Raw genomic sequence first — 55,813 nt, 5'->3', positions numbered from 1 at the left:
CCAGCCGCTGGTCATTTTCATCATCGCGCTCGTCACGCTGTTCGGCGTGCTGTCGTATTCGCGCCTGGCCCAATCCGAGGATCCGCCGTTCACCTTCCGCGTCATGGTCATCCAGACGATGTGGCCGGGGGCCACCGCGCAGCAGGTGCAGGAGCAGGTCACCGACCGCATCGCCAAGAAGCTCCAGGAAACCGCCAACACGGACTTCCTGCGCAGCTACTCGCGGCCGGGCGAATCGCTGATCTTCTACACCATGAAGGACTCCGCCCCCGCCAGCACCGTGGCGGACCAGTGGTACCAGATCCGCAAGAAGGTCGGCGATATCCGGGCCACGCTGCCTCAGGGCGTGCAGGGGCCGTTCTTCAACGATGAATTTGGCGACGTCTACACCAATATCTATACGTTGCAGGGCGACGGGTTTTCGCCTGCGCAACTGCACGACTACGCCGACAAGCTGCGCACGGTGCTGCTGCGCGTGCCGGGCGTGGCCAAGGTGGACTACTTCGGGGACCAGCCCGAACACATCTACATCGAAATCGCCAACACGCAGCTGACCCGGCTGGGCGTATCGCCGCAGCAGATCGCCCAGGCCATCAACAGCCAGAACGCCGTGCAGAACGCCGGCACGCTGACCACTGGCGACGACCGCATCTTCGTCCGCCCGTCCGGGCAGTTTCCCAACAGCCGCGCCCTGGCCGACACGCTCATTCGCGTCAACGGGACATCCGTCCGGCTGGGCGACATCGCCACGATCCACCGGGGCTATGACGATCCGCCCACCCAGCAGATGCGCCTGGGCGGCGCCACGGTGCTGGGCATCGGCATCACCATGCAGCCCGGCCAGGACGTGGTGCGCCTGGGCAAATCGCTGGACGCCAAGTTCAAGGAACTGCAGGCGCAGCTGCCTGCCGGCCTGACGCTGAAGGAAGTGTCCAGCATGCCCGCGGCCGTGTCGCATTCGGTCGACGACTTCCTGCGTTCCGTGGCGGAAGCCGTGGCCATCGTGCTGGCCGTCAGCCTGGTGTCGCTGGGGCTGCGCACGGGCATGGTGGTGGTCATCTCGATCCCGGTGGTGCTGGCCATCACGGCGCTGTTCATGGAAATGTTCGGCATCGGCCTGCACAAGGTGTCGCTGGGCACGCTGGTGCTGGCGCTGGGACTGTTGGTGGACGACGCGATCATTGCCGTCGAGATGATGTCCGTGAAGCTGGAGCAAGGCTGGAACCGGACGCGCGCCGCGGCCTTCGCGTACACCAGCACTGCGTTTCCCATGCTGACGGGCACCCTCGTGACGGTGGCGGGATTCCTGCCGATTGCGCTGGCCAAGTCCAGCACCGGCGAATACACGCGCTCCATCTTCCAGGTGTCCGCCATCGCCCTGATCACCTCGTGGTTCGCTGCGGTGGTGCTGATTCCGCTGCTGGGCTATCGGCTCTTGCCCGAGCGCAAGCGCGAGGCCCACTTGCCCAGCGACCACGAGCACGACATCTACAACACGCGCTTTTACCAGCGGCTGCGCGGCTGGGTGGCGTGGTGCGTGGACAGGCGCTATCTGGTCCTGGCGGGTACGGTCCTGGTGTTCGCCGTGTCGATGGTCGGGTTCAAGTTCGTTCCGCAGCAATTCTTTCCCAGCTCCGACCGCAGCGAACTGCTGGTGGACGTGCGCTTGCAGGAGGGCGCTTCGTTTGCCGCCACGCTGCGCCAGGTCGAACGCCTGGAGAAGGCGCTTGAAGGCAGGCCGGAAATCGACCATTCCGTCAGCTTCGTGGGCACTGGCGCGCCGCGGTTCTACCTGCCGCTGGACCAGCAGCTTGCCACTCCCAACTTCGCGCAGTTGGTGATCACCACCCATTCCGTGGAAGACCGCGAAAAGCTCGCCCAATGGCTGGCGCCGATGCTCCGCAACGACTTCCCGGCGATCCGCAGCCGTCTGTCGCGCCTGGAGAACGGGCCGCCCGTCGGCTACCAGGTCCAGTTCCGCGTCAGCGGCGACAAGATCCCGGAGGTGCGCGCCGTAGCCGAAAAAGTGGCGGCCGAGGTTCGGGCCGACAAGCGCTCGGCCAATGTGCAGTTCGACTGGGACGAGCCTTCCGAACGGTCGGTGCGCTTCGAGGTCGACCAGCAAAAGGCGCGCGAACTGGGAATCAGCTCCAGCGACATCTCCGACTTCCTGGCGATGACGCTGTCGGGCTACACCGTGACGCAATACCGCGAACGCGACAAGCTGATCAATGTCAGCCTGCGCGCCCCGCAGCAAGAGCGGATCGACCCCGCGCGCATTTCAACGCTGGCCATGCCCACGGCCAACGGACCGGTGCCACTCGGCAGCCTGGGACAGGTGCGCTACGACCTTGAATACGGCGTCATCTGGGAACGCGACCGGCAGCCCACGATCACGGTCCAGGCGGACGTGACCGCCGGGGCCGAGGGCATCGACGTCACGCGCGCCATCGACAAAAAGCTCAACGCGCTGCGCACCGACCTGCCAGTGGGCTTCCGCATCGAAGTGGGCGGCCCCGTGGAAGAAAGCGGCAAGGGCCAGTCATCCATCAATGCGCAGATGCCGCTGATGGTGGTGGCCGTGCTGACGCTGCTGATGGTGCAGCTTCAGAGCTTCGCCCGCGTGCTGATGGTGGTGCTGACCGCGCCGCTTGGCCTGATCGGCGTGGTCGCTGCGCTGCTGCTGTTCGGCAAGCCCTTCGGCTTTGTCGCCATGCTGGGGGTGATTGCGATGTTCGGCATCATCATGCGCAACTCCGTCATCCTGGTGGACCAGATCGAGCAGGACATCGGCGCGGGCCACAAGCGGGTAGATGCGATCGTCGGTGCCACGGTGCGGCGCTTCCGGCCCATCACGCTGACGGCCGCCGCGGCCGTGCTGGCGCTGATTCCGCTATTGCGCAGCAATTTCTTCGGCCCCATGGCGACCGCGCTCATGGGCGGCATCACCAGCGCCACGGTGCTGACGCTGTTCTTCCTGCCCGCGCTGTACGCCGCCTGGTTCCGCGTGCGCCATGACGAGCGCGACGAACCCGAGGGCGTGCCGCCCGGCGCGAACGCGGGCGACACGGCCGAACGAGGAGCTTCCGCATGAGCATGCCCATTCCTCTCACAAGCTTCCGGCTGGCCGCCCTGCCGCTGGTGCTGGCGCTGGGCGCCTGCGCCTTCGCGCCGGATAGCAAGCCGCCTGCGGTGGCGCAGCCCGCGCAATACGGCGTCGAAGCCGCGCCCGCTGCGGGCGCTTCCGCCCAGGGAGTCGCCCAGCGCTTCGAGCGCGGCGCACAGCCCGTGCCGCAATGGTGGAAACGCTACAACTCCGATGCGCTCAATGCGCTGGTGGAAGAAGGCCTGGCCAACAGCCCGGACCTGGCCGCCGCCGAGCGCAACCTGGCCGGCGCGCGCGAGCAATTGCGCGGACAGGTCAATTCCTCGTTGCTGCCTTCCGTGGACGCCGGCGCCAACGCCACGCGCAATCGCGCCTTGATGATGCCCGAGCTGCCCCAACCCACGGCGCTCTATAACGTCTTCACGGGGCAGATCCAGGCCTCATACGATCTGGATCTCTTCGGCGCGGCGCGCTTTGCCAACACCTCGTTGGCGGCGCAGGTGGCGCAACAGGCGTATCAACTGGAATCCGCCCGACGCTCACTGGCGGGCAATATCGTCACGGGCGCCATTACGTCGGCGTCGCTGGCCGAACGCGTTGCCCTTACGGAAAAACAGGTGGTGCTGCTGCGCCAGGTGGCGCGCGACACGCAACGCCGGTATGAGCTGGGATCCGCGTCGCAGAACGATGCCCTGGACGCGGACCAGGACGCCGCAACCCTGGAGGCGTCCTTGCCCGGACTGCGGGCGCAATGGCACGCCACGCGCCACGCCCTGGCCGTGCTGCTGGGCCGCAGCCCTGACCAGGCGCCACCCGACCTGGCCTTCGCCACGCTGGACGTGCCCGCGCAAGTTCCCGTGGTCGTGCCGTCGGAACTGCTGGCCGCGCGGCCAGACATCCAGGTGGCCGAAGCCGTGGTCCAGGCCGCCGCGGCCGACGTGGGGCTGGCGACCGCCCAGTTGTTCCCCAGCCTGTCGCTTTCGGCCTCCATGGGCAAGGGAGGGTTCGCCTGGGCTGACGTTCTGTCCGGGGCCGGGCCCATCTGGGCCATCGGCGCATCGCTGACCCAGCCGATCTTCCATGGCGGCGCGCTGCTGGCCGAGCGCAGCGCCGCCAAAGAGCGATACCAGGCGGCTGTCCTGCAGTACAAGCAGACCGTGCTGACTGCTTTTCGCGATGTCGCCGACACCCTGTCGCGCCTGGAAGCGGGCGGGCAGGCGCTGGCCTCGGCCGAGGCGTCCCGCCGGGCAGCGGAGCAGTCGTACCGGAACACGGCAAGCCGCGTGCGGCTGGGCGCGCTGGCGCCCTACACCGAATACGCGTCCGAACAGCATTACGTCGCGGCCCGGCTGCGCGAATTGCAATACGCGAACGAACGCATGACCGAAACGGCTGCGCTGTTCCAGGCCATGGGATCGCCCGCCGACGCGGCGTCGCAGATGTAGCGGCGTCGGCGGTCAACCCTTTTTGAAGACGCGCTTGGCAAGTCCCACCGCACCCAGCACCACGGCCCCGGCCACGACGCCGAACAAGGCGTTCAGCAAGGTGGAGACCAGGGCATGAACGACGCCGCCCCCGCCTACCGCGGCGGCGGCGTGTTCGATGACGGCATGCACGGGCGGGATGCCGTGGGTCAGGATGGCGCCGCCGACCATGAACATCGCGGCCGTGCCGACGACGGACAGCGTCTTCATCAGATACGGCGCCGCGCCCACGATGCGTTTGCCCAGCCAAGCCACCGCCTGTGAGGATTTCTGGCTCAAGTACAGGCCCAGGTCGTCCAGTTTGACGATGCCCGCGACCAGGCCATAGACGCCGACCGTCATCGCGATGGCGATGATGGACAGGACGGCGACCTGGCGGGTGAAGTCCGCGCCGGCAACCGCCCCCAGGCTGATGACGATGATTTCGGCTGACAGGATGAAGTCCGTCCGCACGGCGCCCTTGATCTTGTCGCGTTCGAACGCAACCATGTCCACCGTCTGGTCCTGCAGCGCTTCCGCGCGCGCCGTGTGGCGGCCTTCGGCGGATTCGCCGTGCGGCAGGTATTTGTGCGCCAGCTTCTCGACGCCTTCGTAGCACAGGAACGCGCCGCCCAGCATCAGAAGCGGCGTCACGGCCCAAGGGGCGAAGGCGCTGATCAGAAGCGCGGCCGGCACCAGGATCAGCTTGTTGATGAAGGAGCCCTTGGCCACCGCCCACACCACGGGCAGTTCCCGGTTGACGGGCACGCCGGAGACCTGTTGGGCGTTCAGCGCCAGGTCGTCGCCCAGCACGCCGGCGGTCTTCTTGGCCGCCACCTTGGTCATGACGGAAACGTCGTCCAGAATGGTCGCGATATCGTCGAACAACGCGAAGAAGCTGCTTCCTGCCATCAAGAACCCCTTGAGCCCTGTAAGGTTCTGCGAGTGTACAGGCGGCAGGCGGCCGATTCATGCAACTCGGATGGCCGTTTTCATTCCTTTTGTGTCCGGATGGAGCATGGCCGCAACGCCGCGCGGCACGCTACGCTGCCCAGTTCGCGTCCCATATCCAGGAGCCTTGCATGCTTGCCCTGCGTCCCACGTGTGAACACTGCGACATCGCGCTGCCGCCGGCCTCGAGCCAGGCAAGGATATGCAGTTTTGAATGCACCTTCTGCGCCGAATGCGCGGACGGCGTGCTGGGCAATGTGTGCCCGAATTGCGGCGGCGGGTTCACGCCCCGCCCGGTGCGGCCCGCCAGCGATCGCAAGAACGGAAACTACCTGGGCCGATATCCCGCCACGGCTGAGCGCAAGCACCGTCCCGTGGACCTGGACGCGCACGCGGCGCTGCGCGCCACTCTGAGCGGCATCGCCCCAGAGGACCGCTAAGCCCTTTCGCCGCGGCGACGGCCTAGGCGCGCTACATCGCTTCGATTCGCGGATAGAGATCGCGGTTTTCCCGCTGCATGCGTTCGTGGACCCGGCGCAGCACGGTGTTGGCGTCGTCGCGGAAGCCGTGTTCGTCCAGTTCCAGGCTGCGGGCATTATTCCAGCGCTTCGCAAAGGCCTCGTAGGCGGCGGCGATGGCGTCCATCTCTTCCTGGAACTCGCGTCCCTTGCGCGCCAGGTCTGCGTCCGGGCTGCGCGCCACCGCCGGGTACAACGCGCGATCCTCGACGGCCAGATGCAGCTTGATCGTTGCGCTCATGGACACGATGCCTCGAGCGATCTCGGCGGCGTTGCGCGCCACGCCCGCCAGCGCCAGCTTGCGCAGCGCCGCGATGCCTTCCAGGATGTCCACGTGCTGCTGCTTGAACTTATCGATATTCATACGAGCCTTCCGATTCCGTGCTGCGGGGCCTTCGGGCCCCGCCCTTTCGTTGCGCGCTTTCTTCAGGCCGTCGCGCGCGCGCCTGCGTTTTCAAAGAGGATGTTGTTCTCCAGGTGGATGTGCGCCATCAGGTCTTCCTTGAACTGACGGATGCCCAGGTAAAGCGCGCGCCAGGTATTGCACGCGGCGCGCGGCAGGGTCACGTTGTTGGTCAGGGCCATCAGTCGCTCCAGTGCGACGCCGTGATCGTCGTGCTCCATGCGCATCACCATGATCGGCATCGTCGCCATGGCGCCATGACCGCGCGCCAGCATCGGGAAGAGCACCTGTTCTTCTTTTTGCATGTGGCTTTCCAGTTCCTGCTGCATGGTGCGCAGGTGGTCGGCCAGGCCGGCCGGGCAGTCGGGGCTGTCGGCATGCACCTGCTCTACCTTCAGGGCCAGGCGGATCAGTTCGGGAAGCTGCTGGCGATGCACCTCGTGGTAACGCGCCAGGATGTGGTCGACGAGTTCGGCGGGCGACGCCAGCGTCCAGTCGGTTTCCTGGATGGGGTTCTGCGCCAGCGCCATCAAGCGCGCTTCGATCTGCGCGGGGTCAAGCGAACGCTGCGCCGCGGCCTCGGCCAGGCTTTTCTTGCCGCCACAGCAAAAGTCCAGTTCGAATTCGTGAAAAACCTGCGTGGCGCCGGGAATGCTGCGGGCCAATTGGCCCAGGGATTGCTCAACCATGCTCATCGCGTCTCTCCATTGATCATGACGGTGCCTTCCTATATGCGAAATCCGTGCCAGGAAAAACTTGCGATTTATCAATCACCTGCAAATTAAAGGGTAGATATCACCATTTCCGATTAGGGTTCAATTCACCGCGCGACGGTAGAATCCACCCATGCAAAACCTCCTGCTTGCCGACCTCGTCGCCGACCTGCCGCCCGCCATCCGCCTGCAAAGGCTGGTCTCCAGCCTGCGCACGCACTTTCGCTGCGGCGCCGTGGCGCTGCTGCAGCTTGAAGAAGACCACTTGCGCCCCATCGCGGTGGACGGCCTGTCGCAGGACGCGCTGGGCCGCCGCTTCGCCGTACAGCAGCATCCCCGTCTTGCCGCCATCCTGGCCCGGCGCGGCGTGACCTGCTTTCACCATGACAGCACCCTGCCCGACCCCTACGATGGCCTGATCAGCGGCATGGCGGGCGAACCGCTGCCGGTGCACGACTGCATGGGAACCAGCCTGCACATCGAGGGCAAGACCTGGGGGGTGCTGACGCTGGACGCACTGGAAGTCGGCACGTTCGACATGGAGGCCCAGGCCGACTTGCGCGACTACATCGTGCTGCTGGAAGCGGCGCTGCGCACCACCCGACTGGAAGCCGAGATCCGCGCGCTGCGCGTGGCGCGGGGACCGGCGCCGGCGGACAATGCCGCCCCCGTCGGCAGCGAGATCCTTGGGCAGAGCGAATCCATTGGACGCCTGCTGCACGAGATCGAAGTCGTGGCCGATTCCGAGCTGCCGATCCTGCTGCTGGGCGAAACCGGCGTGGGCAAGGAACTGTTCGCGCGCCGCGTGCACGGGTTGTCGCGCCGGCGCGACCGGCCGCTGGTGCACGTGAACTGCGCGGCGCTGCCCGAATCGCTGGCCGAAAGCGAACTGTTCGGCCATGCCAAGGGCGCGTTTTCAGGCGCCGTCGCCGACCGTCCGGGTCGCTTTGAGGCCGCCAACGGCGGCACGCTGTTTCTGGACGAGGTGGGCGAACTGCCGCTTCTGGTTCAGGCCAAACTGCTGCGCACCTTGCAGAATGGCGAGATCCAGCGTCTGGGAGACGACAGGCCGCGCACCGTGGACGTGCGCATCGTCGCGGCCACCAACCGCAGCCTGCGCGACCTGGTGCGAGCCGGAGACTTCCGCGCCGATCTCTACCATCGCCTGTCGGTTTATCCGATTCCGATCCCGCCCCTGCGCGACCGCGGCAACGACGTACTGCTGCTGGCTGGCCGCTATCTGGAATTGAACCGCGCGCGGCTCGGACTGCGCAGCCTGCGGCTTTCGCCCGAGGCCGAGGAAATGCTGCGCCGGTATCGCTGGCCCGGCAACGTGCGCGAACTGGAACACGTCATCAGCCGCGCCGCCATCAAGGCCGTCAGCCATGGCGCCAGCCGCAACGAAATCGTCACGCTGGGCGCCAAGCTGCTGGACCTGTCCGACGGCGACATGCCCGCGTCTCTGGAAGACGACGCCGCGGATACGCCTGTCGCCAACGCGCCGGCCCAGTCCCTGCGCGACGCCGTGGACGCGTGCCAGCGCCAGGTGATACGCCGCGCGCTGGACGCCCACCAGGGCAACTGGGCCGTCGCCGCGCGCACGCTGGACGTGGATCCGAGCAACCTGCACAAGCTGGCGCGGCGGTTGGGTTTGAAGGCCTGAGCCGCCGCGACGGCCTTTGGCGGGAGCATGATGCATGGCCCCGCGCAGCCGCTCACGCCTTGATGAACACCCAGGCGTGAACGCCGGACTTGAGCAGCACGGAAACGCGCTTGTAGTCGGCGACTTCGTACGCGTCCGCCGCCCGCAATTCCTGCTGAGTGATCTGGAAAACCATGCCGCAGACTTCGTCCTTGGGATCGTAGCTGGCGTGGACGATCGGGTGCTTCGCCTTGCCGCTGGTCTTCACCACCTCCGGGTCCGTGATGTCCACCCAGTTCAGGACATAGCCGGTCATCGCGTCCTGCCGGCCGGTCAGCTCGCGGCCGAAGTTGGCCAACTGGACGGCCTTGTCCTGCAATGTTCCGTACGAGAACAGCAGGATGTCGGGCTTGTCGGATTCATGGGGTCCAGGCACCGTCGTGTCCTTTAGGAAAAAGTGAGTACTGGAGCGGAATTTACACCAGCGGCTCCCCGGCCCCCATCGGAGCGCTCGCACTGTTGCGCGCGAGGGCCCCTAGGCGTCTTCAGCGGCCGAACACCGATTCCAGCACGATGCCCGTGGTCACGCCGATGAGGAAGTAATCCGCGCCCACGCCGATCCACTGATAGCCGCGCGGCGGCTGCTTCAACTGATACCCGTGCCAGTCGTTGATCACATACTGCGGGCCGCGGTACGGCTGCGGTACGCGTTCACCTTTGTTCCAACGCGCCGGCGCGGGATCGGGCCGACCCGGCGGATGGCCGCGGCCGTGATCCGAAGCATGCTGATGGCTGGGGCCGGCGTGCTGCCCTTGGTCCGGTCGGCCATTGTGGCCATTGCCGGGAGCTTTGCCCGGACCATTGCCCGGACCATTGCCCGGACCATTGCCCGGGCCGTGGCCCGGCCCACCTGCCTGGCCCGACGGACCGGGACCGCCCGGGCCACGATCGGGTTGAGCCAAGGCCTGGCCGCTGCTTGCAGCGAGCACGGCGACGAGGAACGCGGAGAGAAGCTGTTTTTTCACGAGATACCTTTCCATGTACGGCATATGCCGACCCCACGAATTCTAGGCATCCTGCGTTCCGCGAAAACGCCGACGCGTTACAGCGTGTCAGCACGAGCCGATTCCGAAATCCGCTGTGACATCTATCGAGCAAGCGCACTCCTCGCATGTGCATCGGGTATCCTCGCGGCTCGAAAAATCCGGGGCCGCCGATGAAAAACGCGACAGAGATTCTGGACACCTACGAACAGGTGGGATGGAAGAACAACGATCCCATGGCGCAGGTACTGCAGCTCCGACGCGACGCGCCTCATGCGCTGGCGGAGTTGGTATTGCAGGCCGTCGACAGGCAATTGGAGAGCGCCACGTTCATCGACGCCGCGCTCGATCTGATGGATGACAGCGACTACATCGCCACGGTGGCTCGCGTTTGGCGGCAACCCCGGCAGGACGCGGACTCGGACATTGCGGGCGCAATCCTGGATTCGGCGGCACTGCAGCACCCCGATGTCTTTGCCCCGGATTGGGAGCGCCTGTTGATGGCCGCGCACGCCGGACACGGCGGCCCGAGCTATCAGGAAGACCACGCGTGGCGCGCGATCGACCGGGCAACGCTGGACGACTGGCTGGCAGGCCTGGAACAAGACCTGTCCGAAGGCAGCGTGGGACGCAAGCGCGCGATTGCATTGCTGCGTTCGAGGCGGCCCGACGTTGTGCTGCACGCCTTGCAGCGTCTTTTCCCGGACCCGTCCGACGCCGAGGCGGCCTCCTGGCTGCATCAGGCCGGCTATGCAACGCGCGCCGGCGCCTTGCACGCGCTGCACGGCGAACGACCGCTGCACATAGGATTCAGCGCGGAGCAGCGCAAACGGATGCAGGCCGAACAGCCGGCGTGGCGTCGCGACATATACAAGTCGCATCCCACGTGGATCTCACCTGAAAAGCCCACAACGCATGCCCGCATGGGCGGCGTCCTGTCCGCCCTTTGCGGCCTGTGCCACGCGCCCTTGCACCGTCTGCTGGCCCTGGCGGATCCCGACGCCGCCGGCGTCCCCAGCGGCGCCGCGCTGGAATTTGCCACCTGCCTGTCGTGCCAGGGTTGGGAGGCCGACGGCGCCCTGTTCTACCGGCACGACGGGCAAGGCCTCCCGACTACACATCCGGTGCAGCAGCGCGATGCGCCGTTGACGCCGGACTACGTTGCAAGCCCCTTGCTTGAAGCACAGGTGGATTTATTCCAGGCGCCCGCGCGCTGGCGCTGGCAGGACTGGGGCGAATCCAACGGGCGGCAAAACCTGAGCCGCGTCGGCGGCGCTCCAAGCTGGGTCCAATCCGCGGATTATCCCGAATGCCCGGATTGCGGGCGTCACATGGATCTGGCCATGCAGCTGGATTCAGGTTTGCCGCAAGCCGACGGCGGCGAATGGCTATGGGGCAGCGGCGGCTGCAACTACACCTTCTGGTGCAAGGATTGCCGGGTAAGCGGGCAGCTCTGGCAATGCACCTGAGCCTCTGGCGTTTCCAGCGGCGTTGCGGGCATCCTCGCCATGCCGAGGCCGACCAACACGCTGCTTGCCGCCGCGGGCTTGCGGCACGGCTTTCGCCGGTCCGCCCGCCGTGACATGACGCCGCAAGGCATCGCGCAGACGACCCGGCGTCACTTCCTGGGCGATAGACGCTTCAGGCAGGCGTTGACCACATCCGACACGCCCTTGCCCAGTTTCTCGCGGCCAGTCGCGGTGCCGTTGGAGGCGAGCAGCTTGTCCAGCGTCTTGAATTCTTCGAACGGCACCGATTCCTGCAGGCCGTCCACCACGCAGTTGCAGTAGCCGGCCGCGGTTTCTTCGGACACCGCAGTCACCGTGGACTTCGACATGAAGCCTGCGACGCAGGAACTGTAGGTCGCCCGCTGGACTTCCGGAGGATAGGCTTCCTTCTTGCCGCAAGCCGCCAGCACCGCCAGCGACGCGACCCCCAAGCCCGCCGCTACCCACAATGACTTCCTTGCCATGGACCGCGCTCCTGTTGCTATGAAAACGGGCAATTGTGGCACAGCAAGCTAAACGGCAGACCGGCGCACGAACGCATGTTCGCGATGCGCCAGCCGGTTCCGCGAAACTGCGATAAGGTGTCGGCCTTTCTTTTCCTGCGCCCATGCAGCCCCACTCTTTCACGCAGCGCCATGACAGAATTTTCGTCCGCCCATCCCATTGCCATCGATCCGGAACTGATCGGCGAATACCCCGCCATGACCAAGTCTGGCGGGGGTTATTTCTACGACGACGTGCTCGAATATCGCGTCTGGGTGCACCCGCATGCGGGCGGCGAAGACCTGCATGATGGCGACGACTATTACTACGCGTTCGTCACCTTCGAAGACGCCGCCGAGTTTTCGGATGAGACGCCGGGCGCGGAACGGCCGCTGGTGCTGGTGCGGCAATTCGAGTCCATCAACGAACCGACGCCGGGCGTTTTCGAGCACTACACGGACGAGCGCATCACGGAATGGCGGGTGGAATGGCTGGCGGACAGCAAGCGCACCGAAACCTCCATCCCGGACTTCCTGAAAGGGCACGGACACTGAAGACCCCTGCGAGGTCGGGCGACCGCTTCGGACCGCTCGGTTCCGAGAGGCGTGGCAGTGTCAGCTCATGTACACGCCGCCGTTGATGGCGTAATTGGCGCCCGTGACAAAAGCCGCCTCGTCGGACGCCAGCCAGGCGCACAGGCCGGCCAGGTCTTGCGCCGTGCCCAGCCTGCCCACCGGCACGCTTTCGACGATGCGGTCCAGCAGCGCGGGCGGAAAGGCCCGCACGGTGTCGTCGGCGATGAAACCCGGCGACACCAGGTTCACCGTCACGCCGCGCGCCGCCACTTCCTGCGCCAGCGATCGAGTGAATCCAATCACCGCGCCCTTGGCGGTCGCGTAGTTGATCTGGCCGATCTGGCCTTTTTCAGCAGCGACCGAGCCGATGTTGATGATGCGCCCCCAGCCCCGGTCCGCCATTCTATCGACCACCTGTTTGGTGCTGTTGAACAACGTGTCCAGATTGCTGCGCAGGACCGCGGACCAATCCGCGTGGCTCATCTGCCGGAAGCGCATGTCCAGCATGGACCCGGCGTTATTGACCAGCACGTCGATTTCGCCGACCTCGCGTCGGACCTTGGCGAAGGCGGCCTCGGTGGACCCCCAGTCCGTGGCATCGCCTTCCGACGCCACGAAGTCGTAACCCAGCGATTTCTGTTCCTTCAGCCAGGGCTCCTTGCGGGACGAGCGCGGACCGCAGCCCGCGACGACCCGGTGTCCGGCGCGATGCAGCGCCTGGCAGATCGCGGTGCCCGTGTGGCCCATTCCGCTGGTGACGTAGGCAATGCGCAAAGCCATGAGTGTTCCTTTTTGAGTGGGGCGGTGGACGCCGCGTATCAGGCGGCGGCGCCTACCAGGGGAAACAGGCCGAACGCCAGGGCGGCCGCCAGCATCACCAGGCAGACCATCGTGGCCCACTTCAGCGCGTAGCGCTGGTGGTCTCCGAATTCCACGCCGGCCAGGCCGACCAGCAGATAGGTGGAGGGCACCAGCGGACTGAGCAGATGCACCGGCTGGCCGATCAGCGAAGCGCGAGCCATCTCGACGGGCGTGATCCCGTAGCCCTGCGCCGCTTCGCTCAGGATGGGCAGCACGCCGAAGTAGAAGGCGTCGTTGGACATGAAGAACGTGAACGGAAGGCTGATCAGCGCGGTGATTCCGGCCAGGTAGGGTCCCAGCGCGTCCGGGATGACCGCGAGCAGGCTGCGCGACATGGCTTCGACCATGCCCGTGCCCGACAGGATGCCGGTGAAGATGCCCGCCGCGAAGATCAGCGACACCACCGACAGCACATTGCCCGCATGCTGCGCCACGCGGCGGCGCTGCTCGGCCAGGTTCGGGTAGTTGATGATCAGCGCGACCGCGAACGCAATCATGAACAGCACCGGCAGAGGCAGTACGCCCAGCACCAGGCTCACCATCAGGGCCAGCGTCAGGCCCGCGTTCACCCACAGCAGCTTCGGCCGGCGCAGGTCGTGGTCCACTTCGATCTCGGGCAGGTTCTTCGGGCCGTCCTCGTCGTAGCCGGCATGCAGCGACGCGCCCTCGGGCAGCGACAGCACGCCCAGGCGACGGCGCTCGCGCAGGCCCAGGAAGAACGCCAGCATCAGGATCGCCACGATGGACACGCCCATCACGGGCACCAGCGGCACGAAGATGTCGCCCGCATCCACGTGCAGGGCGCTGGCGGCGCGCGCCGTCGGTCCGCCCCACGGCGTCAGGTTCATGACGCCGCTGGCCAGCATCGCCAGGCACGTCATCGACAACGCATTCATTTTCAGACGCCGGTACAGGGGCAACATCGACGCGACGACGATCATGTAGGTGGTCGAACCATCCCCGTCCAGCGAAATCACCAGCGCCAGCACCGTGGTGCCGACCACGATCTTCAGCGGATCGCCCTTCACGGCGCGCAGGATGCGCCCCACGATGGGATCGAACAGGCCGGCGTCGATCATCACCCCGAAGTACAGGATGGCGAACATCAGCATCACGCCGGTGGGCGCAATCTTGCGGATGCCATCCAGCATCATCTTGTCGATGCCGGCGCCAAAACCGCCCAGCAACGCAAAGATAATGGGGACAAGGATGAGCGCCACCAGCGGCGACAGGCGCTTGGTCATGATCAGCGTCATGAACGTGATCACCATGCCGAAGCCAAGCAGGGTCAGAAGCATGAGGGTTATCTCCGGCTAGTCGTTGTTATGTGTGGCTGCCTCCGGCGGGGGAAGCAGGACCGCAAGACTAGGAAGAAAAGCTGTCTGGAACCTGTCGTTTCTCTATCCCGTGTGCGGCGTGGGGGCCCCTTTTCCCGCCGGGCCGCCCCAAGGGAAAAGAGCCCCCTCGGGGGGCAGCAAACACGCGCAGCGTGTGCAGCGTGGGGGCCCTTTTCCCGCCGGGCCGCCCCAAGGGAAAAGAGCCCCCTCGGGGGGCAGCAAACACGCGCAGCGTGTGCAGCGTGGGGGCCCTTTTTCCGCAGGGCCGCCCCAAGGAAAAAGCGCCCCCTCGGGGGGCAGCAAGCACGCGCAGCGTGCGCGGCGTGGGGGCTCCTCCCCCTATGCGACAATCGCCGCATGCGCATCCTGGTTATCGAAGACGATGAGGACCTGTCCGACGCCCTGGTGCGCCGGCTGCGCCGTCTCGGCCATGCGGTCGACAGCCAGAACGACGGGCTGAACGCCGACGGCGTGCTGCAATACGAGACCTTCGATCTTGTCATCCTGGATATCGGCCTGCCCCGGATGTCGGGCTTCGACATCCTGCACCGCCTGCGTGACCGCGGCAGCAAGACGCCGGTGCTGGCGCTGACGGCGCGCATCGACATCGAGGATCGCGTCCATGCCCTGGATACCGGCGCGGACGATTACCTGGCCAAGCCCTTCGATTTCCGCGAACTGGAAGCCCGCTGCCGCGCACTGCTGCGCCGGCCCGGCCCGCAGGCCACGGGCGTCCTGAAGTTTGGCGAGCTGGTCATCGACAGCGCCGCGCGCCAGGTCACGTTGGCTGGCCGGCGCATCGACCTTCCCAAGCGCGAATTCAGCCTGCTGGAAATCCTGCTGGCCGGCATCAACCGGGCCGTGAGCAAGTCGGAAATCGCCAACAAGCTGTTCGCCTTCGACGACGACGCCGCGCCCAACGCCATCGAGGTCTACATCGCCCGGCTGCGGCGCAAGCTGGAAGGGTCGCCGTTGCGCATCGAAACGCAGCGGGGAACGGGCTACCTGTTGACGGCGGCCAGCGACGCCGACGGCGACACGCCGGCCTCGCCGCGCGACTGAAGGCAGCCCGCGTGAACCCGCAGCAACCCGCGCAGCATCGCCGCGTTTCCGTCCGCCGGCGGCTGCTGGCCATGCTGCTCGCGTTGTTCCTGGCCGGCCTTGGCGCGATCTATCTGCTGGTGCGCGGCTATGCGCATCAGACCGCCGACACCACTTACGATCAGCTGCTGCGCGCATCGGCCCTGTCCATGGCCGACAGCCTGCAGCTCGTGCAGGGCGATTGGCAGATGGACATGCCCTATGCATCACTCGCGCTGCTGGAACAGGCCCCGCGCGACCGCGTCTTCTACCGCGTCGCCGCCGCCGGCGGCGCTCTCATCTCCGGATATGGCGATCTGCCCACGCCGCCTGCGCGCGGCAACGCCGACGCCAGCACGCCGCTGCTGTTCGACGCCAGCTACCAGGGCCAGCCCGTGCGCATCGCGTGGATGGAACGCAAGGTCGCCGGCCCTCGTGAAATCCAGACCGCGATCATCCAGGTCGCGCAGACGCGCGAAGCGCGCAACGCCCTGGCCGAGCGCATCCTGTGGCAAGGCACGCTGGCGCTGATCGGCTTCACGGCGGCAGCCCTTGCGCTGGCGTATTGGGGCCTGCAACGATCCCTGTCTCCCATTCAGCGGGTGGAGCGCGAACTGGCCGGGCGCAGCGCATCGGATCTGCACCCCATCGCCGCGCCGGTTCCCGAGGAACTGGACAGGCTGGTGCATTCACTGGACGGCTTCATGGTGCGTCTGTCGGAGAACCTGGACACGCTGCGCCTGTTCATTGCCGAAGCCGCACACCAGCTGCGCACCCCGCTGGCCGCGCTGCACGCGCAGATGGAGGTCGCGCTGGACGAAGACGATCCCGCCGAGCAGCGCCGCAGTCTGCTGGCCGTACTGCGCAATGCCGAGAAGCTGTCGCGGCTGGTCAACCAGCTGCTCAGCGACGCAAGCGTGATCCACCGCAGCAACGTCAGGCAATTCCAGCCGGTCGACCTGGCCGAACTGCTGAGCCAGGCTGTCTATGACACCGTCCCGCAAGCCGACCCGCAGCCCGACGTCCGTCTGCACCTGCCGCCCGCGAATGCCGGCGATCCGCCGCGGGTCGTCGGCGACAGCCTGATGCTGCGCGAAGCCTTCAAGAACCTGATCGACAACGCGTTGCGGCACGGCGCCACGGACGAAGGCCACATCGATGTCCGGCTGGACGGGCACGACGATGGCTGGCGCGTCACCGTGTCCGACCAGGGACCGGGCATCCCCCCGGCACTGGCCAACACCGCCTTCGAACGCTTTGCGCGCGGCCCCAACCCGCGCGCCCCCGGCGCGGGGCTGGGGCTGTCCATCGTCAAACGGGTCGTCGAGATCCACCAGGGCAAGCTCAGTCTGAGCAACCGGGTAGGCGGCGGCCTGGACGCCGTGATTACATTGCCTGTGAGCCGCGACCATGCCTGACATCCTGCGTCTCTTGCGCCGTCTCGCCACCGTGGCCGCCCTGGCGTTGGCCACGGCTGGCCACGCTGCGGAAGTCAGCAGCAGCGGCCTGACGCTGGGGCCCGAGGACCGCAGCAACGTGCTGGTCGTGCATGCGTCCAACAGCGTGGAGGTGTTCCGCGGCGTGCTGGAAGAATTCAGCCGCTTGAACCCCGGCGTGCGCCTGGAATACACCGAGTTGTCCACGCAACAGCTCTACACCGACACCGTGGCGCGCGCCGCGCAGTCTCCGGGCGTCCGGTCGGGCCCCGACCTGATCATCAGCAGCGCCATGGACCTGCAGACGAAGCTGGTCAACGACGGCTACGCGCAGGCGCATGTGTCGCCGCAATCACGGGCGCTGCCCGCCTGGGCCAACTGGCGCGACGAGGTCTTCAGCATCGGCACCGACCCCATCGTCATGGTCTACAACACGCGCAAGCTGGACCCCGCCCGCGTGCCGCACACGCGCCGGGAACTGCTGTCGCTGCTGCAGGCGGCGGACCAGCCGCTGGACGGCCAGATCTCCACCTATGACGTGCAAGGCAGCGGCATCGGCTATCTTGCCGCCACGCAGGACACCCGCCTGGACAGCATGGCCGGCGCGCTGCTGGCCGCTTTCGGGCGCAACGGCGTCGCCATCCACGAGTCCACGGAACACGCGCTGGACAAGCTGGAACGCGGTGAGATCACGCTGGCCTACAACATGCTGGAATCCTATACCCGGCATCGCATCGAACGGGGCGCGCCGCTGGCGATCATCTATCCGCAGGATTACACCCTGATGCTGTCGCGCTCGGCGATCATTCCGCGCCAGGCTCCGCGCGGCGACCTGGGCGCGTTGTTCCTGGACTACCTGCTGTCGGCGCGGGGCCAGGAGACGCTGGCCAGGGAATCCGGCATGCGGCCGGTCAGCGCGTCGGTCATTCCCGCCGCCGGGGTGCGGCCCATGGCGCTGGGGGTCGGGCTGCTGGTCTACCTGGACCCGCTGAAGAAGCGGCATTTCCTGGACGTGTGGCGCGCGGCGATCATCCCGCCGCGCTAGCTCAGCGGCCGGCCTGCGAGGCTACCGCAACGCCACGCTCATGCCGCCGTCGGCCATCACCACGGCGCCGACGATATAGCTCGCCTTTTCTGAGGCCAGGAACGCGATGACCTCGGCGATCTCATTGGGCTGGGCAGCGCGCCGGATCGGCGCGTTCCTGCCGTGCTCGGCCAGGAACTTCGGGCCGTCCTCATGGATGTGGTTGGTGATGTTGGTGACCACATCGCCCGACCCCACGGCGTTCACGCGCACATTGTGCTCAATGGCCTCCAGCGACAAGGCGCGGGTCAGCTGCGCCAGCGCGCCCTTGGAGGCCGCATAGGCGGCGATCGTCGGAAAGGCCTGGTAGCACGCGTAGGAACCGACGTTCACGATCGCCCCATGCCCGGCAGGCGCCATGACCCGCATGGCCTCTCGCGAGAACAGGAACGCGCCGGTGGCGTTGACCGCCTGGATGCTGTTCCATTCGTCCAGCGTCATGTCGATGACGGGTTTGTTGATGATGATGCCTGCGTTGTTGACCAGGATGTCGAGCCTTCCGTAGCGCTCCACCGCGGTCCGGACCGCCATCACCGCGCTTTCCTCGCGGGAAATATCGGCCACCAGCGGCTCGACGCCGGGCCGCGCCAACGCGCGCACGCCGTCGTCACGATCCACGGCAACCACGTTAGCGCCCTGGGCGTGCAGCAGTTCCAGGGTCGCCAATCCGATGCCGCTGGCCGCGCCGGTCACGATGGCCGCCTGGCCGTCAAAGGGTCTATTTGCGAAATTCGATGTCGTCATATCGGGGTCCTTATCAAGTCGTTCAATAGGGGCTGGCGGTCGGGCGAACCACCAGTTCGCTCACGTCCACGTCGTCGGGCTGTTCGATGGCGTAGGCGATGGCCCGGGCAATCGCGTCGGGATGCAGCGCCACGCGCCGGAACACCTGCATGGCCTGGCGGGCGGTGTCGTCGGTGATGCTGCTAGCCAGCTCGGATTCGACGACGCCGGGGCAGATCACCGTGACGCGGATCTTGTCGGTCTCCTGGCGCAGGCCGTCGGAAATCGCGCGCACTGCGTATTTGGTGGCGCAGTACACCGCCGCCGTCGGCGATACGCTCAGCCCGCCAATGGAAGACACGTTGATCACCTGGCCGTGCCCCTGACGTTCCATGCCCGGCAGCACTGCGGCGATTCCGTGCAGCACGCCGCGGATGTTCACGTCGATCATGCGGTTCCATTCGTCAAGCTTCAGCGAGGACAGCGGAGACAGCGGCATCACGCCGGCGTTGTTGACGATGACGTCCACGGGGCCGTAGACCGATTCGGCGTCGCGCACGAAAGCCTGCATGTCGTCGGCCGACGTGACGTCAAGCGCGCGATACGCCGCCGTGCCGCCCTTTGCCCGAATCTCTTGCACCAGGGTCTCCAGCCTGTCGGTGCGGCGCGCGCCCGCAAACACGCGGTGGCCCTGGGCCGCCAGCAGGCGCGCGGCCGACTCGCCGATTCCGCTGCTGGCCCCGGTGATCAATACCGTTTTGGCTTGCCGGTTCTGCGTTGTGGTCATGGTCGTTCTCCAAGTGGTTGCCATGACTGAATGCTAAGGACGGAGCCTTCCCACGCGAATACCGATGCCTATCGCACCCTTGCCTATTTCTATCGCGCGCCAGAATTGCGGCCCGAAGCGCCGGTAGAATTCCCTGCACCCGAACGAAATCACGGACACGCCATGACTTTGCCGCCCAATCCGCTGTCGCGCGAGATGGTTGCCTTGATCGAACGCCTTGCGCCCAACGAGGGCTACAGCCTGTCCGCGCTGGACGGCGTGCGCTTCATGCGGTCGGATCGTCCGCTGGGACGCACGCCCGTCCTCTACGAGCCCGGCATCGTGATCGTTTGCCAGGGGCGCAAGCTTGGATTCCTGGGCGACGAGGTCTACGTGTACGACGCCCAGCACTACCTGGTGCTGTCCGTTCCCCTGCCCTTCTCCACGGAAACGCAGGCCAGCAAGGAAGAGCCGATGCTGGCGGTCTCCATCCGCCTGGACCTCACCACCGTGACGGACCTGGTGCTGGCCATCGACGCGCGCGAGGGCCCGCGCCCGGACAGCGCGCCGCAGGGCATCGCCAGCACGCCGCTGTCGGAAGATCTGGCCGACGCGACCGTGCGGCTGCTGCGCGCGCTGTCCTCGCCGCTGGATGCCGAGATCCTCGGCCCGGCCCTGGTGCGCGAGATCTGCTTTCGCGTGCTCAGCGGCGACCAGGGCGGCGCGCTGCGGGCCGCACTGGCGCATCCGGGCCGCTTTGGCCGTGTTGCCAAGGCGCTGCGCCGGATCCACACGGACTTTTCGCAGGCGCTGGACGTGACGCATCTGGCGCAAGAGGCCGGCATGAGCGTCCCCGCATTTCACGTGAACTTCAAGGCGGTGACGCAGACCTCGCCAATCCAGTACATCAAATCGACGCGCCTGCACCACGCTCGGCTGATGATGATCCGCGACGGCCTGACGGCCGCGTCGGCGTCCGCGCGCGTGGGCTATGAAAGCGCGTCGCAGTTCAGCCGCGAATTCAAGCGCTTCTTCGGCCGAACGCCCGTGGAGGAAGTGCGAGACATGAAAAACTCGTTCGCGCTGTCGCCGGCGGCGGGCATCGGCGAGTTCGCGTCCCGGCATTGAGGCAGGATCCGGCGGTGGCATCACATCGTGTAGCATGCGGCGCAGTTTCAGCCATTCCTTTCGCATCATGACTTCCGACGTTTCCGGCGCCATCGGCCTGCATCACAAGACCTCTCAGCAAGTACGGGACGAAACGCTAGCCGCCATCCACGACTGGTTCGACAAGCTGGAAGCACGCGAGGACATCGACGGCATCGTGGCCCGCTCTTCGCTGCACGCGGGTATCCACCACGACATCCTGCTGGAGTACGAGCCTTCGCGCATCGTGTTCGACGTGCTGCCCAACTGGGAACCGGACGACGACGACGACAGCCTGCGCACCCAGGGCAGCAATGGCCCGCTCAGCCCGGAACACGTCCGCGACGAACTTGCCCCCGTGCTGCGCGAAGCGGTGCGCGAACGCATCGGCCGCCTTGCCGGCAAGCCCCATCTGGATCACCACTTTCGCTTCCGCGCGCAGTTTCCCACCACCGAAGGCCGCCTGCGCCTGACGCTGGCGGCGCACACGGATGTCGCCAAACAGCAATGGCTGCGCGAACGCGTGGCCGAGTACGTCGACAGGACGGTGTTCCACGGCGCCGATCCCACCACGCGGCTGGACGCCATTCTTCTCTCCCGCCACCTGCTGGACGAACGCCTCTTTCCAGAACCGGATTTCCCGTGGTTGATCCAGGTCTTTCAACGGGTGCTGGCGCTGAACGCAGGGCAGCCGTCGCTGTCCGAGCTTCGCCACTCCCTCGTCCACACGCTGCGGCGCTGGACCGAAGAGCAGTACCTGCCGCGCTTTTTCGATATCTCGAAAAACCTTTTCCGTGGGGACACCTACACGCTCAAGGACGGCGCCGCGCTGGATCCCGCGGACAAGGGCATCGATCTGCTGCTCTATACCGCGACGCTGATCCTGCGTCATGAGCCCGGGTTCTCGCGCCCCACCGGCCTGGCTTTCCTGAATCTCGCGCGGGACCTGGGCAACGCGCGTGCGGCCGGTATGCTGGCCGAAGGCAGCGGCGCCCATGCGCCAGAGCACACGCGCATAGCGAGCGCTGAAGTCGAGTGCGCCGCCAACGACGTGCTGGGCACGATCAGCATCAACATCCGGCACGAAACGCCGGCCGCCTACGTCCAGGCGCTGGCCTTCATTGCCCGCCTGCTGCGGGAAGGATTTCCCGCCGGCTACCGCATCGCGCTCAAGAGCAAGGCGCGCCATTACCTACCGGTGAAAGGCCTGGCCAAATCGGACACGCATCGATTCTTTGCAAATGCCGCCCAGCATCTGGACGCACACCCTGCGCTGGCCGCCTATGCGCGCGCCGCGATCCAGCCTTACGAGTGGTACGCCGACGCCGAAGCCGAAAAAGGCTGCCTGTCCGGCACCTACGCCGCTTTCGCGCTGGGCCTGGCGGACGCCAGCCATTTCGAACTGCTGCGCCACTACATGGAATTGGTGGATGACGAACACCAATCCGTGCAGGACCGCTACGTCCCGACGTTTCTCGAACGCCATGGACTGACGCCAGACACCGTCTCCACCGTCGTCGCCTGCCTGCGCTGCTGCACCGACAGCTTCAAGCTGAGCGCGAAGCCGGCGCTGGACGACGCGGCGACGCTGGCGCGGGTGGCCGACGCGCTTGCCGCGCTGCCTGACCATGACAGGTCGCCGGTTCGCGAACGACTTTTCGGGCCGGACAAGAAACTGGCCGCGTTGGCGCGCAAGGCCGAAGAGCCTTTCAAGGCCCTGCTGTTGCGGCTGCTGTCGCCGCAAGAAGGCTGATTCGGGGCCCGCGGCGACCGGGCTTGTTTGCGCTGGTTGAATTAGCCCGGTATCGCCGCATCAACGCACCGCGCGCGACGCTTTCCTGCGTGAAAAGCGTCAGGGAAATTCTCCTTGCGAGGGGATTTGCGACGATAATTTCCGCTTGGGCTCGCCGCCAATCAACCACACCCGCACGGCGTGCCCAACCGCTTTGATCCGCAGCAGCGGTGCGCCGCCATGCTTTGCCGGCCGGCGCCACCTACAACCATGTGTGACACGTAGCAGCGTTTACGTCCGAACCAGAGTTGGAGGCACGCCATGCCCGATCATCGAATCGCCTTGCGCCGCGCCGTCGAGGCCGTCGATCGCCTGACCGATCCGGAGCCCCCGTGGCAGGACATCCTGCGCACGGCCCGCGACCTGGTCGGCGCGGACAGCGGCACGCTCATTGTTTTCGACGCCCGGAACAAGCTGCTGACGCTATCTTCGATCGGCTTCTCCGATGCATGCGCATCGGATTACCAAGAGCACTACTACAGTTGCGACATCCTTGAACAGGACTCCCGCAACGCGCCCGCGGGCACCTGGCTGGACACCGCGCGGATGTACGAGCCCACGCAGTTGGGCCGAACCGAGTTCCACACGGACTACATGGCCAAGCACCGCATGGCGCAACTGCTGTCGCTGATCATCGAATCGAACACCGTGCTGCACGCCGCGCTGGGCTTCCAGCGCTCGACCATAGACCCAAAGGCCAGCGAGCGCCTGCAATCGGGCGACTATGCCCGCTACTTTCGCGCGCTGCGCAATCAGCTTTCGCAGCGCGAGCGCAACCGCGCGATCGGATGGAAATCCCTGGAAAGCGCGTTCTCCGAAGTGCAGGAAGCGGTGCTGCTGATCAGCATGGACGCGATCGTCGACAAGCTGTCCCCGCTGGCCGTCGGCTACTTGGACGACACCAACGGCTGGATCCTGCACGGCCGCCGCCTTCGGCATGCGGACCCCAAGGTGCAACGGCTGTTCGACGCCCATTGCGCGGCGGTGGCGCGCGACGGCCAGATGCGATCGCTGGCCACGGCTTCGGGGTGGGGCGAATTGTTCTGGGTCGACATCAGCCTGGCGCCGCAAGCCCTGAGTCTGATTGGCGGCCGGATGCTGCTGGTGCGCATGCGCAAGAAGAGCGCGTTCGCCATGCCGGACATCACCAAGCTGCAGTCCGTTTTTTCGATCACCCACGCCGAGGCGGCGGTGCTGGCCGGGCTGGCGGCCGGGCATAGCGTCGAGGAGGTCGCCACTCTGCGCCATGCATCGGTTCTTACCGTGCGCAAGCAGGTGGCGTCGCTGCTGACCAAGATGGAGTGCAGCCGGCAGTCCGAACTCGTCCGTCTGGCGTCGCTGCTTTAGTCGTTCAAGTTTCCGCCGACGTACTCAATTTTGAGTATGTGGCGTACACCCCCGCCGTCCTACGATTACCCAGAAGGCATGAGGCCAGGGCCGCCGCACGCCCGCCGGGTCCACCACCCGGCCCGCCCCGCCGCGTCCGAAAGCCACCCCGAAAAGGTCGAGCCCACCGCTCCCGGAACATGGCCATGCCTGTCCGGTCTTGCAGCTGCCTTCGGCCCGGGCGACGCCGCCGCCCCCGAGGACACCGGACCCAAAGCTGCGTGCCCGTCCGTTCTCAAGGAGCCTCACATGAAGACAGTCCTAACCTTCAGCGCCGCCATCCCGGCCGCGCTGGCGGCTCTCGCCCTGCTGTCCAGCCCCGTCGGCGCGCAACCTGCCGCCTCCGCGCCGACCACGGCCGCCCCCGCCTCTGACTACACCCCCACCCGCGCAGAGGTCGAACGCGATTTGGCCGCCTGGAAGGAGTCCGGCCTGGAAGCCCAATGGGCCGGCGAAGAAAGCCCGAACATGTACAGCGCGACGTACGTCAACGACTACAAGAAATACGAAAGCTCGGTCCGGCCGGCCAGCATGTCCCAGCCGGCATCACAAACCCCGACGGGGTCGCAACGCCGGTGGTGACCCCCTTCATTGCCTCCGGCAGCTTCGGGGCGCGGATACGAGGCTCGGCTTCGTCCGCGCCCCGATCGCTTCATGCAAACAATTGCAGCGATATATTCGCATTTCGTAACGTCGCCGCCCTGCCCGCCCTTTATGCTCCAGCCCTCTTCTTTACCCGGACGTTTCATTCCGGCATGACCGACACCCATTACATCGAAGACCTGCGCCGCCGCTATAACGCAGGCGCCAAACTGAAGTTCGTCTATTTCTGGGGCCACCAGCCCGGCAAGCATGGCGTCACGGCGTCCTGCTTCAGCCAGTGGTACGGCGCGCCATTCGACATCGATGGCCAGCGCTATCCGACCGCCGAACACTACATGATGGCCGAGAAGGCGCGACTCTTCGGCGACGAAGCCACGCGCACGCTTGTTTTCCAGGCGCCCAACCCCGGCGCCGCCAAGGCCCTGGGCCGGCAGGTGCTCGGCTTCAAGGAAGACGCCTGGCTGGCGCACCGCTACCGCATCGTGGTGCGCGCCAATGAGGCCAAGTTCGGCCAGAACGCAGAGCTGCGGGATTTCCTGACGCAGACCGGCAAGCGCGTACTCGTCGAGGCAAGCCCCGTGGACCGCATCTGGGGCGTCGGCATGGCCCAGGATGACGAACACATCGCCAATCCCAACTTGTGGCGCGGCCTGAACCTGCTTGGCTTCGCGCTGATGCAGGTGCGGGAATCCCTGCAGGCCTGAAGCCCGCCTCGCCCCGCCGGGCATGCCGGCGGCGCGCACCTGACCGACGGAATCCATCCATGACCGCCCCGAATCATGCCCAGGCGCTGAAAAAGCTCGCCGCCGACATCCTGGTCCAGACGCTGGACGAAGACCTTTCACGACTGCTGTCGGACGCCATGGCGCGCGCCCGGCACGACGACGCCATCGCGGCCGACCTGGCGGGCAGCGTGCTGCCGCCCTTGCTGCGACGCTGGAATTGCGTCCTGCACGCGGGGGACGACGCGGCGTCCACGCAGTATCGCCACAAGACCGCCGTGGCGCTGGCCATCCTGCTGCACAAGTACGGCATCGCCGACGCGGCCATCTCGACCCGCGCCGACGCGGGCATCGATGCGCTGAACGAAGCGGTGGCTCTGAGCGACGATTTCCACCGCAAGACCGACGACATCAAGCGCGCCTTCCTGCACACGCCGCCGACGCCGCCCAAGCGCGCGCCGGGCCTGCCCGACAGCCTGACGTTCTACCGCGCCGGCGACGTGGTGTCGTACCAGCTGGACGGCCGTCATTACGCCGCCTATGTCCACCGCTGCGCCCGCATCAACCAGAGCCCCGTCATCGAGTTCTACGACGCCGTGTTCGATCACGTTCCCGACATCGGCGAATTGCAGGACAAGCGCGCACGGGGCCGCCGTTACAACGACGGCAGCGTGCGCATCGAACACATTTCCGTGGCCGGCATGAAGTTCATGCCCGACCCCGCCGGCCAGTTCGTGCTGGTCAAGGCGTGTGTCGAAACCCCGCCGGACGCCAGCCACCTGGGCAAGCGTGTCGGCTTGTATGGGGTGTCCGATGTTTTTGACCTGCAGGAAAGCGTGGACGTTATGTTCAGCGCGGATTCACTGGACTGACCGCCCTCAAGCCAGGTACGACGCCACCTCATCCCGGGTCAGATAGCGCACGAACGTCATCGAGGGCCGCTGCGCCTCGTGAACGACGCCATTGAACCCGGACCAGTTGCGCTTCGTGCCCTCGTCCGTTTCCAGTGCGATCAACACGCGCTTGCCATGCTTTTGCGCGTGGTCGCGCAACGCGGCTTCGCCCCAGGCCCACTGCATCATGTTCTTCAGTTGGCCGTCGGCATACGCGCCGGCCTGCAGCCATTGGAAGTCGGCAGTGTCGCCATCCATGTCGGGCGTGCGCGCAGCGATTTCCCGCTTCACGCCCAGCGCCTCTGCATGCTCGCCGATGATGATCTGAAGCAGCGTGAAGGCGTGGAAGGTATTGTTGATGGCGTGCGCCTGCGCGACGAAGCCGGTGCCGGACGTGGGCAGCACCACGACCAGTTCGTCTTCGTAGCTGACCCGCGACGCGAGCCACAGATAATGCAGCTGCTCGAATGGCAGGCTGTCGTTGGTGGTGGTCATGGCGTACAGCATGGCCATCAGGTCGTCGTCCGCGATGAACGCCCGGTGATTGCCGCGATCGCGCATCAGCATGGTCATCATGGGCAGGACCAACAGGTCCACGGCCTGATGCAACGCTTCCACCTGCCACCGTTCGTCTTCTGGAACGGCCGCCATCCTGGCCTGGGCGTCCTGCCAGGCCTGCCGGTCCGCCTCGTCGACCTCGTCATCGTCGTCTTCCACTTCCTGCGCGCAGAATGGACGCAGGGATCGCAGCCATTGCCCAAGCAGGTCGTGAAGCACGGGGAAAAGGATGGCTGGATCCGCGTCGTCTTCCACCAGGGAGCCGCCCATCAGGGCGAGGGCCGCGGCTCGGCTGGGATGCAACCGCGGAAGCAGGTCGGCGCAAGCCTGCAGGTTCGCGGCGGTATGGGCCGGATCCCGCGACTGGGTAAGAAAGGCGCGGACCTCCGGGCGCTGGAAGAACTGGTCCAGCGTGTCCAGCTCGGCTGGCTTGAGGATCGGGAGGGTCAGGGTGCGAGTAAGGTCTTTGATCGGCATGGCGCGGAGTGTACCGAACGGAAGCGACCCCTTTTTGTCGTGACCAAAAATATCAGGGGCGCCCCGCGCCCCAGAGCCACCTTGGACGGCCCGTTACAAGTCCTGCCAGATTTAGTCAAATAAAACAGTTCTCCCCCCGGCTTCTGCTTTAGTTCTACTCGTTGCTTGCTGTTGCGTCCGGCGCGGCTCCTGCGCCTCTCGAACCGCTGGCATAGAGAAGATCAATAAACCGGAGGAGAAGTCTATGCGTACGTTAAAGCGCAGGGCCGCCGCATTCCTGGCAAGCGGCCTGATCGTCGTGCTGGCCGGCTGCGCCGCGCCTGGCGGCAAGAAGGACACGATCGACATGGCGGGGCTGTCGCAGCCCGTGGAGATCGTCAGGGACAAGCACGGGGTATCCCACATCTACGCCAAGAACCAGGCGGACCTGTTCTTCGCCCAGGGCTTCAGCGCCGCGCGCGACCGCCTGTGGCAACTGGACCTGTGGCGGCGCCAGGGCGAAGGCAAGATGGCCGAGCAGTTCGGCCCGCGCTTCATCGAGCAGGATCGCGCCGCGCGCCTCTTCCTGTACCGCGGCGACATGCAGGCCGAGTTCGCCAGCTATCACCCCGAAGGCAAGGCCATCCTGACCGCCTTCGCGAACGGCATCAACGCCTACGTGAACTGGGTGAAGGCCAACCCCGACCAACTGCCGCCGGAATTCAAGCTGACCGGCACCGAGCCCGGCTACTGGAGCCCGGAGACCTCGCTGATCCGCATCTATGGCCTGACGCGCAACCTCACCGAAGAAGTCCGGATGTCGGAGCAGATCGCCGCGCTGGGCTTGAATACCGTGCAGGGTCTGAGCACCTTCGAGCCGCCCCTGGCCCTTCAGGTGCCCGCGGGCCTGGACGTGCGCCAGATCGACAAATCGGTGCTTGGCACCTACCGGCTGGCCCGCGACGGCCAGAAGTTCGAGGCCGGCGACTTCCCGCGCAGCCCGCTCGCCGCCGACGAGCGCGTGAAGCTGGCGAGCGCGCTGTCCGAAGGCAGGCTGGCGTCGCTGGACCCGGCGTTCGACCCCATGGCGCCCCGCTATGAAAGCAACAACTGGACGCTGAGCGGCGAACGCACCTCCACCGGCAAGCCGATTCTGGCGGGAGATCCGCACCGGTCCATCACCATGCCGTCGCTGCGCTACATGGTTCATCTGAACGCGCCGGGCTGGAACGTGATCGGGGCCGGCGAACCCGCGCTGCCGGGCGTGTCCATGGGCCACAATGACCGCATCGCGTTCGGGCTGACGATCTTTGCGTTCGGAGACGAAGAGGATCTGTACGTCTACGACATCAACCCCGCCAACCCCAACGAGTACCGCTACCAGGGCCGCTGGGAAACCATGCGCCAGGTCAACGAGAGCATTCCCGTGCGCGGCGCGGCGCCGGCCACGCGCAGCTTGAAATTCACGCGCCACGGCCCGGTCATTCACGAAGACCCGGTGCGGCGCAAGGCCTATGCCCTGCGCGCGGCCTACCTGGAGTTTCCGGGCACTGCGGCCTACCTGGCCAGCCTGCGCCTGAATCAGGCGCAGAACTGGAACGAGTTCGTCGCGGGCATGGAAAAGCACTACACGCCCAGCGAGAACATGGTCTACGCGGACGTGGACGGCAACATCGGCTGGTTCGGCGGCAGCATCGCGCCCATCCGCCCGCGCAACGACTGGTCCGGCATGCTGCCGGTGCCGGGCAACGGCGACTTCGAATGGCGCGGTGTGCTGCCCGGCAGCTCGCTGCCGCGCGTCTATAACCCGCCCGAAGGGTATGTCGCCACGGCCAACGAGTACAACCTGCCCGCAAACTTCCCGTACAAGGATATGTCGGCGCGCACGTGGGCCGAACCCTACCGCGTCCAGCGGATACGCGAGGTGGTGGCCGAAGGCAAAGGCCTGACGGTCCAGCAGTCGCAGGACCTGCAGTTCGACAACCTCTCGATCCCGGCCCGCACCCTGGGCGGGTACGCCAAATCCCTGAACTCCGCGGACCCGGCCATCGGCTCGGCCTTGCAACTGCTGAAAGACTGGGATTACCGCATGGAAACCGATTCGCGGGCCGCGACGGTCTACGCGTTCTGGCTGCCCGAGGTCGTCAAGCGCGTGACCGATCTGTACGTGCCGGCGAACGGGCGCGCGGCATTCGGCGAGCTCTCCACGCGCAAGGCCCTGGAGAAGCTGGCCACGCCGGACGCTGCCTTCGGTTCCCGGCCGGAGCAAGGTCGCGACACCCTGCTGCTGCAGGCCCTGGCCGACGGCCAGCAGAAGCTCACCGCGAAGCTCGGGGCTGATTCGAGCCAGTGGCAGTGGGGCAAGCTGCATCACATCCAGTTCGAGCACAGCCTGGCCAGCCTGCTGCCGCCCGACACCGCCAAGTCCTGGGGCACGCCGCGCTATCCGGTCGGCGGCGACAACGACACGGTGCATCGCGCCACGTTCCGCAAGAGCGATTTCCGCCAGATCAGCGGCGCGTCCTATCGTCAGGTGATCGACGTGGCGGACTGGGACAACTCGCGCGTGCAGAACGTGCCGGGCCAATCCGCTGATCCGCGCAGCCCGCACTACCAGGATCTGCTCAAGGGATGGGCGACCGGGGAGTACTTCCCCATGGCGTTCAGCCGCGCCAAGGTGGATAGCCAGCGCTCGGATACGCTGACGCTGAAGCCCGCGAGCAACTAGCCGGACGACGCGCCAGCAGCCAACCGGGCAGCGAATCCCCGCCGGGGATCGCTGCCCGGTTTTTCTTCGATGCTGGTCGGTGCCGAGCGGGCGCAAGCCCACCGGCGTGGCTTGATGTTTGTCATTCCTTGAGGCTTGCCGCAGGCGGACAATGCCTTAAAGACACTCCGGGACCAGGGCTGCGCCGGCCGCGCCGTTGCGGCCATCCTGCCGCCCTTGCGTCCACTACAGCCTAGCGCCACCATGACCCTCTACCCCGTGCTGCTCATCCTGCACCTGCTGGCCGCCTTTCTTTTCGTCGGCACCGTGACATTCGAAGTGCTGTTCCTCGAACCCGTGCACCGGCGCCTGCCGCCCGACGTGCGCAAAGCGCTGGGCAGCCAGCTCGGGCCGCGCGTGCGCAGCGTCGTGCCGTGGTCGGTGCTGGTGTTGTATTTGGCGGGCCTGGGTCTGGCGTGGCAGCACCGCGGGGCGCTCGCCGCGCCCCTGGCCTCGTCCTTTGGCCTGCTGCTGTCAGTCAAGATCGTGCTGGCGGTCAGCGTGCTGGTGCATGTGGTGAGCGCGTTGGTGCTGGCCCGCCGCCGCCGGCTGACCGGTGCAATACAGGGCCGCCTGCACCTGAGCGTGTTCTGCCACATGGTCGCCATCGTGGTGCTGGCCAAGGCGATGTTCTACGTGACCTGGTAAGGCGCCGGGCTGCGCATGGCCCGTGCGCGCCGAAGCGCCCGTTTGCCGTGCGCGCAGCGGCGCCGGCCTGCTGCGCGCCGCCTCTTACCTGTTCTTGCCTGAGGTGTCCTGCTCCACCACCATGTCCAGCACATAGACCTTGGAAGGTGCGTCGGCGGGCGGGTTCTTCCAGTCGTAGCGCTTCACGCGCAGCACGGTACGCACGCCATCCTGGTGCTCGAAGCCTTCAATGGACTGATAGAGCGGGCTCCACTTGTCCGGCGCCGGCTGCGCGATGCCGGCCTCGTTGAACTTGCGCTCGCGCACCATCAGGCACTGGTAATGCGGAATCATGGGGTGGTTGCATTCGGCGCGTTTTGCCGCGACCTCCAGGAACATGATCTGCCCGGTGCTGCCGTACAGCGTTTCCGGCGTCGGCTCGCCGACGAACTTGAGCACGGTGCCGTCCTCTGCAGCCAGTTCCAGCGCGGGCTCGGCCTTGTCGCCCGACAGCGTCACGCGCAGATCGCCCTTCAAGCGCTGGCCGAGCTCGGCGTCAAGCTGCATCAGGCTTTGCTCGCAGGCCTTCATGGTCGAGGCCAGGTTGGCAACGCTGAGCACGCCATTCTTGTACGTGTATCCGCCGAACTGCGCATTGCAGCCGCCGCGGATGTTCAGGGCGTCGTCCGTGAAGCTCAGCCGCACCTGGTGTTCGATGCCCTTCTGCAGGGCCGCGATCGACTTGCCCGAGGCATCGGTGGCGGAAGCCAGACGCCAGTGATAGGCGGTCAGGCTCGATTGGCTGGCGGACGACGTGGCAACGGAAGCAGGCATGGCGGACGATCCTTCGCGGGGAGAGGTAGTCGGCGCGCAAGCGGAAAGCAGCGCGGCGCATACGGATGCAAGAAGGAGAGTTTTTTTCATGATTGGTTCCTGTCAGCCCCATGGCCCTGATGAAAAGCGGCATTCTACGTCCGTGGTGTGGACGAAATTGCCGGACAAGGAACTGGCGCGTTTCCAAATCTTGCGGCGCGCGCAGCGGCAAGGCATCGTTTGGAAAAGCGTTCACGAGCCGCGCGGCTCACTGTGAATGTCGTGCCGAAGCGCGCCGCCGGGCGACGCTGCCAGACAAGGCCGCGATTACAGTCTGACACCTGATTGGCACGCGCGGGCCCATTGCGGCATGCTGCGCCATAACTCGGGCCCCTGCCTGCCTGCCGCCAGCCTTGCGGCTACTGCGCCGTTGGATAGGCGGGATCCGCCAGACAAGCCTGCGCCCACTCGTAGTCGTCGGCGTCATAGACCTCGCCGTCGATCTTCGGCAGCGCATTGGCGGGATACCCTCGCTCCGGTTGCGACGGCGCGCGGTTCCATTTCGTCTTGCCGTCGCTGTCGTGGCACGCCTCGTCGGAGCTACTGAAGGAGCAGGACGCGATGGTCTTGGGCTTGCCGTTCACGATATCGGCCACGTACCGCTTCGTGTAGACGCCGCCCGAGGCCCAGTACTCGTCGACCGAGCAGACGCGGCCGTTGTTCTGGTAGTGGCGGGTCGCGAAACACGAGTAGTCCGTGTAGTCCCGCGGCAAGACGTCGCACGACGTCTGATAGCCGGCATAGGCGCCGCCAGTGAATTGCGACAGGAACTTTCTTTGTTCGAGCGCGGTGCCGATGATGCGCGGCACGGAATCGCCCTTCGCCGTTTTCTTGAACTGCGCGCTGCGCGCAAGAATCAGGTCGCGCGCGGCCTGGGCGGAGGTCTTGCCGTCGGGAAGGGCATCAGGCGAATCGATCAGCGTCGTCAACGCCTGGTCCCGCGCCGCCACCCAGCGCTTCTGGCTGGCCACCAGCATGGCGCGGATCTCCGCATCGGGCGCCTGCTTCAGCAGCGCGCTGTAATTCCGGTTCAGCTCGGCATCGGCCGACACCGCGCCCCGGTTCGAGCAGATAAGTTTCTCGACGTCTGTGCTGGCCTTCTTGCAATCGATGGCCAGCGCGGGCGCGGACAGCGCGAACAAACCGGACAGGGTCAACAGCCGTAGTGCGGGAATTCCGGGTTTCATCTGACTCTTCGTGAGGGTTGATGGCGGGCCGCCATGCCTGGCGGCCGATGGGCACCCGATTTTTGCATGAAACCGCCATCCGCCCCGGCGACGCGCTTCCCCGAAGGCGCTCGCCGGGCCGTCCAACGTCACCCTACAGAGCGCACGCCATCGCCAAACGCTCCGTGTAGTACGGAACGGACAGCTGCTCGATGACCGCCTGCTGTTGGGCGCCGAACACGTCGCGCTCGTCGGGCGAAGCGGAAATATTCGGCCGGTCGATCGTCAACTTGATCGCGTTGCAGCTATCCACGAAGAACGTGCCAACCACCCGTTCGGGCGCCACATGCAGCACCCGGGCAACGTTTGCGGAGCAGAGCACGTTGGACCGCAGCGCGGCTTCGTATTCGCCGGCGGAGTTGAACACGATGTCGAAGGTCAGCCGGTTGATGCCCGCGTCCTTGCTGCGGATGACCACCGCCATGTCGAGCAGCGGCTTCCTGCCCTCGGGCTCGCCCTCTGGCGGCGCATCGGCAATCAAGGACAGCGTGCGGTCATCCAGACTGCCTTCGTAGCGCGTCGTGCCGATGTCGTAGTAGCGCGGCCGGTCCGATCCGCTTTCCGTCCATTCCGAACCTGTGGCGCGGAAGTACGTGATGGGGAACATGCGGTTCCTGATGACGTCTTCGTTCTGCAGCAGATGGTAGAGCGTCCACTCGTACGCGTTGCCCGCGTCCAGATTCATGCGCGATCCGTCACGCGCCGCCACATGGGCCTGCAAGCGGTCCAGTTCCGCCTGATGCCGAACGTCCAGCTGTCCGGGATCGCGGTCGGTGGTCCGCAGCAGGGCAACGGGGCGGCTGGCACTGGCCTCGTGGATCGCCCAGCGGGCGTTGCGCAACGCATCCGGAAATTCGGATTCGATGAGCTTGATCACGGCATCCTTGATCATGGGGTAATTGGCCTGGAACACCGGATCGCGCGTTCCGCTGGGCACGACCGCGCCGTATCGGCCGTCCTCGCGTCGGAACGTCACGAGGTTGGGCGAAAGCGGATAGGCGATATTGCCCGCGGTTGCCTTGCGCCCGGCATAGCCGTAATGGATCAGATAGTGCGTCAGCAGGCTGGCCAGCGTCTCCGCCGCCTCGGGCGTGGACGCGCTGGTCTCGACGATGAGGCCAAGCTCTTGTTCGCCTTCCCGCACGGGCGTGGCCTGGACGCCATTGCGGCCATAGACCAGCACGTCGCCCGGGACGCGCGGCAGATCCGCCGGATCAAGCTGGATCAACGATACCTTGCGCTTGCCCAGATAACGCGCGCCCTCCAGCTTGATGCTCAAGGGCCACGGCTTGCCGGCGTGCACGAACTGGCTGTTGCGGATGCCGGCGGTACGGGCATCGCGGGCGAAGAATTCCGTGTGTTCCATCGCCAGCACGCCTTCCGGATAGAACTGAAGCTGCGGGTGGCTTTCCTCGTAGAGCGAATGGGCCGCGATCGAATAGGGCGTGCACCGCCGCGCCGGATCCGGCGCCACGAACAGCGCGGTGCCGTCGTCGTAAATCTCGGCCACCAGGCAATCGGAAGGAGAGCCCGGATCGCAAGCCAGCGCGCCGCATTCCAGCACGTGGCCAACGTGATAAGCCAGGCCCGGATCGATGCCGCGCCGGATCATGTCGGACGCGAACAACGCGATGTCGCACGAGCGCCCCGCCAGGATGTACTTGGCGCCGCCTTCCAGCGCGGTAATCAGCGGGTGTATCCCCATCTGCCCGACGATCGTGCTTTCCCTGAGCGCGACTTCGTTCAATTCGGGGCCGGCGCCCGTGGGCCGCAGCGCTGCGGCCCGGAATTCCTGGATGACGGTGGCGGCATCCAGTTCCGACCGGATGACGGCCACAGTGCGGTCCTTCACGCCCAATTCGTCGAAGACTTCCTTGGCCAGCGTGATCATCCAGTCCAGGTTGCGGTCGCCGCCTGCCATGCCGCAACTGCCCAGGATGACCGGTCCGTCGATCTTTTCACCTGCCTGGACCATGTGGCGGAAGTCCGCCTTCACGGCTTCCCGCTCGAAGTATTCCGAACCCGTGCCCAGGTAATAGGGACCGGCGTCCATCGACCCCGCATCCGAGATCACGGCGTCGATGCGCCCTTCCAGTGCCTTTTGCAGGGATTCGTTGGGGAAGCCATATCCCAGCGCGCCGCAGGCGGACACCACGCGATAAACCAGCTTTGCCATCATCACTCTCCAAGTTGCGCAGTCCGCCTCAGTGCGGGTTCTGCCGGGAGTGAAGATTGCGCCTGCCGTCCGGACAAAAAAAATACTATGTCGATATGCGGGTATAGGCGGCGGATATGCCCTTCAAGGTGCGCGTCAGGATGCGAGGGGCTCGGCGCCCGCCAGGCCCTTTTCCTGCACCTGCTGCATGACGAAGTCGCCCAGCAGGGTCCGCACCGCCTCGGCCGGGGGAGCCAGCGGCACGTCGCTCGAGGCGATGACCGTCGCCGTCAGATATACCGGCGGCTCGATCAGCATGGCCCACACCATGGAACGCCCAGGCATGCCGGAAAAGTCTCCCAGCGGCAGGATGGTGTTGCCGATCCCCGCCTGCACCGCCGAAAGCATGCCGGAAAAAACGTCGGTCTCCGCCACCACCTGCGGCACGATGCCGGCCTGCGAGAACAGCCTGTCCAGCATGCCGCGCGTGATGTTCGGATGTGCGGGCAGGATCAGCGGCATGTCCGCAAGCTGCTCCAACCGCATGGTGGACGGCCGGCGCCCGGCCCTGCGCGGGCCGACGACGAACAGCCGCTGCCGGAACAGTGGCTTGCGCGCGAAGCCCAGGGTCGGTTCGTCCTCGAACACCAGCGCAAGATCCAGGGAGCTGTCGCGAATGCGAGCGCCCAACTGGCCGCTTGCATCGCTGCTGAAACGCAGGCTGATCCCGGGCAGCGCCGCCCTGCACTTTTCCATCAGATCGCCGGCCAGGAACGACGCCAGCGTGGACGACATGCCGATGCGCACCACGCCGTGGTAGTCGCCGCCGAGCGACCGCACGATCTGCGGGATGCGTTCCATCCGGCTCAGGATGGACGCGGCCTCGGTGTAGAGCGCGGCGCCGGCCGCCGTGGGCCGCGCGCCACGGGCGCTGCGATGCAGCAGCACCACGCCCAGTTCTTCTTCCAGCGCGGCGATCTGCTGGCTGAGCGCGGGCTGCGCCACGGGGATGAGCGCCGCCGCGCGGGAGAAACTGCCCGCTTCGACGATCTTCACGAAATAGCGCAGGTGACGAAGCTGCACGGAAAGGCTCCCGTCAGAACGTCACCTTGACCGACGGCGCGCTGCGCTCGGCCTCGCCATGGAACACGGCCTCGATGTTGTTGCCGTCGGGATCCAGCACGAACGCGCCGTAATAGCCCGGGTGGTAATCGCGAAAGCCGGGCGCGCCGTTGTCTTTGCCGCCGTGGGACAGCGCCGCCTTGTAGAACGCGTCGACCATCGCCTGGTCCCGCGCCTGGAACGCCAGATGATGGCGTCCGGTCAACTGGCCCAGCGCGGCCTTGCTGTCGGCCGACGAAACGAACAACTCGTCGGCCCAGAAAAAGTCGTCTGCCGTGCCGCCCATCGGCACGCCCAGGACATCGAACACCGCCTGATAAAACCTTTGGCTGGCGGGCAGGTCGCGAACAACGAGCTGGATGTGATCGATGAGGCGGCCGCGATGGATCTCATTGGTCTGCATGGTGACTCCTTGTTGGGGGCTCGGATGACTATAGCGCCATCCGCCAGGGTCAATGCACGGGCTCGATCAAATGGCGGGCACGCCGATCCGGGTGCGGAACCCGGCCCTAAATAGCGACAGGCCCGCACCCCTTGTGGGGGAATGCGGGCCTGCGAATGGCTTGCCGGAAAGGGCTTGCCGGAGGGGGCTTGCCGGAAGGGGCTTACCCGAAGGGGCGTCGTCAACGCCCCGGGGGTCAGCCAAACACGCGGAAGCGCTCGGCGTCGTCCATGAAGGGCTTGTCGCCGAAGCCGGCTTCGTTCGAGCCGAAGGGCATTTGGGCGCGCAGCTTCCAGTAGGCGGGAACGTTCCATTCACGCGCCACGGCGCCGTCGATCAGCGGGTTGTAGTGCTGCAGGCTGGCGCCGACGCCGGCGTTGGCCAGGGCGGTCCAGACGGACAGTTGGGCCATGCCGCCCGCCTGCTCCGACCACACCGGGAAATTGTCGGCGTACAGCGCAAACTTTTCCTGCAGGCTGCGCACCACGTCCTGGTCTTCGAAGAACAGGATCGTGCCCACACCGGCGGCAAAGCTCTTGAGCTTGGCTTCGGTCTTGTCGAAACCTTCGGCCGGCGCGACCTTGCGTACTTCTTCGATCGCCAGGTTCCAGAGCTTTTCGCTTTCGGCGCCAAACAGGATCACGGCGCGCGAGCTTTGCGAGTTGAAGGACGACGGGCTGTGCTTGATGGCGTCCTGGATGAGGGTCGTCAGTTCTTCCTGGGAAGCCGACAGGTTGCGGCCCAGCGAATACTGCGTGCGGCGCTTCTTGAGTGCGTCGAGATATGCGTTGCTCATGAGTGATGACCTTTCGACTAGTAGATAGAGGGAGACGATGGAAGGCATTCTACCGAGTCGACCATGACACGAACACCCGTCCAACCATACTTCGGCTGGAACAAACTGTTCCATTCATGACACCAAAGGAAAGAAAAATGCGCAGCTGCGGCGCCAATCTCGCCCTCCCCTATGCCGCGGGTCGCCGACGCGTCAATGGGTGACTTCACCCGCCATCCATGCCTGCAAAGCTCGCACCCGGGGGTCGTCCCGGCTCTCGACCGGGTACACCAGGTGGTACGCATAGCCGGGCGCGGCCTGGACGCCCACGTCGAACAACCTGACGAGCCTGCCGCCTTCCAGTTCCCGGTCCACCAGCTCCAGTTCGACGAGGCCGACCGCGCCGCCCTCCATGACCGCCTGCACCACATGGCTGGATTCGGAGAACGCCAGGCAGCGGCTGTCGTCGAAGTCCGGCACACCGGCGGCGGCCATCCACATCGCCCAGTTCGGCCAGACGATTCCGCCGGGCCGGCAGTCCACGTAGCACAGCGTGTGGGCCGACAGGTCCTGCGGCTTGGCGATCCGGGGCTCGCGCTCCAGCAGGACCGGGCTGCATACCGGCACGACCACGGTGTCGAACAGCCGGTGGGAAACCGCGTCGCTGTACTCGCCCGCGCCGTAGCGGATCGCGACGTCCACGTCATCCGCCTCGAAATTTCGTACCTCGTCGGTGATGTCGAAGGTCAGTTCCAGGCCCGGGTTGGCGGCGCGGAATTGCGGCAGCCGGGGCAGCAGCCAGTTGGTCGCAAACCGCGCGCCCACGGACATGCGCAGATGCTGCTCGCCCCGGTTCAGGCGGCGCGCGCGGGCGGCGGCGCGATGCAGGATGTCCAGCGCCTCGCGCGCGGCTTCGAACAGCACCGAACCAGCCGGCGTCAGGCGGATGCTGCGGCTGGTCCGCGCAAACAGCGTGATGCCCAGCTGATCTTCGATTTCCTTGATCTGGTAGCTGACGGCCGCGGGCGTCAGGCCGACCTCATCGGCAGCCCGCGTGAAATTGAGATGGCGGCCCGCGGCCTCGAAGGTTCGCAGCGCACGCGTGCCAGGCAGCATTCGATTCATGATCTTCAAGCCATATTTGATGATGAATTGAAAACTACTGGCTTCCTACGCCGTTGGCAATGGCGGATATTAGGAATTCTTGATGATCACACTGCGGCCGCCCACCCGTCCGCGCTCTATCGGAGTCCAGCAATGTCTACCAGTCCCGCTTCTTTCGTGGTTCAACGCAACGGCCAACCCGCCACGGCCGAAGATCTGGCGCCGCTGGCATTCGCCGGGTACGCCCACTTCACCGCCATGCAGGTGCGGAACGGCCGGGCGCGCGGTCTGGACCTGCACCTGACCAGGTTGAAGGCGGCATCAATCGAAATGTTCGGCCAGGCCTTGCCGGACGAGGCGATCCGCGACTATCTGCGGACGGCGATCCAGGCGAGTCCGGATGACCACTCGCTGGTCGCCACGGTGTATTCGCCCGCAGGTGAATTTACCGTCGCCGGCCCCGACGCGCGCCCCGAGGTCCTTGTGCGCACCGGCCCGCCGGCTTCCGGCCCAGGAGGCCCGCTTGCCCTGGCGGCCGTCGAGCACGAACGCATGCTGCCGCAGGTCAAGCACGTGGGCGAAGTCGCGAAGACGTACTACCTGCGCCAGGCGGCGGCGCAGGGGTTCGACGACGCCGCGTTCGTCGACCGCAACGGACGGCTGAGCGAGGCGTCGATCTGGAATCTGGCGTTCTGGGACGGCACGGGCGTGATCTGGCCCGACGCCGCCATGCTGCGCGGCACCACGATGGGCATCGTTCAGCGGCAGCTCGAGCGCCTGGGCGTGCCGCAGCGCACACGCGCCGTGGCGCTGGCGGACCTGCCCGGCCTGCGCGGCGCGGCCGTGATGAACTCCTGGACGCCGGGGGTGGCTGTCAGCCGGATCGGCGAAACGGCCTTTCCGGAAGCACCGGCATTTTTGGAGGCGCTGCACCGGGCCTATGGCGTGGAGGCCCCCGCGGCGCCTTGACCTCATTGGCCGGGCGAAGCGCTTCGGCCCCTGCCCGGCTTGCGCGTCACAGATCCATGTCCAGCACGCGCGTCACCGTATCGCACGACGCGCACTGCCCCGCCACGATGAGATTGCTGAAGAAGTTCTGCACGGTATCCGGATCTTCATCCCACAGTTCATCCGTGCCGTCGTAATCGAACTGCGCAAACACGCTGAAGCGCGTTCCCTTGCAGGCGGGGCACACGAACGCCTGCGCCTCGCCTTCGCCGCGGATCTTGGCGGAGCAGTCCAGCTCGCCGTGATAGCCATGGATATCGCTATCGAAAACAACGACGCCGTCCGCCGAGCCTTCCCATTTCACGGCCAGGGGGGATACGAACTCGTAGTCGTCGACGTGCTCGTTGTAATCCCGCAGGTCGAAACCCAGGATTTCGCCCGTCTGCGCGCCGTCCAGGCCCTGCAGACGGAACGCCACGCCGACTTCGCCACGATCTTCCTGGATCAGGGGCGCGGGCGTTGCGCGCACGCCGTCCAGGCAGCGCGGCGGGTGGGAGAGGATGTGATCGTAAGTGGGATCGGACATGCAGCGGGCTCCTTTGATGCTCGGAGATTGATGAGCGCGTGACTATAAACAATCGACGCGTCATCATGTGCGGCGAGCGGCCGTCGCATCCGACGCGCGACGCGCCGCCGATAACCAAGGACTTCCATGCACGTCACGCCCGACCCGAACACGCCCGCCGCCGCCGCGATCAGCTTCGACGATTTCATGAACGTCGATATCCGCGTGGGCACGATCCTGGCCGCGGAAGCCTTTCCCGAAGCGCGCAAGCCGGCCTACAAGCTCACGATCGATTTCGGCGCGGGCGTTGGCACCAAGAAGAGTTCGGCGCAGATCACGGACAGATATGCGCTTGAAGACCTGCCCGGCAGGCGCGTGATGGCGGTGGTGAATTTCCCGCCGCGCCAGATCGGACCCATGCGGTCTGAAGTGCTGGTGCTGGGATTTGCCGACGCGGACGGCGCCATCGTGCTGGCCGCGCCGGATGATGCCGTGCCGAACGGCGCGCGGCTGACCTGAGGCCAGGTCCGCCGCCGCACTACTTATCGAGCGAAGCGCCCCGGCGTCAGTCCGCCCGGAAGCCCGTCGCCTTCACGACCTCGGACCAGCGCTTGGATTCGGCCGTCAACAACGCCTGCAGCGCCTGGCGGTCGGAACCGACCACGACAAAGCCCGCCTCGCCCAGCGTGCGCTCGGCTGCAGGCTGGCGCAGCGCCGCTGCGCTGTCGGCTTGCAGGCGCGTCAGCACCGCGTCCGGCGTGCCGGCGGGCGCGAACAGTGCGAACCACGCGCCGAAGTTGACGGCGGGAAGGCCGCGTTCCGCGAACGTCGGCACGCCGGCCAGGGCGGGCGAACGCTGCGCGCCGGTGGTCGCCAGTGCGCGCAGCTTGCCGCCCTGCACCTGGGGTGCGGCCAGGGCGGTGGTCACGAAAGCCGCCTGCACACCGCCCGACACCAGACCCGACACGGCGTCGCCGGTCGAGCGGTAGTGGATGGCTTCGATCTTCAAGCCGGCTTCCCGCGCAAACAGCTCGGCGCCGAAATGACCGGGCGTGCCGGCGCCGAACGTGGCGAAGTTCAGGCGGTCCGGCGCTTTCTTCGCGGCGTCGACGAACGACGCCAGGTCCTGGTAGGGCGATGTCGCCGGCACCACCAGCACGAAGTCGGCGCGCACCACTTCCGAGATCGGCGCAAAGTCGCGCGGCGGATCGTAGTTCAGGTTGCGGTACGTGGCGGGCGAAATGCTGATGGACCCGACCTCGCCCAACAACAGCGTCTGACCGTCGGCCGGGCTGCGCGCAACCGCCTGCGCGGCGATCTGGCCGCCTGCACCGACCTTGTTTTCCACCACGACGCTTTCGCCCAGCAGCGGCCCCATGTGCTGGGACAGCGTGCGGGCCACGATGTCCGGGCCGGTGCCGGGCGGAAAGCCGACGTTCAGGCGCACCGGCCCGTTGGGAAACTGCGCCATCGCCGCAAGCGGCAGGCACAGGAACAAGCCGCCCAGCAGGCGGCGCAACATCGTTTGCATGGTTGTCTCCTGGTTTTTTTAATGCCGCGACGAATGCCGCGGGTTCAGCAAATGCGATAGAAGCGCAGCTCGACGCGGTCGGGAAAACGCGCGCCGGTGCCGATGAAGAGGCTCTCGTTCATCCAGCCCAGCGCGGGCGACGCGGTTTCGAAACGCGGATAGCTGCGGAAATAGATGCGTTCGGGATCCACGGATTCGCCGCGAGCCAGCCGCGCGATGTCCTCCGCGCTGCCCGTGCGGATGCCGGTGTTCTCGACATACACGCGGTCGCCATCTGGCGTTTCGATCACGTAGCGCGCGTGGATATCGGTGAACGTGGCCGAGCGGATGATCTGGAAGTCCGCGCCGCCCGGCAGCACCTTGCCGCGCAAACGCGGCCCCTCGACCGTGCCGCCCAGAATTGGAATGACGCGGCGACGGCCCTGCGGCGTATCGCCGACCTCCTGCGGCGCGCCCACGTCGACCACCACGGTCGTCACGTGTTCGAGCCGAGGCGCCGTGGAATCGGCAGGTGTTTCGATAGGGCTCATGGCCTTTCTCCTCGGGCAAGGCGCACGGCTGCAGGATCAAAGCCCGCCAACTGCTTGTAGCGCAGCGACACCGCCGCCAGCTCGTCGCGGGATATCACGTCGTTGATGTCGGCAAAGCCCGCCGGCGCGCGTTCCTCGGCCATCTGCATGACCTGTTCGGGCCCGTTCAAGCGGTTGCGCAGGACGATGCCTGACGTGCGGGGCAGGCGCTCGGCCTCGTACTCCAGCAATGCGATTTCCAGCGATCGCGTCTTGCCCTGCGCGGCGAGGTCCAGCCAGTCGGCCAGGCACCGCGCGTCCAGGATCGCCTGTGCCGAACCGTTGGAACCGATGGGATACATCGGATGCGCGGCGTCGCCCAGCAGAGTGACGCGGCCGCGCGTCCAGCGGGGCAAGGGATCCCTGTCCACCAGCGGAAATTCGTAGATGGCCTGCGCGCCGTCGATGATGGCGGGTATGTCGATCCAGTCCCAACGCCAGTCGGCGAAGCGGTCGGCGAAAACCGACTTGTCGACCTTGCGGTTCCAGTCAGTGGCGGGCAGTTCCGCATTCCGGATGGACAGCTCGGCGATCCAGTTGATCAGCGACTGCCCCTGCCGCCGCAGCGGCTCGGAGATCGGATAGCAGACGAATTTCTGATCCTGGTGGCCCGCCATGAACATGCTGCGCCCGTCCAGGTACGGCTCCGCCTCGGTCACCGCACGCCACAGCATGCGGCCCGAAAAGCGGGGCTCGTCTCCCGTCGGATGCAGTTGACGGCGCAGCGCGGAATGGATGCCGTCGGCGCCCACGAGGATGTCTGCCTGCACGGTCTGCAGCTCGCCATCCGCACGACGGCGGAACTGCACGGATACGCCCGCCGCGTCCTGGCTGGCGGACTCCAGCACCATGCCCGGAACGATCGCGTCCGGCCCCAGGCGGTCTCGCACGGCTTGCGCAAGCATCATCTGGAATTCGCCGCGGTGAACGGAGAACTGCGGCAGGGGATAGCCCGCCTCCAGGCCGCGCGGCTCGCGCCAGATGGGCTGGCCAAGCTTGTTGTAGTAGTGAAGCTGCGAGGTTTCGATGGCGCGTTCGGCCAGCGCGGACACGAGGCCCAGTTGTTCGATTTCGCTTACCGCGTGCGGCAGCAGATTGATCCCCACGCCCAACGGGCGCAGTTCCTGCGCGCTTTCATAGACGCGGCACTGGATGCCGCGCCTGTGCAGCATGAGCGCCAGCGTCAGGCCGCCGATACCGGCTCCGGCTATGACGATTTGCATGTCTACTCCTGGTCTTATTTGTTATGCAACATAACAAAATCGCGGTTCATTCCGCACGAGGGATTTCCCGTAATGCGGTGGCGCGGCGACAATGCCTGCATTAGTGTTGAGCCCCCCTGAGCCGCGTTCCCCCCCATGTCCAGAGCTTCCGCCCCGCACCCTCGCCGGCCCGCCGCCCGCGGCGAACACTTCGATCCGCACGTACCCGGCGTCCGGTACGGCGCTCTGGACGATCTGGTCGGCTACGCCATCCGGCGCGCGCAGATCCTCATCTACGAAGATTTCCTGGCGGCGCTGGCGCCCTGGGACATCACGCCGCAGCGCTATTCGGCGCTGACCCTGATAGCCGCCAACGACAGCCTGAAGCTGACGGACCTGGCCCGCATCCTCGGCATCGCGCGTTCCGGGGCGGTGCAGATCGTCAACCAGCTACAGGATCTGGGATACGTGGAAAGACAGGAGGCTGCGCGCGACAAGCGCGCCTATGCCTTGGCCATGACGCGCGCCGGCGAGGCCGCGCTGGCCTCCATCACCGAAGCCGTGCAGGCGCATGACGCGCGCATCAGCGCGAAGCTTGGCGTCGCTGAACGTCGCCGGCTGATCGGGCTGCTGGGCAAACTGGGTTAACGGGATCAACCCGGCTGGCTCGGCCGGCAGACACACCGTGCCGTAGCGGCCGCGGGCGCACATCACGCCTTGCGCCAAACCGTCCGCGCGCCGGAATTTTCCACCCCACGCCCTCCATCAGGGCATTCCCCTATTACTCCATCCGCGTCAAAAAACTATCGTATTCGAGAATTATCAGATAAGAGAATTCTCGCTTCCGACAAAATGACTGCTGAAACCCTATACGATTTCGCCGTGGTCGGCGCCGGCATCGCCGGCGCATCCGTGGCCTACCGCCTGAGCGCCACGGCGTCCGTGGCGGTGCTGGAACGCGAGTCCCAACCCGGTTATCACTCCACGGGCCGTTCCGCGGCCATGTTCATGGAGACCTACGGCACCACGCAGATCAAGGCGCTCACGCGCGCCAGCCGCGCCTTCTATGAGCGCCCGCCCGAAGGTTTCTGCGAGCATCCCCTGCTCAGCCCCCGCGGCGTGCTGTACATCGCCACGCCGGATCAGAAAGACCTGCTGCAAGAGGTGTTTGACGACTTCCACAGCCAGTCGCCCAACGTGACGCTGATCGGCGCGGAACAGGCAGTCGCCCGCGTGCCCTGCCTGCGCGCGGAGCAACTCTGCGGCGCGATCGAAGAGCCCGACGCGCGCGACATCGACGTACATGCGCTGCATCAGGGATTCCTGCGCGGCATGAGCCGCCAGGGCGCCGTGCTGTTCAACAACGCCGAACTGGCGGCGGCATCCTATGCCGACGAAGTCTGGACGCTGACGACGGCCGATGGCCGCTCGATCCGGGCGCGCGTTCTGGTCAATGCAGCCGGCGCCTGGGCCGACCAGGCCGCGGCCCTGTGCGGCGCGGCTCCGGTTGGCCTGCAGCCCTGCCGCCGCACCGCCTTCACGTTCACCGGCCCCGAAGATGTGGACTTTTCCCACTGGCCCGCGGTGGTCGGTGTGGACGAAAGCTATTACTTCAAGCCCGACGCCGGCCAGCTGTTGGGTTCGCCCGCCAATGCCGATCCGGTCGACGCGCACGACGTCGTGCCCGAAGAGCTGGACGTCGCGACCGGCATCTACCGCATCGAGACCGCCACGTCGCTGACGATTCGTCGTCCGAAGCACACCTGGGCCGGCTTGCGCTCGTTCGTGCGCGACGGCGATTTCGTCGTCGGCTGGGACGACGGCGCGCCCGCCTTCTTCTGGCTGGCGGCGCAAGGCGGGTATGGCATCCAGACCGCCGCGGCCACGTCCGAGCTGGCGGCGGCGCTCCTGACGCGCCAGCCCGTTCCCGATCACCTGCGCGCGCACGGCGTCAACGCCGACGCCGTCCGCCCCCAGCGCCTGCGCTGACCCGACAACGACCACCGAGATCCCGACATGACCGCCATCACCCGTTATCCCAGCACGCTGCCCCTGCCCTTCTCGCGCGCCACCCAGGCAGGCGGCTTCCTCTTCCTGTCGGGGCAGATTCCGATGGACGCCGCCGGTCAGGTCGTGCGCGGCGACATCGCCGCCCAGACGCACGCCGCCATCGAACGCATCAAGGAAACGCTGGCGCTGGCGGGCGCCAGCCTGAAAGACGTGGTGCGCGCAACGGTATGGCTGTCGGACCTGGCCCTGTTCGCGCAGTTCAACGAAGCCTACCGCAGCCATTTCTCTTCCGATTTCCCCTCTCGCTCCACTGTCGAGGCCAAGCTGGCCATGGAAGTGGACGTCGAGATCGAAGTGCAGGCCTGGCTGGGCGACGCCCGCGTCTCCTGAGGCCCCGGCCGCAGCCGTTCGATTGCATGACACCGCCAGGCCCGACGCCTGGCGGGGCGACACCCCCACGCGCGCGCCACGATGCCCGCGCCTCCAGTCCCTCTTTGCGCGGAGCGTCATCCATGAAGATTTTTTCCGGGTCCCTGGCAACCGAGACCAATACCTTTTCCCCCATCCCGACGGGCCTGTCGGCCTATCGGTCCCGCGGCTACTACCCCGCGGGCCAGCATCCGGACCGCATGCAGATGTTCTCGGGACCGCTGTGGGCCGCACGCCAACGCGCGGTGGGCAAGGACTGGACCCTCATTGAAGGGATGACCGCAGGAGCGACGCCGGCCGGCATCACCACGCGCCACGCCTACGAGACGCTGCGCGACGAGCTGCTCGAAGACCTGCGCCGCGCGGGCAAGGTCGATATCGCGCTGTTCGGCTTGCATGGCGCGATGGTGGCCGATGGCTACGACGACTGCGAAGGCGACCTGCTGCGCCGCGCCCGCGAGATCGTGGGCCCCGACACGGTGATCGGCGCGGAACTGGACCCGCACTGCCACATGACGGACGCCATGGTGAACAGCGCCGACTTCCTGGTCTGTTTCAAGGAATACCCGCACACCGACATCCTGGACCGCGCGTACGACCTGGTGGACCTGTGCGTGGCGCGCGCCGAAGGCCGCATCAAGCCCACGCGCGCCGTCTACGACTTAGAGATGATTTCCATCATGCACACCAGCCGCGAGCCCATGCGCGGGTTCGTCGACCGCCTGCTTGCCATGGAAGGCAAGGAAGGCGTGCTGTCGGTGTCCATCGCGCACGGCTTTCCGTGGGGCGACACGCCCGACATGGGTTCGAAGGTGCTGGTCTACACCGACGGCGACCAGGCGCAGGCCGAATCGCTGGCGCGCGCGCTGGGCGAAGAGATCATCGGCTTTCGCGACCAGCTTGCGCCGCCCTATCCCGGCGCGGACGACGCGCTGGACCAGGCGCTGGCGCACAAGGAATTTCCCGTCGTACTGGCCGATTCCGCGGACAACGCGGGCGGCGGCGCGCCCAGCGACTCCACCTTCATCCTGGAGCGCGTGCTGGCGCGCGGCATCACGGACGTCGCCATCGGCCCGTTCTGGGATCCGGTCGCCGTACAACTGTGCTTTGAAGCCGGCGACGGCGCGCAGATCAAGCTGCGCGTGGGCGGCAAGGTGGCCCCCGTATCGGGCCAGCCGCTGGACCTGGATTGCGAAATCCTGGCGCTCAAGCGCGACGCCGTCATGACCGGCCTGGCCGGCACGCCCGCGCTGCTGGGCGACGTGGCCGTCCTGCGCACCCGCGGCGTCACGTTGGTGCTGACGACGTCCCGCACGCAGGCCATGGGCACCGACCTGTTCACGCAGTTCGACGTGGACCTGCAGGCGATGAAGCTCATCATCGTGAAGTCGTCGCAGCACTTCTATGCCTCGTACTCGAAGGTCGGCCGCCACGTGATCTACGTCGAGACGCCGGGCGCCATCACCAATGACCTCAACACGCTGCCTTTCGTCAAGCGCAAGCTGCCGAAGTGGCCGTTCAAGGCCTGAAACCCTACTCAATTGCCGCCCGTCACGGGCACACAGAACCACCAAGGGGAAAACAATGATCAGACGATTCAGCCTGCTGGGAGCCGCGGCGCTCCTGGCCATGACCGCCGCCACCGGCGCGCTTGCCCAGACCAAGACGCTGCGCCTGGTGCCGCACGCCGACCTGAAGACGCTGGACCCGTTGTTCAACACCGCCTACATCACGCGCAACCATGGCTACATGGTCTTCGACACGCTGTTCTCGCAGGACAGCAAGGGGCAGGTCAAGCCGCAGATGGTGGACACCTGGACCAAGTCCGACGACGGCAAGACCTGGACGTTCACGCTGCGGCCGGGCCTGAAGTTCAACGACGGCACGCCCGTGACTGCCGAGGACTGCATCGCCTCCATCCAGCGCTGGGCCAAGAAGGACACGCTGGGCCAGGCGATGATGGCGGCCGGCGCGGAGTTCGCGGCCACCGCAGACAACTCGTTCACACTGACGCTGAAGGAACCCTTCGGCCTGGTGCTGGACGCCCTGTCCAAGCCCTCCGGCATGCCGCCGTTCATCATGCCCAAGCGCCTGGCCATGACGGACCCGAACACCCAGGTCACCGAGATGGTCGGATCCGGCCCCTTCCTGTTCAAGCGCGATGAATGGGTGCCCGGCAACAAGGTCGTCTACGTGAAGAACCCGGCCTACGTGCCCCGCGCCGAAGCGCCGGACGGCCTGGCCGGCGGCAAGAACGTGAAGGTGGACCGCGTGGAATGGGTCTACATCCCGGACGGCAACACTTCCACCGCCGCGCTGATGAATGGCGAAGTGGACATGATCGAACAGGTCACGCCGGACTTCCTGCCGGTGCTCGAGTCGAACCCGGACATCAAGCTGAGCACCTCGGTGGCCTCGCAAGGCATGGTCATCCTAAACTCGCTGCATCCTCCGTTCAACAACCCGCTGGCCCGCCAGGCGCTGTACCACCTGGTCAGCCAGAAGGAAATGCTGACGGCGATGGGCTACCCGGAAAAGTACCGCGTCGACTACTGCGCGACGATGTACATCTGCGGATCGCCCCTGGCCACCGATGCCGGCGCCGCGCCCTACGCCAAGACCGACCCGGCGCGCGCCAAGCAGCTCCTGCAGGAAGCGGGCTACAAGGGTGAAAAGGTGGTGCTGCTGTATCCCACTGACCACCTGAGCGCGCCCGCCGTGATGGTGCTGGCGCAGAACATGAAGAAGGCCGGCATGAACGTGGACGTGCAGTCCATGGACTGGGCTTCGCTGGCCGGCCGCCGCCTGAAGAAGGACGCGCCCGCCCAGGGCGGCTGGAACATCTTCCTGACCTGGGGCGGCTATTACGACGCCAGCACGCCGGTGACGAACCCGTGGCTGTCCGCCGCTTGCGGCAACAGCCTGCCGGGCTGGCCCTGCGACAAGGAACTGGACACGCTGCGCACCAGCTGGATCCGCGAGACCGACGACGCCAAGCGCAAGGACATCGCCGCGCAGATCCAGGCGCGCGCCTACCAGACCGTGCCGTACGTCATGTGGGGCGAGTTCAAGCCCGTCTTCGCGGTGCGCGGCCTGAAGCACACCGAACTGATCCAGGCCGGCGTGCCGGTGATGTGGAACATCGAAAAGCCGTAAGGCAGACGCCGGGCGCCCCGCGCGCCCGGCCGCAAGCCCGGGGGAATCCAGCGTGAAATACATCCTGCGCCGCATCGCGGCCGTCATTCCAGTCATGGCCGTCGTGGCGGTCGTGGTGTTCCTGCTGATCCACCTGTCGCCGGGCGATCCCGCGGCGGTGATCGCGGGCGACAACGCCACCGCCGACGACGTCGAAAAAATCCGGCAGAACCTTGGGCTGGACAAGCCGCTGCTGCAGCAGTTCGGCATCTGGGTAAGCCATATCGCGGTGGGCGACCTGGGCACGTCGATGTCCACGCAGATGCCTGTTTCGCAGCTCATCGCGCAGCGCATGGGGCCGACCATTTCCATCGCGCTGTTCACGATGCTGTTCGCCGTGCTGGCGGCCGTGCCCCTGGGCGTGCTGGCCGCATGGAACGCCGGAAAGTGGCTGGACCGGCTGGTCATGGTGGGCGCGGTCTGCGCGTTCTCGGTGCCGGTGTTCCTGATCGGCTACAGCCTCGTGTATGGATTTTCCATCAAGCTGGGCTGGCTGCCGGTGCAGGGCTACAAGCCGATGGCCGACGGCCTGGTGCCCTACCTGCGCCACCTGGTGCTGCCCTGTCTGTCGCTTGGCCTGGTCTACATGGCGCTGCTGACGCGCATGACCCGCGCGACCATGCTGGAAGCCCTGTCCGAAGACTACATCCGCACGGCCCGGGCGAAGGGGCTGTCGTCTGGCCCCATCGTGTGGCATGCGCTGAAGAACGCCGCCAACCCCATCGTCACCACCATCGGCGTGGGCGTCGCCCTGCTGATCGGCGGGGTCGTGGTCACGGAAACCGTGTTCGCCATCCCCGGCCTGGGCCGCCTGACCATCGACGCCGTGCTGCGCCATGACTATCCGGTCATCCAGGGCGTGCTGCTGGTGGCCTCGGGCATCTACGTGCTGATCAACCTGCTGGTCGACCTGAGCTATCGGCTTTTCGACCCACGCATCCGCTATTGAACAGGGGCAACGCATGAACACGACCACCCTGCCGCTTCCCGCCGCGCGCCCGCGCCTGCGGCGCGCCTTCCGATCGCTGCGCCGCCACCCGATGCTGTACGCGGGTAGCGCAATACTGCTGTTGCTGGCGGTCATCGCCCTGGCCGCGCCGTGGCTTGCCACCGTGGACCCGCAGGACATCAATCCGATGGCCCGCATGAAGCCGCCCTCGGCCGAACACCTGTTCGGCACCGATGCGCTGGGCCGCGACGTCTACTCGCGCACCATCTGGGGCTCGCGCATCTCGCTGCTGGTCGGCATCGTGGTGGCGGTGGTGTCCACCGTGGCCGGCGTGGTGCTGGGCATGATGGCCGGCTACTTCCGCCGCATCGACGCCGTCATCATGCGCATCATGGACGGCCTGATGGCGATTCCCGGCGTGCTGCTCGCCATCGCGCTGATGGCGACCCTGAAGGGCGGCCTGGGCACCGTCATCATCGCCATCGTCGTTCCGGAAGTGCCGCGGGTCGTGCGCCTGGTGCGCGCACTGGTGCTGACCATCCGCGAACAGCCCTATATCGAGGCGGCCGTTTCGGTGGGCACGCGGGTGCCGTCGATCCTGCTGCGCCACATCCTGCCCAACCTGTTCGCGCCGCTGATGGTGCAGGCCACCTTCATCGCGGCATCGGCCATTCTGACCGAGGCCGTGCTGAGCTTCCTGGGCGTGGGCATTCCGCCGCACATCCCAAGCTGGGGCAACATCATGGCCGAAGGGCGCAACTTCGTCGCCGTGGCGTTCCACATCATCCTGTATCCGGGCCTGTTCCTGGGCGTGGCCGTGCTGGCCGTCAACCTGGTCGGCGACGGGCTGCGCGACATGCTCGATCCCCGCCTGGCCAAGAAGCTGTAGGAGCGCACATGCAACCCAATCCCGTCCTGCGCGTGCACGACCTGACCACCTGTTTCGACGGCGACGACACGACCGTCCTGGCCGTCGACAAGCTTTCTTTCGACCTGCTGCCCGGTGAAACCCTGGGCCTCGTCGGCGAATCGGGCTGCGGCAAGAGCGTCACGTCGCTGTCCATCATGCGCCTGTTGCGCGCCCCCGGGCGCGTCGCTGGCGGCAGCATTGAATTCGATGGACGCGACCTGCTGGCCCTGCCCGAAAAATCCGTGCGCGCGATCCGCGGCAACCAGATCTCGATGATCTTCCAGGAGCCCATGACCTCCTTGAATCCCGTGATCACCGTGGGCAAGCAGATCAGCGAATCGCTCATGCTGCACCAGGGCCTGTCGCGCCGCGACGCGCTGAAGCAGGCAGAAGCGTTGCTGGACCTTGTGCAGATCTCCGACCCGGCGCGCCGGGTGCGCGAGTATCCCTATCAACTCTCGGGCGGCATGCGCCAACGCGCCATGATCGCCATGGCGCTGGCCTGCCAGCCCAAGGTCCTGATCGCCGACGAACCCACCACGGCGCTGGACGTCACCATCCAGGCGCAGATCCTGCACCTGCTGCGCGACATCCAGGCCCGGCTCGGCACGGCCATCGTGCTGATCACACACGACCTGGGCGTGGTCGCGCAGATGTGCCAGCGCGTCATCGTGATGTATGCGGGACGCAAGGTGGAAGAAGGCAGCGTGGACGACGTGCTGGACCGCCCGCAGCACCCCTACACCCAGGCGCTGATCCGCTCGCTGCCGGACTTCGTCGACGGCCAGGATCACACGGCGCGACTGGCCGAACTGCCTGGCATCGTTCCGGTCAGGACGCCCGAATCGCGCGGCTGCGCGTTCGCCGCGCGCTGCCCCCAGGCCCTGCCCCGCTGCACCGACGAGTCGCCCATGGCCACCGACGCCGGCGCCCGCCACCGGGTGTGGTGCTGGGCCCGGCAGGCCGAACCGACCGCCGCCATGACCGCGTGAGACCCGCCATGAATCTGCACGACATTCCCCTCGCGTCTTCCGCCCCGGCCGCCACCGCGGTCCCCATGCTGGAAGTCATCGGCCTGAAAAAGCACTTCCCGGTGGACAGCGGACGCGGCGCCAAAGTGCTGCGCGCCGTCGACGGCATCTCCTTGACCGTGCCGCGCGGCCAGACGCTCAGCCTGGTCGGCGAGTCCGGCTGCGGCAAGTCGACCACCGGCAAGTGCCTGATCCGCCTGACCGATCCCACCGAAGGCCGCATCCTGCTCGAAGGCCAGGACCTGGCCCAGATGAACAGCAGCCAGCTCCGCGCCATGCGCCGCCGCATGCAGTTCATCTTCCAGGATCCGTTTTCGTCCATGAATCCGCGCATGCGGGTGCGCGACATCATCGGCGAGCCTCTGCGCAACTTCGGCCACGACCGCGAGGCCATCCGCCAGCGCGTGGCGCAGCTTTTGGCGCGTGTCAGCTTGCGGCCCGACGCCGCCGACCGCTATCCGCACGAGTTTTCCGGCGGACAGCGCCAGCGCATCGTCATTGCACGGGCCCTGGCGCTGGATCCGGGTCTCATCGTCTGTGACGAACCCGTGTCGGCGCTGGACGTTTCGGTTCAGGCGCAGGTCATCAATTTGCTCATGGACCTGCAGCGCGACCTGGGACTCACCTACGTGTTCATTTCGCACGACTTGAGCGTGGTTCGTCACATCAGCCACCGCGTGGCCGTGATGTACCTGGGCAAGATCGTCGAGATCGGCACCCGCGATGCCATTTTCGACCGCCCCGCCCATCCCTACACCCGCGCGCTGCTGGCCGCCGTGCCGTCCGCCCGCCAGGGCGAGCGCACACCGGTCGAAGTCCTGAAAGGCGAGATTCCCAGCCCGCTGTCGCCGCCGTCCGGCTGCGCGTTCCGCACTCGTTGCCCCATGGCGCAGCCCCGCTGCGCCGAAGAAGTCCCCCTGCCCCGCCAGGTTGCCGCCGAACAGCAGGTTGCCTGCCACTTTGCCTGACCCCGAACCGACGGAGATCCGCATGTCCCAGCCCGACGCCACCCCGTTTGACTACATCCTTGCCGGCGGCACCGTCATCGACGGCACGAACGCCCCCGGCCAGCGCGCCGACGTGGGCGTGCGCGGCGACCGCATCGCCGCCGTGGGCGACCTGTCGACCGCGCCCGCACGCCGCCGCATCGATGTGTCGGGCAAGGTCGTGGCCCCGGGCTTCATCGATTCGCATACCCACGACGACAATTACCTGCTCAAGCATCGCGACATGACGCCCAAGATCTCGCAGGGCGTCACCACCGTCGTCACCGGCAACTGCGGCATCAGCCTCGCGCCGCTCGCCCATGCCCACGCCAGCCCCCCGGCGCCGCTGGACCTGCTGGACGAAGGCGGCTCCTACCGCTTCCACCGCTTTTCCGACTACCTGGACGCCCTGCGCGCCACGCCCGCCGCCGTCAACGCCGCCTGCATGGTGGGCCATTCCACGCTGCGCGCGGCCGTCATGCCCGATCTGCAACGCGAAGCCACGCCGGACGAAGTGCAGGCCATGCAGTCGCTCGCCGACGACGCACTGGCCAGCGGCGCCATCGGCATATCGACCGGCACCTTCTATCCGCCCGCCGCGCGCGCCACCACCGAAGAGATCATCGAAGTCTGCCGCCCGCTCAACACCCACGGCGGCATTTACGCCACGCACATGCGCGACGAAGGCGAGCACATCGTCGAGGCGCTGGAAGAGACTTTCCGCATCGGCCGCGAGCTCGACGTGCCGGTCGTGATCTCCCACCACAAAGTGATGGGCCAGCCCAACTTCGGACGTTCCGAGGAAACGCTGCCACTGATCGAAGCCGCCATGGCCAAGCAGGATGTTTCGCTGGACGCCTACCCCTATGTGGCGGGCTCCACGATGCTGAAGCAGGATCGCGTGCTGCTGGCCGGCCGCACCATCATCACGTGGTGCAAGCCGTTTCCCGAACTGAGCGGTCGCGACCTGGACGAAGTGGCCGCCGAACGCGGCAAATCCAAATTTGACCTGGTGCCGGACCTGCAGCCGGCGGGCGCCATCTACTTCATGATGGACGAGCCCGATGTCCAGCGCATCCTCAAGTTCGGCCCGACCATGATCGGCTCGGACGGCCTGCCGCACGACGAACGCCCGCATCCCCGCCTGTGGGGCACCTTCCCTCGCGTGCTGGGTCATTATTCGCGCGACCTGGGCCTGTTCCCGCTCGAGACCGCCGTCTGGAAAATGACCGGCCTGACCGCCGCAAAGTTTGGCCTTGCGGAACGCGGCCAGGTGCAGTCCGGCTACTACGCCGACCTGGTGGTCTTCGACCCGGCCACCGTCGCCGACGCCGCCACCTTCGAGCGTCCCACCGAACGCGCCGCCGGCATCCACTCGGTGTACGTCAACGGCGCGCCCGTCTGGGAAGAACAGGCTTTCACCGGCCAGCACGCGGGGCGTGTCCTGGGCCGGAGCGCCTCATGAGCGCGCGCAAACTGCACCTGGCTGTCGCGCAGCTTGGGCCCGTCCAGCGCAGCGACACTCGCGTCCAGGTCGTGCGGCGCCTGATCGATCTGCTGGACGACGCGCACAGCCGCGGCGCAGCCTGGGTCACCTTCCCGGAACTGGCGCTGACCACGTTCTTCCCGCGCTGGTCCATCGACGATCCGGAAGAGGTAGAGGCCTTCTTTGAAACCGAAATGCCCGGCCCGCTGACACGCCCCCTGTTCGACGCGGCGCGCGACAAAGGCGTGGGCTTCTACCTGGGCTACGCCGAGCTTGCCGACGGCGTGCAGTACAACACCAGCATCCTGGTCGGCCGCGACGGCAAGCTTGTCGGCAAGTACCGCAAGATTCACATTCCGGGCGACGCCCAGACCGTCGACGGCGCGCCGTTGCAGCACCTGGAGAAGAAGTACTTCGCCGTCGGCGACCTGGGCTTTCCGGTCTGGCAGACCCCGGACGCCGCCATCGGCATGTGCATCTGCAACGACCGGCGCTGGCCCGAAACCTTCCGAGTCATGGGCCTGCAAGGCGTCGAGATCGTCATGGCCGGCTACAACACGCCGTCGGGCTATGTGCAATGGAACGAGCCCATTCACCTGCGCATGCACCATCACCTGCTGTCGCTGCAGGCGGGCGCCTACCAGAATGCCTGCTGGGTCGCCGCGGCGGCCAAGGCGGGCGTCGAAGAAGGCAATCCCATGATCGGCGGGTCGTGCATCGTCGCGCCCACCGGCGAGATCATGGTGCGCACCTTCTCCGAAGACGACGAGGTCATCAACTTTGTCTGCGACCTGTCGGTGTCGGACCACTACCGCGCCAATATCTTCAACTTCGCCGCCCACCGCCGGCCCGAACACTACAGGATGATCGTCGAACGCACCGGCGCCCAGCCTCCCGGCTGACGCGCCCCACCCCTTACAATCCGGCTACACGCGGCGGGGCTTGCGGGCCCTGCCCCTGCCCTCAACCCTAAAAGCCAGACCGCTACATGGCCCCAAACGGCAATACATCCCCGCCCGAAATCGTGGGCAAGGAAGAAATGGGCGCCCGCCTGCGCGCCGAGCGCAAAGCCCGGAAAATGACGCTCCAGGCGTTATCCCAGGCCAGCGGCATCGCGGTATCGACGTTATCGAAGGCCGAACTCGGCCAGATCGCCCTCAGCTACGAAAAATTCGCCGCCCTGGCCCGCGCGCTGGACATCGACATGACGCGCATGTTCATGCTGCGCGACGCCGCCCAGGCCGCCGTGGCCCCCACCTACGTCAAGAACAAGCTCAGCGACGCCCGCGACTACATCACCGAGAACTATCACTACCGCCTGCTGATGGGCGAATACCCCGGCAAGAAAATGCTGCCGATGGTCGCCATGATCGACTCGCGCAAGGTGGTCGAATTTGAAGACTACATCCGCCACCCGGGCCAGGAATTCGTCGTGGTGCTGTCCGGCAAGGTCCGCATCCAGTTCGAAAACGGCGACAGCGTCGTCCTCAGCCGGCTGGAATCGGCGTACTTCGACAGCAGCATCGGCCATGTGTATCTGTCGCTGAGCCGAAAGCCAGCGGAGGTGCTGGCGGTTTGCAGCGATATGGAGGATGTGCCGGATCGATTGAAGGGGGAATGAGTCCGCGCGGCTATTTCAAGGGCAAATCGGCCACGGACTCGC

The 55,813-nt window shown here is 66.4% G+C and carries 55 protein-coding genes (2 of these 55 running past the window's edge); 32 read left to right on the top strand and 23 right to left on the bottom strand.

Going from position 1 to position 55,813, the window contains the following annotated elements; translation table 11 throughout:
- Both RT614_RS11245 and RT614_RS11240 read left to right on the top strand, forming a co-directional pair.
- Positions 1 to 3,094 carry the 3' portion of an efflux RND transporter permease subunit gene (locus RT614_RS11245; protein WP_313622200.1) on the top strand. The gene continues 74 nt to the left of window position 1, outside the view, so the window shows 3,094 of its 3,168 coding nt (coding positions 75-3,168); its start codon lies beyond the left edge, outside the window; its stop codon occupies positions 3,092 to 3,094.
- Positions 3,091 to 4,551, top strand: a complete 1,461-nt coding sequence (locus RT614_RS11240; protein ID WP_313622199.1) for an efflux transporter outer membrane subunit — start codon at positions 3,091 to 3,093, stop codon at positions 4,549 to 4,551. Before RT614_RS11245 ends, RT614_RS11240 begins: the two co-directional genes overlap by 4 nt.
- 12 nt (positions 4,552 to 4,563) lie before the next feature.
- Here the strand turns inward: RT614_RS11240 and RT614_RS11235 are convergent, their stop codons facing one another.
- The gene (locus tag RT614_RS11235) at positions 4,564 to 5,481 is read right to left on the bottom strand and encodes a DUF808 domain-containing protein (protein ID WP_313622198.1); all 918 of its coding nucleotides are present in this window, start codon (positions 5,479 to 5,481) and stop codon (positions 4,564 to 4,566) included.
- A 170-nt stretch (positions 5,482 to 5,651) separates the two neighbouring features.
- Between RT614_RS11235 and RT614_RS11230 the strand changes: the two genes are divergently transcribed.
- Positions 5,652 to 5,960, top strand: a complete 309-nt coding sequence (locus RT614_RS11230) for a DUF1272 domain-containing protein (protein WP_313622197.1) — start codon at positions 5,652 to 5,654, stop codon at positions 5,958 to 5,960.
- A gap of 31 nt (positions 5,961 to 5,991) precedes the next feature.
- Here RT614_RS11230 and RT614_RS11225 read toward each other — a convergent pair whose 3' ends face one another.
- Complete coding sequence (locus RT614_RS11225) at positions 5,992 to 6,402, bottom strand: hemerythrin domain-containing protein (RefSeq protein WP_313622196.1); 411 nt, start codon at positions 6,400 to 6,402, stop codon at positions 5,992 to 5,994.
- Positions 6,403 to 6,464: 62 nt separating this feature from the next.
- Complete coding sequence (gene ytfE / locus RT614_RS11220; RefSeq protein WP_313622195.1) at positions 6,465 to 7,136, bottom strand: iron-sulfur cluster repair protein YtfE; 672 nt, start codon at positions 7,134 to 7,136, stop codon at positions 6,465 to 6,467.
- 151 nt (positions 7,137 to 7,287) lie between these two features.
- Between ytfE and norR the strand changes: the two genes are divergently transcribed.
- On the top strand, positions 7,288 to 8,817 hold the full coding sequence (norR, locus tag RT614_RS11215; RefSeq protein ID WP_313622194.1) for a nitric oxide reductase transcriptional regulator NorR: 1,530 nt from the start codon (positions 7,288 to 7,290) through the stop codon (positions 8,815 to 8,817).
- 52 nt (positions 8,818 to 8,869) lie between these two features.
- Here the strand turns inward: norR and RT614_RS11210 are convergent, their stop codons facing one another.
- Together RT614_RS11210 and RT614_RS11205 are read right to left on the bottom strand one after the other, a co-directional pair.
- Positions 8,870 to 9,232 (bottom strand): gamma-glutamylcyclotransferase family protein, encoded by a 363-nt coding sequence (locus tag RT614_RS11210; protein WP_313622193.1) that lies wholly within the window; start codon positions 9,230 to 9,232, stop codon positions 8,870 to 8,872.
- Between the two features lie 109 nt (positions 9,233 to 9,341).
- Complete coding sequence (locus RT614_RS11205) at positions 9,342 to 9,821, bottom strand: RcnB family protein (protein ID WP_313622192.1); 480 nt, start codon at positions 9,819 to 9,821, stop codon at positions 9,342 to 9,344.
- Positions 9,822 to 10,012: 191 nt separating this feature from the next.
- On the opposite strand from RT614_RS11205, the gene RT614_RS11200 reads away from it, so the two are divergent.
- Positions 10,013 to 11,308: a hypothetical protein gene (locus RT614_RS11200; RefSeq protein WP_313622191.1), complete on the top strand. Its 1,296-nt coding sequence runs from the start codon at positions 10,013 to 10,015 to the stop codon at positions 11,306 to 11,308.
- Between the two features lie 149 nt (positions 11,309 to 11,457).
- On the opposite strand, the gene RT614_RS11195 is transcribed toward RT614_RS11200, so the two are convergent.
- On the bottom strand, positions 11,458 to 11,811 hold the full coding sequence (locus RT614_RS11195; protein ID WP_313622190.1) for a hypothetical protein: 354 nt from the start codon (positions 11,809 to 11,811) through the stop codon (positions 11,458 to 11,460).
- A 171-nt stretch (positions 11,812 to 11,982) separates the two neighbouring features.
- Here RT614_RS11195 and RT614_RS11190 point away from each other — a divergent pair, with 171 nt between their 5' ends.
- A complete protein-coding gene (locus RT614_RS11190) occupies positions 11,983 to 12,384 on the top strand; it encodes a GCN5 family acetyltransferase (protein ID WP_313622189.1) in 402 nt (133 codons plus the stop codon).
- Between the two features lie 60 nt (positions 12,385 to 12,444).
- Here RT614_RS11190 and RT614_RS11185 read toward each other — a convergent pair whose 3' ends face one another.
- Entirely contained in the window at positions 12,445 to 13,185 is a 741-nt protein-coding gene (locus RT614_RS11185) for an SDR family oxidoreductase (protein WP_313622188.1), read from the bottom strand.
- Between the two features lie 38 nt (positions 13,186 to 13,223).
- On the bottom strand, positions 13,224 to 14,564 hold the full coding sequence (locus RT614_RS11180; protein ID WP_313622187.1) for a CitMHS family transporter: 1,341 nt from the start codon (positions 14,562 to 14,564) through the stop codon (positions 13,224 to 13,226).
- A gap of 396 nt (positions 14,565 to 14,960) precedes the next feature.
- Between RT614_RS11180 and RT614_RS11175 the strand changes: the two genes are divergently transcribed.
- Genes RT614_RS11175 through RT614_RS11165 form a run of 3 tightly spaced genes read left to right on the top strand, consistent with a single transcriptional unit; the run spans position 14,961 to position 18,164 of the window.
- Entirely contained in the window at positions 14,961 to 15,665 is a 705-nt protein-coding gene (locus RT614_RS11175) for a response regulator transcription factor (protein WP_313622186.1), read from the top strand.
- 11 nt (positions 15,666 to 15,676) lie between these two features.
- Positions 15,677 to 17,101 carry a sensor histidine kinase N-terminal domain-containing protein gene (locus RT614_RS11170; protein WP_313622185.1) on the top strand — a complete coding sequence of 475 codons (1,425 nt, stop codon included), beginning with the start codon at positions 15,677 to 15,679 and terminating at the stop codon, positions 17,099 to 17,101.
- A complete protein-coding gene (locus tag RT614_RS11165; protein ID WP_313622184.1) occupies positions 17,094 to 18,164 on the top strand; it encodes an ABC transporter substrate-binding protein in 1,071 nt (356 codons plus the stop codon). Before RT614_RS11170 ends, RT614_RS11165 begins: the two co-directional genes overlap by 8 nt.
- Before the next feature lie 21 nt (positions 18,165 to 18,185).
- Here RT614_RS11165 and RT614_RS11160 read toward each other — a convergent pair whose 3' ends face one another.
- Positions 18,186 to 18,947 (bottom strand): SDR family oxidoreductase, encoded by a 762-nt coding sequence (locus tag RT614_RS11160; RefSeq protein ID WP_313622183.1) that lies wholly within the window; start codon positions 18,945 to 18,947, stop codon positions 18,186 to 18,188.
- A 22-nt stretch (positions 18,948 to 18,969) separates the two neighbouring features.
- On the bottom strand, positions 18,970 to 19,713 hold the full coding sequence (locus RT614_RS11155; protein ID WP_313622182.1) for an SDR family oxidoreductase: 744 nt from the start codon (positions 19,711 to 19,713) through the stop codon (positions 18,970 to 18,972).
- A gap of 162 nt (positions 19,714 to 19,875) precedes the next feature.
- On the opposite strand from RT614_RS11155, the gene RT614_RS11150 reads away from it, so the two are divergent.
- The 6 genes from RT614_RS11150 to RT614_RS11125 all read left to right on the top strand — a co-directional run bounded on the left by RT614_RS11150 (position 19,876) and on the right by RT614_RS11125 (position 26,213).
- On the top strand, positions 19,876 to 20,820 hold the full coding sequence (locus RT614_RS11150; protein ID WP_313622181.1) for an AraC family transcriptional regulator: 945 nt from the start codon (positions 19,876 to 19,878) through the stop codon (positions 20,818 to 20,820).
- Positions 20,821 to 20,887: 67 nt separating this feature from the next.
- Entirely contained in the window at positions 20,888 to 22,591 is a 1,704-nt protein-coding gene (locus RT614_RS11145) for a DUF6138 family protein (RefSeq protein WP_313622180.1), read from the top strand.
- A gap of 300 nt (positions 22,592 to 22,891) precedes the next feature.
- Positions 22,892 to 23,977 carry a LuxR family transcriptional regulator gene (locus RT614_RS11140; RefSeq protein ID WP_313622179.1) on the top strand — a complete coding sequence of 362 codons (1,086 nt, stop codon included), beginning with the start codon at positions 22,892 to 22,894 and terminating at the stop codon, positions 23,975 to 23,977.
- A gap of 288 nt (positions 23,978 to 24,265) precedes the next feature.
- Positions 24,266 to 24,598: a DUF4148 domain-containing protein gene (locus tag RT614_RS11135; RefSeq protein WP_313622178.1), complete on the top strand. Its 333-nt coding sequence runs from the start codon at positions 24,266 to 24,268 to the stop codon at positions 24,596 to 24,598.
- A gap of 173 nt (positions 24,599 to 24,771) precedes the next feature.
- On the top strand, positions 24,772 to 25,323 hold the full coding sequence (locus RT614_RS11130; RefSeq protein WP_313622177.1) for an NADAR family protein: 552 nt from the start codon (positions 24,772 to 24,774) through the stop codon (positions 25,321 to 25,323).
- 59 nt (positions 25,324 to 25,382) lie between these two features.
- Positions 25,383 to 26,213 (top strand): hypothetical protein, encoded by an 831-nt coding sequence (locus RT614_RS11125; protein ID WP_313622176.1) that lies wholly within the window; start codon positions 25,383 to 25,385, stop codon positions 26,211 to 26,213.
- Between the two features lie 6 nt (positions 26,214 to 26,219).
- Here RT614_RS11125 and RT614_RS11120 read toward each other — a convergent pair whose 3' ends face one another.
- Positions 26,220 to 27,269 carry a hypothetical protein gene (locus tag RT614_RS11120; protein ID WP_313622175.1) on the bottom strand — a complete coding sequence of 350 codons (1,050 nt, stop codon included), beginning with the start codon at positions 27,267 to 27,269 and terminating at the stop codon, positions 26,220 to 26,222.
- A gap of 244 nt (positions 27,270 to 27,513) precedes the next feature.
- On the opposite strand from RT614_RS11120, the gene RT614_RS11115 reads away from it, so the two are divergent.
- Entirely contained in the window at positions 27,514 to 29,976 is a 2,463-nt protein-coding gene (locus RT614_RS11115) for a penicillin acylase family protein (RefSeq protein ID WP_313622174.1), read from the top strand.
- A gap of 243 nt (positions 29,977 to 30,219) precedes the next feature.
- Positions 30,220 to 30,663: a hypothetical protein gene (locus tag RT614_RS11110; RefSeq protein WP_313622173.1), complete on the top strand. Its 444-nt coding sequence runs from the start codon at positions 30,220 to 30,222 to the stop codon at positions 30,661 to 30,663.
- Between the two features lie 84 nt (positions 30,664 to 30,747).
- On the opposite strand, the gene RT614_RS11105 is transcribed toward RT614_RS11110, so the two are convergent.
- Positions 30,748 to 31,476 (bottom strand): META and DUF4377 domain-containing protein, encoded by a 729-nt coding sequence (locus RT614_RS11105; protein ID WP_313622172.1) that lies wholly within the window; start codon positions 31,474 to 31,476, stop codon positions 30,748 to 30,750.
- Between RT614_RS11105 and RT614_RS11100 the strand changes: the two genes are divergently transcribed.
- A complete protein-coding gene (locus RT614_RS11100; RefSeq protein ID WP_313622171.1) occupies positions 31,475 to 31,732 on the top strand; it encodes a hypothetical protein in 258 nt (85 codons plus the stop codon). The genes RT614_RS11105 and RT614_RS11100 overlap by 2 nt on opposite strands.
- A gap of 142 nt (positions 31,733 to 31,874) precedes the next feature.
- Here the strand turns inward: RT614_RS11100 and RT614_RS11095 are convergent, their stop codons facing one another.
- The 6 genes from RT614_RS11095 to RT614_RS11070 all read right to left on the bottom strand — a co-directional run bounded on the left by RT614_RS11095 (position 31,875) and on the right by RT614_RS11070 (position 38,360).
- Positions 31,875 to 32,702 carry a lysozyme inhibitor LprI family protein gene (locus RT614_RS11095; protein ID WP_313622170.1) on the bottom strand — a complete coding sequence of 276 codons (828 nt, stop codon included), beginning with the start codon at positions 32,700 to 32,702 and terminating at the stop codon, positions 31,875 to 31,877.
- Positions 32,703 to 32,835: 133 nt separating this feature from the next.
- Positions 32,836 to 34,920, bottom strand: a complete 2,085-nt coding sequence (locus RT614_RS11090) for a DUF4387 family protein (RefSeq protein ID WP_313622169.1) — start codon at positions 34,918 to 34,920, stop codon at positions 32,836 to 32,838.
- A 132-nt stretch (positions 34,921 to 35,052) separates the two neighbouring features.
- A complete protein-coding gene (locus RT614_RS11085; protein ID WP_313622168.1) occupies positions 35,053 to 35,979 on the bottom strand; it encodes a LysR substrate-binding domain-containing protein in 927 nt (308 codons plus the stop codon).
- A 13-nt stretch (positions 35,980 to 35,992) separates the two neighbouring features.
- Positions 35,993 to 36,421 carry a VOC family protein gene (locus tag RT614_RS11080; protein ID WP_313622167.1) on the bottom strand — a complete coding sequence of 143 codons (429 nt, stop codon included), beginning with the start codon at positions 36,419 to 36,421 and terminating at the stop codon, positions 35,993 to 35,995.
- Positions 36,422 to 36,656: 235 nt separating this feature from the next.
- Entirely contained in the window at positions 36,657 to 37,256 is a 600-nt protein-coding gene (locus RT614_RS11075) for a nitroreductase family protein (protein WP_313622166.1), read from the bottom strand.
- 192 nt (positions 37,257 to 37,448) lie between these two features.
- Entirely contained in the window at positions 37,449 to 38,360 is a 912-nt protein-coding gene (locus RT614_RS11070; protein WP_313622165.1) for a LysR substrate-binding domain-containing protein, read from the bottom strand.
- 132 nt (positions 38,361 to 38,492) lie between these two features.
- On the opposite strand from RT614_RS11070, the gene RT614_RS11065 reads away from it, so the two are divergent.
- Positions 38,493 to 39,308, top strand: a complete 816-nt coding sequence (locus RT614_RS11065; RefSeq protein ID WP_313622164.1) for an aminotransferase class IV family protein — start codon at positions 38,493 to 38,495, stop codon at positions 39,306 to 39,308.
- 46 nt (positions 39,309 to 39,354) lie between these two features.
- Here the strand turns inward: RT614_RS11065 and RT614_RS11060 are convergent, their stop codons facing one another.
- Positions 39,355 to 39,873 (bottom strand): hypothetical protein, encoded by a 519-nt coding sequence (locus RT614_RS11060; protein WP_313622163.1) that lies wholly within the window; start codon positions 39,871 to 39,873, stop codon positions 39,355 to 39,357.
- Positions 39,874 to 39,999: 126 nt separating this feature from the next.
- On the opposite strand from RT614_RS11060, the gene RT614_RS11055 reads away from it, so the two are divergent.
- Positions 40,000 to 40,371, top strand: coding sequence for a tRNA-binding protein (locus RT614_RS11055; RefSeq protein WP_313622162.1), 372 nt, complete (start codon positions 40,000 to 40,002; stop codon positions 40,369 to 40,371).
- Between the two features lie 46 nt (positions 40,372 to 40,417).
- Here the strand turns inward: RT614_RS11055 and RT614_RS11050 are convergent, their stop codons facing one another.
- Genes RT614_RS11050 through RT614_RS11040 form a run of 3 tightly spaced genes read right to left on the bottom strand, consistent with a single transcriptional unit; the run spans position 40,418 to position 43,175 of the window.
- Complete coding sequence (locus tag RT614_RS11050) at positions 40,418 to 41,383, bottom strand: tripartite tricarboxylate transporter substrate binding protein (RefSeq protein ID WP_313622161.1); 966 nt, start codon at positions 41,381 to 41,383, stop codon at positions 40,418 to 40,420.
- A 44-nt stretch (positions 41,384 to 41,427) separates the two neighbouring features.
- Positions 41,428 to 41,913, bottom strand: coding sequence for a DUF3237 domain-containing protein (locus RT614_RS11045; RefSeq protein ID WP_313622160.1), 486 nt, complete (start codon positions 41,911 to 41,913; stop codon positions 41,428 to 41,430).
- The gene (locus tag RT614_RS11040; protein WP_313622159.1) at positions 41,910 to 43,175 is read right to left on the bottom strand and encodes a flavin-dependent oxidoreductase; all 1,266 of its coding nucleotides are present in this window, start codon (positions 43,173 to 43,175) and stop codon (positions 41,910 to 41,912) included. The genes RT614_RS11045 and RT614_RS11040 overlap by 4 nt, the downstream gene beginning before the upstream one ends.
- Positions 43,176 to 43,310: 135 nt before the next feature.
- Between RT614_RS11040 and RT614_RS11035 the strand changes: the two genes are divergently transcribed.
- From RT614_RS11035 to RT614_RS10980, 12 genes are all read left to right on the top strand, one after another.
- Positions 43,311 to 43,802, top strand: a complete 492-nt coding sequence (locus RT614_RS11035) for a MarR family transcriptional regulator (protein ID WP_313622158.1) — start codon at positions 43,311 to 43,313, stop codon at positions 43,800 to 43,802.
- Positions 43,803 to 44,006: 204 nt separating this feature from the next.
- Complete coding sequence (locus RT614_RS11030) at positions 44,007 to 45,143, top strand: FAD-dependent oxidoreductase (RefSeq protein WP_313622157.1); 1,137 nt, start codon at positions 44,007 to 44,009, stop codon at positions 45,141 to 45,143.
- Between the two features lie 27 nt (positions 45,144 to 45,170).
- Positions 45,171 to 45,554: a RidA family protein gene (locus RT614_RS11025; protein WP_313622156.1), complete on the top strand. Its 384-nt coding sequence runs from the start codon at positions 45,171 to 45,173 to the stop codon at positions 45,552 to 45,554.
- A 122-nt stretch (positions 45,555 to 45,676) separates the two neighbouring features.
- Positions 45,677 to 47,122, top strand: coding sequence for a M81 family metallopeptidase (locus tag RT614_RS11020; protein WP_313622155.1), 1,446 nt, complete (start codon positions 45,677 to 45,679; stop codon positions 47,120 to 47,122).
- A 55-nt stretch (positions 47,123 to 47,177) separates the two neighbouring features.
- Positions 47,178 to 48,749 (top strand): ABC transporter substrate-binding protein, encoded by a 1,572-nt coding sequence (locus RT614_RS11015; protein WP_313622154.1) that lies wholly within the window; start codon positions 47,178 to 47,180, stop codon positions 48,747 to 48,749.
- 52 nt (positions 48,750 to 48,801) lie between these two features.
- Entirely contained in the window at positions 48,802 to 49,737 is a 936-nt protein-coding gene (locus tag RT614_RS11010; RefSeq protein WP_313622153.1) for an ABC transporter permease, read from the top strand.
- A 13-nt stretch (positions 49,738 to 49,750) separates the two neighbouring features.
- Positions 49,751 to 50,626: an ABC transporter permease gene (locus tag RT614_RS11005; protein WP_313622152.1), complete on the top strand. Its 876-nt coding sequence runs from the start codon at positions 49,751 to 49,753 to the stop codon at positions 50,624 to 50,626.
- 8 nt (positions 50,627 to 50,634) lie between these two features.
- On the top strand, positions 50,635 to 51,639 hold the full coding sequence (locus RT614_RS11000) for an ABC transporter ATP-binding protein (RefSeq protein ID WP_313622151.1): 1,005 nt from the start codon (positions 50,635 to 50,637) through the stop codon (positions 51,637 to 51,639).
- Between the two features lie 8 nt (positions 51,640 to 51,647).
- Positions 51,648 to 52,646, top strand: a complete 999-nt coding sequence (locus RT614_RS10995) for a dipeptide ABC transporter ATP-binding protein (RefSeq protein WP_313622150.1) — start codon at positions 51,648 to 51,650, stop codon at positions 52,644 to 52,646.
- 22 nt (positions 52,647 to 52,668) lie between these two features.
- Positions 52,669 to 54,129, top strand: coding sequence for a D-aminoacylase (locus tag RT614_RS10990; protein ID WP_313622149.1), 1,461 nt, complete (start codon positions 52,669 to 52,671; stop codon positions 54,127 to 54,129).
- Entirely contained in the window at positions 54,126 to 55,052 is a 927-nt protein-coding gene (locus RT614_RS10985; protein ID WP_313622148.1) for an N-carbamoyl-D-amino-acid hydrolase, read from the top strand. Before RT614_RS10990 ends, RT614_RS10985 begins: the two co-directional genes overlap by 4 nt.
- Before the next feature lie 86 nt (positions 55,053 to 55,138).
- Complete coding sequence (locus tag RT614_RS10980; protein ID WP_313622147.1) at positions 55,139 to 55,771, top strand: XRE family transcriptional regulator; 633 nt, start codon at positions 55,139 to 55,141, stop codon at positions 55,769 to 55,771.
- 10 nt (positions 55,772 to 55,781) lie between these two features.
- Here the strand turns inward: RT614_RS10980 and RT614_RS10975 are convergent, their stop codons facing one another.
- A protein-coding gene (locus tag RT614_RS10975) for a YrbL family protein (RefSeq protein ID WP_313622146.1) crosses the window boundary here: on the bottom strand, positions 55,782 to 55,813 show its end. The gene runs 745 nt beyond the window's last position; the window shows 32 of its 777 coding nt (coding positions 746-777); its start codon lies off the right edge, out of view; the stop codon is at positions 55,782 to 55,784.

Source organism: Achromobacter sp. (genome assembly GCF_032102605.1).
GTDB lineage: Bacteria > Pseudomonadota > Gammaproteobacteria > Burkholderiales > Burkholderiaceae_B > Achromobacter.
The sequence above is the reverse complement of the archived record's forward strand: the minus strand, read 5'-3'. Positions and strand labels throughout refer to the sequence as shown.

Excerpts from the sequence above, each read along its gene's own strand:
- RT614_RS11200 (WP_313622191.1), top strand. The coding sequence starts at position 10,013 with ATGAAAAACGCGACAGAGATTCTGGACACCTACGAACAGGTGGGATGG.
- RT614_RS10995 (WP_313622150.1), top strand. The coding sequence starts at position 51,648 with ATGAATCTGCACGACATTCCCCTCGCGTCTTCCGCCCCGGCCGCCACC.
- RT614_RS10980 (WP_313622147.1), top strand. The coding sequence starts at position 55,139 with ATGGCCCCAAACGGCAATACATCCCCGCCCGAAATCGTGGGCAAGGAA.
- RT614_RS11100 (WP_313622171.1), top strand. The coding sequence starts at position 31,475 with ATGGCGGACGATCCTTCGCGGGGAGAGGTAGTCGGCGCGCAAGCGGAA.
- RT614_RS11120 (WP_313622175.1), bottom strand. The coding sequence starts at position 27,269 with ATGCCGATCAAAGACCTTACTCGCACCCTGACCCTCCCGATCCTCAAG.
- RT614_RS11075 (WP_313622166.1), bottom strand. The coding sequence starts at position 37,256 with ATGAGCAACGCATATCTCGACGCACTCAAGAAGCGCCGCACGCAGTAT.
- RT614_RS11240 (WP_313622199.1), top strand. The coding sequence starts at position 3,091 with ATGAGCATGCCCATTCCTCTCACAAGCTTCCGGCTGGCCGCCCTGCCG.
- RT614_RS11105 (WP_313622172.1), bottom strand. The coding sequence starts at position 31,476 with ATGCCTGCTTCCGTTGCCACGTCGTCCGCCAGCCAATCGAGCCTGACC.
- RT614_RS11185 (WP_313622188.1), bottom strand. The coding sequence starts at position 13,185 with ATGGCTTTGCGCATTGCCTACGTCACCAGCGGAATGGGCCACACGGGC.
- RT614_RS11090 (WP_313622169.1), bottom strand. The coding sequence starts at position 34,920 with ATGATGGCAAAGCTGGTTTATCGCGTGGTGTCCGCCTGCGGCGCGCTG.
- RT614_RS11035 (WP_313622158.1), top strand. The coding sequence starts at position 43,311 with ATGTCCAGAGCTTCCGCCCCGCACCCTCGCCGGCCCGCCGCCCGCGGC.
- RT614_RS11025 (WP_313622156.1), top strand. The coding sequence starts at position 45,171 with ATGACCGCCATCACCCGTTATCCCAGCACGCTGCCCCTGCCCTTCTCG.
- RT614_RS11020 (WP_313622155.1), top strand. The coding sequence starts at position 45,677 with ATGAAGATTTTTTCCGGGTCCCTGGCAACCGAGACCAATACCTTTTCC.
- RT614_RS11110 (WP_313622173.1), top strand. The coding sequence starts at position 30,220 with ATGACCCTCTACCCCGTGCTGCTCATCCTGCACCTGCTGGCCGCCTTT.
- RT614_RS11160 (WP_313622183.1), bottom strand. The coding sequence starts at position 18,947 with ATGACGACATCGAATTTCGCAAATAGACCCTTTGACGGCCAGGCGGCC.
- RT614_RS11130 (WP_313622177.1), top strand. The coding sequence starts at position 24,772 with ATGACCGACACCCATTACATCGAAGACCTGCGCCGCCGCTATAACGCA.
- RT614_RS11150 (WP_313622181.1), top strand. The coding sequence starts at position 19,876 with ATGACTTTGCCGCCCAATCCGCTGTCGCGCGAGATGGTTGCCTTGATC.
- RT614_RS11000 (WP_313622151.1), top strand. The coding sequence starts at position 50,635 with ATGCAACCCAATCCCGTCCTGCGCGTGCACGACCTGACCACCTGTTTC.
- RT614_RS11030 (WP_313622157.1), top strand. The coding sequence starts at position 44,007 with ATGACTGCTGAAACCCTATACGATTTCGCCGTGGTCGGCGCCGGCATC.
- RT614_RS10985 (WP_313622148.1), top strand. The coding sequence starts at position 54,126 with ATGAGCGCGCGCAAACTGCACCTGGCTGTCGCGCAGCTTGGGCCCGTC.
- RT614_RS11055 (WP_313622162.1), top strand. The coding sequence starts at position 40,000 with ATGCACGTCACGCCCGACCCGAACACGCCCGCCGCCGCCGCGATCAGC.
- RT614_RS11065 (WP_313622164.1), top strand. The coding sequence starts at position 38,493 with ATGTCTACCAGTCCCGCTTCTTTCGTGGTTCAACGCAACGGCCAACCC.
- RT614_RS11190 (WP_313622189.1), top strand. The coding sequence starts at position 11,983 with ATGACAGAATTTTCGTCCGCCCATCCCATTGCCATCGATCCGGAACTG.
- RT614_RS11225 (WP_313622196.1), bottom strand. The coding sequence starts at position 6,402 with ATGAATATCGATAAGTTCAAGCAGCAGCACGTGGACATCCTGGAAGGC.
- RT614_RS11070 (WP_313622165.1), bottom strand. The coding sequence starts at position 38,360 with ATGAATCGAATGCTGCCTGGCACGCGTGCGCTGCGAACCTTCGAGGCC.
- RT614_RS11005 (WP_313622152.1), top strand. The coding sequence starts at position 49,751 with ATGAACACGACCACCCTGCCGCTTCCCGCCGCGCGCCCGCGCCTGCGG.
- RT614_RS11175 (WP_313622186.1), top strand. The coding sequence starts at position 14,961 with ATGCGCATCCTGGTTATCGAAGACGATGAGGACCTGTCCGACGCCCTG.
- RT614_RS11195 (WP_313622190.1), bottom strand. The coding sequence starts at position 11,811 with ATGGCAAGGAAGTCATTGTGGGTAGCGGCGGGCTTGGGGGTCGCGTCG.
- RT614_RS11145 (WP_313622180.1), top strand. The coding sequence starts at position 20,888 with ATGACTTCCGACGTTTCCGGCGCCATCGGCCTGCATCACAAGACCTCT.
- RT614_RS11165 (WP_313622184.1), top strand. The coding sequence starts at position 17,094 with ATGCCTGACATCCTGCGTCTCTTGCGCCGTCTCGCCACCGTGGCCGCC.
- RT614_RS11050 (WP_313622161.1), bottom strand. The coding sequence starts at position 41,383 with ATGCAAACGATGTTGCGCCGCCTGCTGGGCGGCTTGTTCCTGTGCCTG.
- RT614_RS11180 (WP_313622187.1), bottom strand. The coding sequence starts at position 14,564 with ATGCTTCTGACCCTGCTTGGCTTCGGCATGGTGATCACGTTCATGACG.
- RT614_RS11135 (WP_313622178.1), top strand. The coding sequence starts at position 24,266 with ATGAAGACAGTCCTAACCTTCAGCGCCGCCATCCCGGCCGCGCTGGCG.
- RT614_RS11080 (WP_313622167.1), bottom strand. The coding sequence starts at position 36,421 with ATGCAGACCAATGAGATCCATCGCGGCCGCCTCATCGATCACATCCAG.
- RT614_RS11140 (WP_313622179.1), top strand. The coding sequence starts at position 22,892 with ATGCCCGATCATCGAATCGCCTTGCGCCGCGCCGTCGAGGCCGTCGAT.
- RT614_RS11015 (WP_313622154.1), top strand. The coding sequence starts at position 47,178 with ATGATCAGACGATTCAGCCTGCTGGGAGCCGCGGCGCTCCTGGCCATG.
- norR (WP_313622194.1), top strand. The coding sequence starts at position 7,288 with ATGCAAAACCTCCTGCTTGCCGACCTCGTCGCCGACCTGCCGCCCGCC.
- RT614_RS10990 (WP_313622149.1), top strand. The coding sequence starts at position 52,669 with ATGTCCCAGCCCGACGCCACCCCGTTTGACTACATCCTTGCCGGCGGC.
- RT614_RS11155 (WP_313622182.1), bottom strand. The coding sequence starts at position 19,713 with ATGACCACAACGCAGAACCGGCAAGCCAAAACGGTATTGATCACCGGG.
- RT614_RS11095 (WP_313622170.1), bottom strand. The coding sequence starts at position 32,702 with ATGAAACCCGGAATTCCCGCACTACGGCTGTTGACCCTGTCCGGTTTG.
- RT614_RS11040 (WP_313622159.1), bottom strand. The coding sequence starts at position 43,175 with ATGCAAATCGTCATAGCCGGAGCCGGTATCGGCGGCCTGACGCTGGCG.
- RT614_RS11230 (WP_313622197.1), top strand. The coding sequence starts at position 5,652 with ATGCTTGCCCTGCGTCCCACGTGTGAACACTGCGACATCGCGCTGCCG.
- RT614_RS11060 (WP_313622163.1), bottom strand. The coding sequence starts at position 39,873 with ATGTCCGATCCCACTTACGATCACATCCTCTCCCACCCGCCGCGCTGC.
- RT614_RS11125 (WP_313622176.1), top strand. The coding sequence starts at position 25,383 with ATGACCGCCCCGAATCATGCCCAGGCGCTGAAAAAGCTCGCCGCCGAC.
- RT614_RS11235 (WP_313622198.1), bottom strand. The coding sequence starts at position 5,481 with ATGGCAGGAAGCAGCTTCTTCGCGTTGTTCGACGATATCGCGACCATT.
- ytfE (WP_313622195.1), bottom strand. The coding sequence starts at position 7,136 with ATGAGCATGGTTGAGCAATCCCTGGGCCAATTGGCCCGCAGCATTCCC.
- RT614_RS11115 (WP_313622174.1), top strand. The coding sequence starts at position 27,514 with ATGCGTACGTTAAAGCGCAGGGCCGCCGCATTCCTGGCAAGCGGCCTG.
- RT614_RS11045 (WP_313622160.1), bottom strand. The coding sequence starts at position 41,913 with ATGAGCCCTATCGAAACACCTGCCGATTCCACGGCGCCTCGGCTCGAA.